Origin of the sequence: Limosilactobacillus avistercoris, assembly GCF_014836425.1 — a bacterium.
Classification (GTDB): domain Bacteria; phylum Bacillota; class Bacilli; order Lactobacillales; family Lactobacillaceae; genus Limosilactobacillus; species Limosilactobacillus agrestimuris.
Genome location: NZ_JACSQW010000001.1, coordinates 57,672 through 115,342, shown reverse-complemented (window position 1 = coordinate 115,342; position 57,671 = coordinate 57,672). Strand labels below are relative to the sequence as shown.

Sequence of the window (57,671 nt, the reverse complement as noted above, 5' to 3'; positions counted from 1 at the left end):
ATCCTTTTGTTGTTGTGGGGTAAGGGTGATAATTCCATCCCAGTCCTTAATATGGTTCAGGCCCCAGGTATAGTTGTAGTTCAAGGTTGAATGCAACATATCACTGTTGTCATTAACGTGATCATTATGCAATTGCATTGCCCGGAATACCCGATGTTTCATGTGAAGCACCGACCAACCAACTTCGTATGACCGGTCGACAACTAATCCTACTGGTTCACTGTTCGTCAATTCTGGATCGGTCACTAACTCGTCATAGAAGAACCGGGTCAATTCATCAAGGTTGGCAAATTGATAATCATGGCCCTTGTAATTAAAGAGGTGGTAAGTATCGATTACCTTATCCCGCTTATTCTTTTGGTGTTCCAGTTGAATGGCAACCGTTCCATCCGGCCGCATGTAGTTTTCGGTCGCAATGTTACCATCCCAGTCGTAAACCTGTTCAACCGAAATAAAGCCACGGTTATCATACCAACTAACTTTCAATAACTTACCGTAATGATCGAAGTATTGAAGGTTGATAATATGTTTTTCCTTATCATTCCGTCGCCGAACATACATGATCCGGTTCCCGTTGCGGTAATAGTTATAATTAATCCCATCAGCTTTCCGGTCCCACGTAGGATCAATATCTAGATCTTTAATGGTGACGTCCTTCTGGGGAAAGATCCGGGCATCTTGGAAATAATCAAATAAGTTTACAAAGTCTTCATCAGCAATCCCCGCCTCTTCGGTTACCATGTGAAGCTCGTTGGAGTACTTCCGGGTAACAATTTTGGCAGATTCATTAAACATTTCAAACAGGTGCAATCGCTTAATTTGTGCGTGTTCAATTCCTGACTTGTTATGCTGAATATTATCGTTCAGAAAGAATAACATTGCTTTTCTCCTTTTCTACGTTAACAGGTTAAGTGTAACATACTGAAAGCAGTGAAATTAGGACTTGTCGTGAGTTTGTGTTAAAATTTATACTTATAAGTAAGAAAGAAGGAGAAGATCAATGCAAAACCCATTTGGTAACAACAATAACAATAACCAAAATCCGTTTGATCTTAATAATCTCCCATTGCCACCGAATTATGCCAAGATTGTTAATGATCAGGGGCAGATTAGGATTGCCAAAGTGGGAATTTCATGGACAACACTCTGGTTTGGTCCTTTGCCAGCACTCTTCCGGGGTGACTACTATAACTTTTTCCTAATGATCGTTCTTGATCTCGATTACGCGTTAGTAGTATTGTTCTTTGGTTTGAACTGGTTAATGCAATTCCCGTGGACTTCAATCGTGTTCGCCCTTCTTTACAACATGATGTACTTTAAGCACTCTTTCAAGCTTGGTTACCGTCCTGCCGATCAGCGGTCTCGCGAACTCCTTGAAAGGTTCCATTATTTGAAGAAATAAACTAAGCTGAAAATTAAAAGAATAAGGGTGAGGGTGAGAAAAATCACTTTTTCTCACCCTCTTTTTGTCACTAATAGTCTCCGAACTTATAGAGTCCAATCGCGGGAATTAACTGAGGGACTCGAGCCTAACTACGAACGACTCTGATGATTTCATCATCATTCATCGTTCTAGGTTAGTCAACCGTCCCTCCGGGAAAGTTAATTCCCAGCTTCACCCTTTAACTATTAATCGCCCAAGAAATCATGGCGAATCTGTTTGTATGTAGCTACTGGATCAGCACTTTGGGTAATCGGCCGGCCAACAACAATGCCATTACTCCCCATTTCAGCAGCTTGACGAGGGGTAACAACCCGTTTTTGATCATCATGAGTATTTAAATCTGGCCGAATACCAGGAGTGATGCAAAGAAAGTCTGGATTAGTGACTTTACGGATTGCCGCGATTTCCTTAGCAGAACAAACTACTCCTGCCAAGCCACTCTCATCAGCTAAGCGGGCATAATTTTGCACTGAGTCCATAACCGTACCAGGTACCCGTTGCTCATCGTGGAGAATTGTTTCATCAATGGATGTCAACTGGGTAATTGCCAACATCTTTGGAACAGAATTTCCGGCTTCAGCAGCTCCCTGTTTCAATCCACGAAGACCGGCCCTCATCATCTCACTTCCACCAGCAGCGTGAACAGTAACAAAAGAGACCCCTAACCGACCAAGTTGAGCCATTGCCCGTTCAACCGTATTCGGAATATCATGCGCCTTAAGGTCAAGAAATACCTTGAAGCCACGCTCCTTTGCTTGCTTTACAATGCCGGGACCAAATGCATAGAAAAGCTCCATCCCAATCTTAATAATTGGCATATGATCAGTATCGTTAGAAAGCTTGTCAAACAATTGGACTGCCTTCCGTTTATCCGGGACATCGATTGCAACAATTGGTTCAAAACGTTCCATAATTTTCCTCCTTAAAAAAGCACCAGAACTCTGTAGAGAGGGTCCTGGTGCTTTCTTGTTTCCAACACCGTTTCGCCCTCTCTGGAGCAGATTAAATGGTTATTGTAATTTATTCATGGTGTTCAATTGTAATATCTTCATGACCATCGTATTCTTCAACAGCTACATGAACAGTCTCATTCATTGCAGTTGGGATATTCTTCCCAACAAAATCAGGTCGGATTGGTAATTCACGGTGACCCCGATCAACCAAAACAGCAAGTGAAATTTCTTGTGGACGTCCCATGTCCATTAGAGCATCTAGGGCTGCCCGAACTGTCCGTCCTGTAAAGAGAACGTCATCAACCAGGATGACATGCTTATCATTAATGTCGATCCCTAATGAAGATGTCTTCACGGTTGGTTCCTTATGGTGATCAGGAATATGACGATCATCCCGGTATAAGGTAATATCTAACGCCCCAACCGGAACTTCGACGTTCTCCAGTTGGTTTAATCGCTTCGCAAGACGCTCTGCAAGGTAAACTCCCCGGGTCTTAATCCCTACAAAGACAAGGTTTTCGACCCCTTTATTCTGTTCGATAATTTCGTAAGTAATTCGTGTTAATGCCCGTTGCATACTTGATCCATCAACAATTTCATGGGCCATCCTGGTCACTTCCCCTTAATCCATTTATTCTAAAAACCCTTCTTCACTGAATCTGTGAGGAAGGGTTTAGTTACTTATTTGTTCCTTCTTGATTTCACGGAATCAGGTTAAAGGCGATATTTCTCTTATTACAAGTATTTTAAGCGTCTCACCTAAGCCTGTCAATAAAATCATTGGTTAGCATTACTGGAGGAACTACTAGTATGATCGTTTAACCAGGATTGCATTAGTGAAGTAACGTTATTCCAGATTTCACCAAATCCATCCTTATTCTTTAAGTCATTAACCGTCGAACTGGCATTAGAAGGATCCTGTTGCAACTGGTTGATCACTTGGTCAACGTCATTTAACTTTTGCTTAGCAGAATTACTACTTAATTGGCCTTCAATTTGCTGGTTTTGGTTTGAAATATTGTTAAGCTGATTCTGAAGCTCCTGTTGGTTATGGTCCTTTTCGTATTGTCGAGCAGCACCACGAAGAGCCGCAACCTGCTCAGCAAGCTTTTGATTGTCTGAACTTAACTTATTAATACTACTTGAGTTATTAATAATCTGACTACTTTGTTCAGCATTGTTTGCTTGCTGTTCTTCATTATGCCCATGAATTGCCGCAAGTGCCCACCAAATAATAGCAAGCGCAATCACAACAACGATTGCGACGATCCATGCACGGTGACGCTTCTTCGGTGTATTTGTCCGTTGATTACCATTAGATACCTGATCAAGTTCTTCCCGGGTCTTGATATTGATCATTATCCGAGCAGACTCGGTTTCACCCTCACTATTCATTACTGTAACCGCAATCGGGTATTCTCCCTGGTGTTCAAGATCAACTTGGGTCGTATTAAAGGTCACCTTATTCGTAATATCTTTGCCGTTATCGGTTGCGGAAATGCCGTAACGAGCAATCAGTTCGTTACTATCAAGTGATTTTCCTAAAAGCCAATCCAGGTTATGTCTCTGAATTTTTAAAACTGGTTTTGCCATAATATCCTCCATTTATCCTCGTTTGTCCGTCTGCATTATAGCACACGAGGAATACTAGCTCCTTCGTAGTCCTAGTCAGGATCTACACTTGCTACTAGCTCGATCGGACAATGTTCAGAACCAGTAATGTTTGTCAAGATGCTAGAATCCTTAATCTCACTATCAAGAGCGTTTGAAACCAGGAAGTAATCCAGTCGCCAGCCAACATTTTGTGCTCGTGCATCATAGCGGTATCTCCACCAAGTATAAGCACCCTTCTTATCGGGATGCTGGTAGCGGAAGGTATCAGTAAAGCCAGCATCTAACAGCTTACCAAAGTCGTTCCGTTCCTCCGCTATAAAATCAGCATGGTGGTGATTTTCAGCCGGTTCGGCAAGGTCAATTGGCTGGTAAGCAACTCCCATGCCGCCGCCAATGATGACTCCTTTTTACTATTAAGATCTCTTACGTAGTCTAAGAATGCTTGATCCCACTTTTGCCGTTCTGCTAATTTTTGTAGTTTCTCACCCGAAAATGGTACATAAGTAGTCACAAAGTAAAAATTAGGATACTCAAGGGTGATTGTTCTTCCTTCACGATCAAATTCTGGATTATTAATTCCAGTAGTTACCTTCTGTGGCTTCTCCTTGGCAAAAACCGCAGTTTCCGCATACCCTTTTCTTTCAGCATAGTTCCAGTATTGGTGGTAACCCGGTAGTTCAAATTCGATCTCATCGGGTTGCAACCGTGTTTGTTGAACACAAAAGATATCAGGATTTAAATTAGTTACTGTCTCACGAAAACCATGTCTTAAGATTGCTTTAAAGCCGTCAACATTCCAAGATACAAATTTCATTATCAAACACTTCCTTATAATCAAACAATAAAAGTAACTTTCTCCTTTCCATTGTACAAAGATATAACTATATTTTTAAAATGATTCGATTGATAATTGGTGTCGATCGAAAAAAGGGTGAGGAAAAATTTTCTCACCCTTTATCCGTTACTAATAGTTTCTGAACTCATAGAGTCTAATTTTGGGAATCCTAACAGGCTCTTGAAAAAGATTAATTCCCAGCTTCCTAATTTTTAAAGTTCCCATGGATCCTTAACAATGATGGTTTGGATCCGGTCAGCACCAACAGAAACAGTTGCTAATGGTGTTTCTGATAATTCACTAACTCGCTTAAGGTAGTTTTGAGCATTTACTGGTAAGTCTTCGAACTTCTTTACGCCAGTGATGTCTTCATCCCATCCTGGAAGTTCATCGTAAACTGGTTCACAACGATCGAGTTCCTTCAAGCTAGCTGGGTAGTAATCGATTTCTTTTCCATCAAGCTTGTAAGCTTTACAAATCTTAACGGTCTTTAAACCAGTTAAGACATCTAAAAGGTTCAAGCTTAGGCAAGATAAACCGGAAACCCGACGTGCATGACGCATTGCGACACTATCAAACCAACCAACCCGACGTGGCCGACCAGTAACTGTTCCGTATTCATGACCAGTTTCACGAATCCGGTCGCCGATCTCATCAGTTAATTCTGTTGGGAATGGACCAGCACCAACACGAGTTGAGTAAGCCTTGCAAATTCCTACTACTGTATTGATCTTGTTAGGGCCAACACCGACACCGGTACATACCCCACCGGCAATTGGGTTTGAAGCAGTAACGTATGGGTAGGTTCCTTGATCAACATCAAGCATTACCCCTTGCGCACCTTCAAAAAGAACCTTCTTACCACTATCTAATGCGTCATTGACGATCCGTGAAGTATCAGTAACGTACTTCTTTAATTCTTGACCGTATTTATAGTAGCTTTCGAAAATATCATCAAAGTTAATTGGGTCAACATGGTACAACTTGGTGAATAATTCGTTCTTTTCAGCTAAGTTTCGCCGTAATTTAGTTTCAAAGGTATCCTTTTCTAACAAATCACACATCCGGATACCAACACGGGAAACCTTATCCATATATGTAGGTCCAATCCCGTTCTTAGTTGTCCCAACCTTGTGATCACCCTTAGCTGCTTCTTGGCACTTGTCCAAGAGAATGTGGTAAGGGAACGTAACGTGGGAACGACTAGAAATCCGTAATCCGGAAATGTCAATACCGTTATCTTGAAGGTAGTGCAACTCCTTCAATAGTGCAGGTGGGTTAATAACAACACCATTACCAATCACCGCTAACTTATCCTTACCAAAGATCCCGGATGGCACAAGCCGCAAAGCAAACTTCTTGCCATCGAACGCAATTGTATGTCCGGCATTGTTTCCCCCTTGGGAGCGGACAACTACATCCGCTTCTTGACTAAGGTAATCAGTCATCTTACCTTTCCCTTCGTCTCCCCATTGACTACCAACAATTACAACTGATGACATTATCTTTTCACCTCAAAGTATTAATTTGTAAAAGACGTTTTTACTTCATTATACTACCGAACTTCGGATTAGTCGTCAAGAAGATAACGAACATTTTTTCTAGGTATTTTTATAATTGTCCGATTTTTTAGTTGACGACAATTAATAAACAGTGCATAATAGCATACGGAATTTTTAAGAAAGTAAAGGAGCTGTTCTCGTGCAAACATTTGATTACGATGACATCCAATTAGTCCCAAACAAGTGTATTATTAAAAGTCGAAAAGAGGCCGATACCAGTATCAAGTTTGGTCCCAAGACATTCAAGATCCCTGTAGTACCAGCTAATATGGAAAGTGTTATTAACGAAGACCTCGCTGTTTGGCTTGCCCAAAATGACTACTTTTATGTGATGCACCGTTTTGAACCAGAAGAACGTGCCGGATTCATCAAACGGATGCACGATCGCAAGCTTTTTGCATCCATTTCAGTTGGCATTAAGGATGCTGAATACGACTTTATCGATCAGCTAAAAGCCGAACATTTAGATCCAGAATACGTTACGATCGATGTTGCTCATGGTCATTCTGACTTTGTTATCAAGATGATCCAATACATTAAGAAGAACTTGCCAAACGCCTTTGTAATTGCCGGAAACGTTGCGACCCCAGAAGCAGTACGTGACTTAGAAAATGCGGGTGCAGATGCCACTAAAGTTGGTGTGGGTCCAGGAAAAGCTTGCATTACCAAGCTAAAGACTGGTTTTGGAACCGGTGGCTGGCAACTTGCCGCAATCCGCCTTTGTGCAAAGGCCGCCCAAAAGCCAATCATCGCCGACGGGGGAATTCGTCATAATGGCGATATCGCTAAGTCAGTTCGTTTTGGTGCTTCAATGGTAATGATCGGTTCAATGCTTGCTGGTCACCTCGAATCACCAGGCCACATAATCACGATCGATGGTAAACGGTATAAGCAATACTGGGGTTCCGCTTCCGAAGTTCAAAAGGGCGCTTACCGAAATGTTGAAGGAAAGCAGATGCTTGTTCCTTACCGTGGTTCAATCAAGGACACTCTTCGTGAAATGCAAGAAGATCTTCAATCCTCAATTTCATACGCCGGTGGTCGCGACCTTGAATCCATTCGCCACGTCGATTACGTCATCGTCAAAAATTCAATTATGAATGGGGATTACTAAAAATAGAGTGCGAGGCCGTTAAAAGCTCCCGGTGGCTAACGATTTCTCCACCGAATGACGTTCGTCGTCAGAGGGGGAGGTCGTTAGCTTGAGGGAGCTTAGGCCGAACACGTTTTGACTTATTTACCGTAGAATCGCTAGCAAGTTCCTGGCGAGCTTGTTTTGACCACACTCCCCTACTACATATCACACATAAATAACCCAAGACTTATTCAGAGTAATTCATACAACTCTAAGCTAGTCTTGGGTTATTTTTAATCGCAAAAATGCAATACTTCACCTAACGGGCGGCGTTCAGATCGGTAACTATTAATCTTTGACTCATCCTCATAACCGAGTGAAACTCCTACAATAAAGCGCTCATCTTCAGGAACATTCAGAAGTCGGTGAAGAATTTCTGGAAAGCGGACACTGTTATAAGTTGGAATTGAACTTAAACCTTGATCCGTTGCCGCTAACATTATATTTTCCGCAAAGGCACCGGCATCAAAAATTGACCAGTCCGGAGATGCCAGTGGAATCGTAATATAAAGGATTACGGGCGAATTATAAAGGGTATTACTGGCAGTCGTCATTTGATCATGAGCTTCTTCAAATGTCGCAAAGTGATGCACTATTCCGTGACGCCACTTTTTCATATTTTCCTGTATTTCTAGACTCCAGTCATCTCGTGACATTACTGCCAAGTCTGGATGACCATGATTTCCGGCAAGGTCTTCTTTATGGTAGGCAGTTTTTATCTGCGCTAAAGAATCACCCATCGCGCAGTACACCTGCCATGGCTGTGAGTTAACCCATGATGGTGCTCGTTGAGCTAACTGAATAATTTTCTTAATGACATCTTGTTCAACTGGCCGGTCAGTAAACTTCCGGGTCGAGTGGCGAGAATTAATTGCTTCCGTTAGTTTCATTGCGTTTCCTCCTGTTTACTACTATTTAACTTCTGATTGGCTCGCTTGATGGTAATAATAAACGAAATTTTGCCATTTGAATAACTAGTCTTAATCTGTCCACCAAAATTTTTAACAATGCTTTGGGCCATTGATAAACCAATCCCGTAACCCGACTTTTTTTCGTTAATTGTCCGGGCTTTATCCTCACGGTAGAAACGTTCAAAGAACCGCTGATAGTCAATATCCTTTCCAGCCGCAAATGAATTGGTTACAGAAAGGAGGACGTTCTTTCGCCGTCTACCAAGCCTTAAGTTAAGGTAAATGTCACCATGCGGATCACAATACTTATTTGCATTATCCAATAAGATACTGATTAATTCGTAAAAATAATGTTCATCCGCCTTGATCATTAACCCCGGAGTCACCGACTTCTTAAAGTGCTTACCATCCTGGATGATAACGTTTTTAAAGTTCTCAGCAACCTGGTTAGTAATTTGGCTAGCATTAATTACCGAAAGAGTCATCTGTGGTTGTTCTTGAAGCCGAGCCATGGAGACAAAGTAATTGATTAATTTGGTAAGGCGACCAACTTGTTCTTTCGTGCTCCTCGTCAAATCAGTTTCACCGTTCATTAATTCCTGCATTTCGGTGTTAGCTGAAATAACACTTAGCGGTGTCTTAAGCTCATGTCCTGCATTGGTAATGAACTCCTTTTGCCGCCTTTCTGCTTGAATAATTGGTCGGATAGCCGATTTTGAAAAAAGGACAAGGACAGTCGTATATAGCAGAAGGCTAACTATTCCTAAAAGAATTCCTAGGTATGTTACCTCTCGCGCTTTTGATAACATTAGGCTTTCATCAAGAAAGACAACATTGGTCTGTTTACTAATTTCCTTTACCCGGTAAGCATACACTGTTTGTTTATAAAATACGCGTCCTTGAGTTCGGTGACGTTTGAGAACTCGCTGCGTTAGCTTTTGAATTTCTGCTGGTGAAACAGAGAGAATATGGTCGTCATCAACCTTCATCTGCTGATCTTGCTTATTAAGTGTCGCACTAAAGTATCGGTACTGGGACAAACTTTCCCGGGTAAACTGGGGCTGCGTAAATATTTGCAGGGGACTGGGAGACATCCGTGCCGGCATCTTACCCTCATTTTTACTAAGGATCATCAAAATAGAATTTACTTCTTGGTGAGCCCGAAAGTAAGTGACTGAACTAATACTCCCAACGATTGTAATAATAACCAAGAGTAAAGCACACGTTGAAAAGATAATAAATTGTTCCCGAAAGTGTCGAATCATGATTACTCACCCTTCTAAGAGATACGGTCCGCCTTTTTCACCAATAATCTTTGCTTTCGATTGAATAGACTGCAATTTTTGTCGCAAGTAGCAAATATTAATCCACACTTCTTCCGGGTCAGCTTCATTATCGCCAGCATTCCAGACATGGTTAATTAAGTCGGCAGTTGTTAACTTTTTTCCGGAATTAAGGATGAAGTATTCTAACATCCGTGTCTCTTCTCGTGAAAGGCTAATTGAATTACTACTTTCGAGAACCTGCTCGTTACTGTCTAAGTGCAAATCGGCAAACTCTAAATTCTCATCATTATAATCATTCGTCCGTCTCTCTAGTGAACGGAGCCGTGCGAGCAATTCTTTTAGTGAAAATGGCTTTGTTAAATAATCGTCGGCACCGGAATCGAGGCCATTGACCCGGTCATCCTCTTCAGACATCGCCGTTAGCATCATAATATAAGTCCGATCACCACCAGCTCGAATTTCTTTTAGAGCTTCAATTCCATCTTTTACTGGCATCATAATGTCTAAAATAATGATGTCATAAGCATTTTTCTTTGAAAGTTCAACTGCCTCTTGACCATTATTAACAGCATCTACCTGATAGTTAGATTGTTCCATGGCCATTTTTAAAACTCGAGCCAGCTGTTCTTCATCTTCAGCGAGTAAAATTCTCATTTTAAACTATCACCTAATCCTCTTGAATTAATTGCCGAATGGTTTCCATCTGAATATCACAGGATGCCAGTTGGTCGGCACAGTGCTTTAGTTCTTTGCCAATCCGCTCCGGGTTTTTAACATTATGCTTATACTTTATTTCATGTTCTAAACTTGCCCAAGAGTCCATCGCAATTGTTCGCAATTGAATTTCTACATAAAAATGACCCGGCAGGTGGCCATCCACATCCCGATAATCCTCAATCACATCCAAAATTAAATGGTAGCTCCTGTAACCATTTGGCTTCGCATTTGAAATATAATCCTTTTCTTTAATGACCGAACACCAATCAACGTTCCGTAAAATTGCTAGGCAACGATCGATATCACTAATAAAATTACAAACTATCCGGATCCCGACAGCATCCCGACACTTACGCAAAGCAGATTCAACCGTTAAAGGGTAATTCTTTCTTTGGCATTTTTCTTCCATACTTGCTGGCGTTTTTACCCGACCAATTAAGTGTTCATATAATTTTGGTTGATGTTTGTCAATTTCTTGTTGGTTTAATTGCCGAATTCGTTTCTCCACATCGAAAAGAATATTATTTAACGTTTCTTCGTAAGGGCCATAGATCGTCATTGATCAACACTCCTTATTATTTTTAATATCCTAAACACTCTCCATTATAACAATCTTTTCAAAAGTCCCTTAATGATATGGAAATCCTAAAGCAAACTTAAAAAGCAAGAAACTGTAAAAGATATTCACAGTTCCTTGCTTCCTAATTATTACATTTGATATCGTTAGTCAGCTTTTTTCTCCTTATTGTAACGGTTCATAAAGAAATATGGAATAGCAGCTAAGACAGCTACCACCGCAGCAACTAGCAAGGTTTTCAGAGTAAAGTTAGTAATCATGTAAGCAGAAATTATCAAGGCAGCAACCGGAATGATATATTTTCCGGGGAGCTTAAATCCATGACTTGGAAATTTTCCCGTATGTTCAAACTTAATTACTGACAAAATTGATGGAACATATTGAATAAAACAAGTCAGTACAATACATGACACTAAGAATAGGTATGATTGGGTAACAAGAAATGCTGATACAATCGCGGTTAAGAAATTGCAACCCATGGTGCGTCATACCGGTTTTTCTTACCAATCCATTTAGGCAACATTTGGTGTTCACTGGCCAGTGAAGATATTAGTGACAGATTATCGAAGGACATTGCAAATGCTACTCCAAAAATACTGATGAGTATTCCAACAATTATCAATATATATCCCCACTCACTTACACTGCTCTTAAAGGCTTGAGCAATCGGGGTGCTATACCAAGCGGTTTTTTGTCCTAAGATCCCAATTGCAACAATCATTACCAGGCCGTAAAGAACAGTAACACTAATCATTACGGCTACTAGCACTCGTGGGATGTTTTTCTCTGGTTTTTCCATCTGTTTTGCAGCAATCGGAATAAATGAAAAGCCAGCAAACATATAAAAAGTAACACTAAAGGCTGAGCCAAAATGCTTAATCAACGGCATTGCCCCAGTTGTCGCAGCTTTAGGAATTACCGGAGAAAAATGGGCAAAGTGAATAAGGAAGATAATTAACCCAAAGACACTCGAATAATATAGCCAATTATTATTAAAAACAGGCAGAAAACTTTTTAGGGTTGTTAAAAGGGCAACTATTTCGGCGGCCTCTGTACAACACCCCATAAACCACACGAAAATTCCTACCTCAAAGCCCCCAAAACGGCCAAAAGCATTATAAGAATAGATCCATGCAGCACCAGAATTACTAAAACGACTAGCCAGATCTGCGTAGCAAAGTGCGATTAGACTTACGGTTACGGCAGAAAAAAGAAGTACTAATACTCCGGCGAGGTCCATATCTTTATAAATTGCTTGTGGAAGTAAGAAGATTCCTGAACCAATAATCCCGTTGATCCCTAAAAAGTAAATCGACATAAAGGAAAGTTTGCGGGGACTCTTTTGTTTCGTTTTAATTATCATCGTCCCATTTCGATATAAAAATATTAATAACTATAATATAATTATAATGACCGATATCAGTAGAACTCAAACAATTAGAACTTTCAAAATTTATATTTTATACCTGCTTATTCTTTCACCTTCACCGGAATACGAATAACGGTCTTCAGGTTCTCTACCTTCGTTCTTCTTGGATCAGACAAATAGATTTCGTGGTGACGGCGTTTAGAATTAAAGTCAGTTTCAAGTTTATTTTTCGTAATAAATTGGTGCATTTTGGCAATCGTCTGTGGTTCATCATCATACGAACCAACATGCATTACTTGAACATACTTTCCTTCATTTACTTGAAGAAGCTTAACGTTGGTAAAATCCTGTTTCTTTTTGTGGGATGCTTCCTGGATTGCCCATTTCAAAACTGCTTGGTTAACAAAATCTGGCATCCGAATTAAGGCAATAAACTGAAACTTTTTCTTATGACCATAGTCAATTCCGTCAGTAACACCATCCTGCCACCAGAGCCCCTCTAATGGCGGAACTACGAAGTCAAAATAATCCTTAATCTTATGATCACCTTTTTTACTCATCTTAGTCGTATAGGCAACGGCATAAAGTGCTGCAATTGCCCGTTTATATTCGCTACCTTCAACGTTTGGATCTCCGTGGCCACTCACTGCTAAATAGGTCATTTTCGGTATATCAACTAACTTAACGCGTTTGCCAGGTAAATAAAAATATCGTTCTTCTCGTTTAAAATCATATACCATTTGTACTTAACCTCTTTTTTTACTCTCAGGAATACTAATTTTCTATGGTTCTAAGCCACCAGCATTAGGAACCACTAAAATGAAGTTCAAGATTCGGTTAGCGTAACTCGTCGAATTCATGAAGCCGGTAATTGCAGAGTTTAGTTCCCCTAAGTTATCAGTAATAATCCCATTAACGTGATCATACATCATTTGTTTCATCACCCTTGGATCATTAACAGTCCAGGAGTAAACATCATTTTTCTGGCGTTGAGCTTGCCTAATAAATTCAAAGTTTAATGTTGAATATTCCATTGAATATCCATCCGCAACACTCTTTGGGTAAGAAAAGTTATAAGGCTGGATATAAAGGACTTTCAATTTTGGATTCAGTTGTTTTAAACCAGCTATGGCGCGATAATCAAGCGAATGTACCAAATCATGATCTTTAATAATCCTCTTACCATATTGCTGGTTAAAGCGTTTGAGCATTCCCTTTGAATCTTGCGGGGTAGTTTTTACCTCAACCAATAATTTTTGGTGAAGCTTTTCTGCAGCATTCAGGTATTGATCAAGACTGGCAATTTTAGCCTGATGACCATTCTCGCGAGCTGGCAATTTTGTTAATTGAGCCAACGTCAATTCATGTGGCGTTTTGTCGACTCCCGTTAATTCTTTAAGGTTTTCATCATGGAGAACAACAAACTTGTGATCCTTAGTCTCATGAACATCCATCTCAACATAAGTTGGTTTTAGTCGATGCGTCTTTTCCATTGCTGGGATAGTATTTTGAACCCCATTTTTCTCTGCCACACCACGGTGAGAAATCGTAACAGGCCGTGTCATCCCTGTTCCTTTGAGGTAGTAATAATTATTAGCAATGGCTAGGCCACCGAGGACAACAACCATCATACCAAGCGTTGACCACCCTAACCAACCAACTCTTCTTAGGCGCCCTTTGCCTGCTAGAAAATCATCAACCAGGCCAATCACAATTTGTAAAGCAATCATTCCTGTCCAAATTGTTAATAGTTCACTCACTACTTGGACCAAGGTTAGATTAAAGATTGCCGCCATGAATGCTAATTTCCCGGGAAATAGATCCATAATTGATTGCAAGCCGTAAATTAATAAGTAGAAGAGGGCCAAAATAATAACCGTAATTAATCCAAGGACGATTAGTTGTTTTATATACTGCCACCACTTAAGTTTACTGGTTAATTGCCAACTTTCTCTTAGTGCTTGTCGTGTTCGGTACTGGCGATAAATCATCAATGGTAAAGTTAAAATCAACCGAATCCCTAGAATCGTAATGATAATATAAAAAATAATTAAGATCGTCAGTAACACACTATTTCGTGTCATGAAGTCAAGGATAAATTCAGGAATTTGAACCTTTGATAATAATGGTGTGCGGAATACAAGATCCACAAACGGAAGAACTAGAATAAAGTAAAGAAGCAATAACGGAAGGGATCCTGGTCGAATATTCTGCATTGCTAACCAAGATTCCTTCAGTAACCGCTTAAGGCTAATCTGACCACCTAAAATTAAACGTAGTCCTAATAAAAGAAATGCAAACTGCCAATAAATTACCAACAGTAAGAGAATTAATTCGATTAACAAACCAATTACAACCAGGGTATGTTGAGTTATTAATATCCCGATATTCTGGTAAGAAATAAACGGTATTCCCCCAGCTTGTAAAATATAGGTTGCCGTTAACCGAAAAATTGGGATGAAGACTAGCTGGTTAGCTAGATCCATCCCTACAAACAAAATAATAAATGATACCCAATGCTGCCAAAAATTTCTTGAATATTGACAGAGATTACGCCAAATTGCTCTCAAAGTTACTCCCTCTTTAACAAACCCCTATTACATGCATCTCCACTATTATACAGCACCTATAATTAACGAACTTCCTTAATATTAGCAATCGCAATTGCTGGCCGCTGATTAAAGAAAACTTTTCCCCGTTCAACTTTAACAGTTGATACCTGATCACGGAATTCTTCGTAAAGCCCGACCTCATCATTAAAGTAGTTAATAGTAACCGTGCTTTTTGTCCCGGCTAACATTTGAAGTTTCTTTATAATCTGACGTTCCGCGCTTGCCGAGAGATATTTTTTATGAGTGTATATTTCAGCCTTTTTTTGGATCAAATTGCCAAACCCCGTTAAGGCAGCAAAGGGCGCAAACTGCCCAGCACGATCAGAGCGAAGCATTGGTAAATGCCCCTTTGATGGTTGGTAAGGACGATTAATAATGTCATTATACCGAGAAGTGTCGCTAAATAATTTCTGTTCAATTATTTTCTTTTCATCTATCATTATGCCCAGTGTCCCCCAATTTGGTCATTTCTTTCCTTCGTTGTTGATCCCTTCCGCAAATCTCCCAGGTGAAGAATAACATTCTTATCGCCAAGCTTTTGTTGCAGTTTAAGGATTGTTGCTTGGAGTTTTTGATCCCGTTGCCGTTTGATTGCTGCAGCTCGTTCTTGCTTAATCTCTTTTTGGGGATCTTCAAAAAGGCTGGTCTGTTTAAAGCGAGCCGTTTTAGCCGCAACCTCCTCATCCACCATATGAGTAGAAATTAACGTTATTTTCCTTATCAGGAGCTGCGGGTTAACACACTTCTCGTATAGTTGTTTATAGATCTGGCGCAATTCTGAGCTTGAAGCTGTCGGCAATTCTAGTTTCTGATGCGCATGACTTGGTTTAGGAGTTCTCCGTCCATAAAAGTCCTCTACTACTGGTCCCTGGTAGTTTGGTGCATACTGGAGACTTTGTGGATCATAATGGATAACAATCCCAAAATCAGCACTTACAACATGACGTTTCACCATGGTTAATGCAACTGAATCAACCATCCCCTGAGCAGCAGCCAATCCTTCACGGTACTTATATGGTTTCATCAGGACCTGGCTAGAATAAATGCCGTGTTCTTCTGAATGATAATTCTTTATATCGGCAATCGTCGCTGTCTCGTGTCCCCAGGCGTGATCAATCAATAGTTCGGCATTTTTTCCAAACTCGCGGTATAAGACCTCTTCATTTAATTGATCAGATAACCTACCAATTGAACAACGGGCAATGTCTCCCATCGTGTGTAAGCCTAACTTCTCTAACCGCTTAGCATAGCCACGGCCAACTCGCCAAAAATCTGTTAGTGGTTGGTGAGCCCAGAGATATCGTCGGTATTGGTATTCATTCATTTGTGCAATCCGGACACCATCTTGATCAGCTGGAATCCGTTTGGCCACGATATCCATTGCCACCTTTGCAAGATAGAGGTTAGTTCCAATCCCTGCCGTTGCAGTAAGGCCCGTTTCAAGTTGGATCTGTTGGATAATCCGCTTAGCTAACGTGTGTGGCGAGACTTGATGTTCAACAAGGTAATCTGTAACGTCCATCATCACCTCATCAATCGAATAAACGTGGATATTTTCAGGTTTAATAAATCGTAAATAGATCCCGTAAACTTCTGCACTGCGCTCTATGTAAAATTGCATCCGTGGTGGAACAATTCGAAAACCTACCCGTAAGTTAGGTGACTTTAATAACTTTCCCCGATAAATTGAACTATGTTTGGATAAGTGGTGACAGGTAGCCTTCTTTGCCCGTTCCCTATTAATTCGGTCAACGATTTGTTGAACCTCGTAAAGTCGGGGACGTCCAGGAACGCCAAACTGCTTCAATGCTGGTGAAACAGCTAGACAAATTGTTTTATTCGTCCGTGAGCTATCTGCAACCACTAAATTAGCATTTAATGGGTTCAAGTGGTGCGCGATACACTCAACGGAAGCATAAAAAGACTTCAAATCAATTGCAATATAGATTCTTTGCTGACCTGCCATCAATGAGGCTCCCTTACTATTTTTATTTATTATAACATTTTATCGAACAAACGGTCGATAGATAAAGTTAAAAAGACCCCAAAGCTCGAAATACTCGAACTCTGGGATCTTTTCAATTATGGCATTTTAGAAATCCGCTTCATCTGGATCAGCACATTGTCCACCAAGGTTAGTCAATAAGCTAATCTTCTTCATTTCATCATCGGTTAATGAAAAATCAAAAATTTCCTTATTTTGGATCATCCGGTTTTCATGAATTGACTTTGGTAGTGGGACAATTCCTTGTTGAATAATCCACCGTAAACAAACTTGAGCAGCTGTTTTACCATACTTGTCAGCAATTTGCAGAATTGTTGGGCTCGTCATTACATGTGCTCCCTGACCACCAAGCGGAGCCCAAGCTTCCACAAGAATGTTATGAGCTTGAAGGTACTTTACCTGTTCAGTATGTGGCCAACCTGGGTGAACCTCAATTTGATCAACTGCAGGGGCAACCTTAGCCGTCTTCATAAGTTCAACAATGTGGTGAGGCATAAAGTTACTTAACCCGATTGCCTTAATCTTTCCCTCATTGTACAAATCTTCCATGGCCCGCCAAGTTTCAGCGTTAATTTCACTTGCTTTTGTTCCAAATTGCTTTTGGTTTGCTGGCCAGTGAATCAGGTAGAGGTCTAAATAATCCATTTGGAGTCGATCCAACGTTTCCTGGAAGGCCTTCTTAGTTGAGTCATAGCCGCGGCTATCATTCCATAATTTACTGGTGACAAAGAGGTCCTTCCGGTCGATTCCCGAATCTTCAATTCCTTTACCAACCGCTTCTTCGTTCCCATATACGGCTGCTGTATCAATATGCCGATACCCAACCTTGATTGCATCTGCAACAGCCTTCTCGGCTACATCAGCGGGGGTTCGGAAAGTTCCGTAACCCACACATGGAATTTGGGTACCGTTATTTAAATTTAGTTTTGAGTTAATACTTGTTAATTCGATCAAATTATTCACTTCTTCCTCACTTACTATTATATAGTTTTTTCTTTCTTTGAGTAGTTTTTTTAACTTTCCTTTTCTCTTCATTAAAATTCTATTATAATGCTATTAAAAAATAGGAGATTAAATATGAAACCACGAATTGCTATTCCAGCTGACACTTTAACTGAAGCGACAAACATCATCAACGAACGAAATGCAGCTTTTGCCCCACGACCATTGATTGAAGCAGTCCTAAAATCAGGAGGGCTCCCCGTGATCTTCCCCAGCGTGGATCCAAAACTTATTCCAAACTATCTTGACTTATTTGATGGAATTATTTTTGCTGGTGGAAGTGACGTTGACCCAACTTTTTATGGGGAAGAACCCCACCAAAAACTGGGACCAACGTACTTCAAACGTGATCAATTTGAAGTTGCACTTGTAAGGGCCGCCCTAAAAGCTAATAAGGCTTTAATGGGAATCTGTCGAGGAATGCAGGTAATTAATGTTGCACTCGGCGGAACTATCTTCCAAGACCTCTCAGAAGACCCTCGACAAACACTCAAGCATTCACAGGATGCTCCCGGCAACTTCCCCTCTCATCATGTCAACGTTGAACAAGATAGTCGAATCTTTACCCTGGTTGGGACGCGACCTTACGTTAACTCTCGTCACCATCAAGCCTTAAATCAAATCGGAGATACCCTTAAAGTTACCGCACGGGCTGATGATCAGATCCCTGAAGCAATTGAATCAATCGATAATGATCGGGTTCTTGCCGTTCAATGGCATCCAGAAAACATGTTCAAACACTACGACTATTCTCAAGCACTCTTTGTCGACTTAATTCACCGTGCGCAAAAGTAATAAGCTTAATACATTAACTACCATTTAGCTTGAAATATAAATAGAGCACATAATGAGCTCCAAAGCTCGGTAATACCGAACTTTGGAGCTCTATTTGTGCTTATAAAGTGAGACTAAGTAACTTTTGCTATCAACTCTAAATTAACTCAGAGCTTTCCGTAACTCATCAGCTGTGTAGATCTTTTTATCTTCAAAGCCCTTAAACGGGTTGATTGATTCTTGAGCAGCTGCTTGGTAACGTTTAGCTCTCCGAAGTGCATATTCCGTTAGTGAGTCACCTTTTACATAGTTTAGTAACTTTGCGCTTGGCGTCGTTAGAGGGTTTTCGACCCGGTCTTCTAAATCCTCCAGTACTTCAGCATATTCTGGTCCTAATTGGATCTGGTTTGCGTAACGTTCGAGACTCTTAATAAGGGCCCGTGCGGTTGCTTGATAAGTACATGGTTGTCGCGGATCTTCCTCGGCAACTATTTCGTTCATTCGGTCAGCATTTTTCAAAATATCATTAACATCATCATCGTTTAATCTTGGATGCATAATAAAGTAGCTAGCAAGTAACCGGATAAAGCGTAATGTCCCGGTACGAATTCCTACTGAACTACTTGGGTCCAGATCCAACATTCGCAGTTCAAGGTATTCAATTCCATTTTTGGGGAGATCCTTCAAGTTCCGGTTACCTTTAAACCGGACAGAACCATGGAATTCATAATCTGACGTCAAAATACCATCCTTAACGCCTTTTTCAATTCGTGAAATATAGCGGTCAAGATTTGTAAAATCACCCGTAAATTTCGTCCCAAACCCATACTTGCTTTGCCGAATACTGCGTAACGGATGAGCTGGTCCCTTTCCGTTTTCAAAATAATTCTCTTCCGCAATTGGACTTGCACCAAACAAGTAGGTAATAAACCACCGATACCGAACAAATCCTTGTGCTAGTACTGTATAGAGATAATTTCGGACTTCTCGTTCATCCCGAAACTTTTTGGGAAAATTTTTCTGGACTAGCGTGATAATATGTCGATCAATACTTAAATTAATATGGGCGCCACATGGGGTACCTTGTGAATAGCCATGCCGCTTTGCCCATTCTTTTAAATATGCTTCTTTCTCAGGGCCCATCTTAGCAAGACGTAATTTTCTCTTATCCTTAGGTAAACGTGGTGGCATTGATAACGGCCATAACAATTCCCCCGGAGCCAGAGCTGAACGTAATGCATTATTAATAACATACAGATAATGCATCGCATCAAGAGCGTGCTGTGCAGATGGCGTTACCGTTTCAGACATTGTTTCCAAGAAATCATTAGTAATCCACGGATTTGTCTTCTCATCCCCGATAGCAGCTGGATACGGTTCTTGACTAATATTGCCATTTTCATCTACCCGTTGCATTTCGATTTCAAGTCCCATTGTAAAATCCTGAGTTTTTGCAACAGCTTCATTATCAAAAATTAGTTGGCCAATTTGACTAAACATCGCTATCCCATCCTTAGAAACTTCTCATTATTTTTTAATAATATACCGATTTAAGAAACTGATGGCAATATTTAATCCATAATACTAAAGATTATTAAGTTCATTGATGAACTATTTCACCTTAAATCTTGATCAACCAATTTAAAATTAACCATTAGCTAAAAGAACGTTAAGCTTCATTCCAAAGCTTAACGTTCTTTGCATAATGATATTCACCTTTTAACAAGAACAGAGCCGGTAATCTCCATTCTTTTTTCAACTATTAACCAAACTAATAAATTACGTTATTCATTTGATAGAGAGTTAGAAATTTAGTTCATTTGTGCCTTAATAGCTGCTAGTGAAACATCAGCAGTATTAGCGAACTTAACGTCGGCGTCCTTTAATTCTGCGCCGAAGCCAATGGAAAGTTCGCCTGCCCGATTAATTGATTCAATTCCTGCTTGGGCATCTTCTAGTCCAGCAACTTGGTCAGCAGGAAGGTTCATCAACTTAGCTGCTTCACTGTAGATTTCTGGATCTGGTTTACCATGAGTCAATTTAGCGGGATCCACAATTCCTTCAAAGTAGTCAGTAATTTGTAAGTACTTTAATACCTTTGGAGCGTTCTTGGAAGCTGAGGCTAAAACAATGTGGTAATTATTTGCCTTCAATTCATCCAAGAAGTCCTTCATTCCCGGAAGAATATCAGCAGGCGTTAAAGTTTCAACCAACTTAATGTAGTTATCGTTCTTTTCGGTTGCCAATGCTTCCTTTTCTTCTTGAGTATAGTCATTTTCGTGGCCACCAGCCTTAAGGATCAGTTCTAATGAATCCATCCGGCTAACACCCTTCAAACTATCAGCAAGTTCAGGAGTCCACTTGGTGCCAACTTTATCAGCAAGTTGGTGCCAAGCTTGGCCATGAAAACGAGCCGTATCAGCAATCACACCATCAAGGTCAAAAGCAAAACCTTTCAAATCTTCAAACTTCATTCTTGAAATTCCTCCAGTAATTACTTTAATTCAAGTTTCTTACCGTCAAGATCAATGGTGATTGGGTCACCTGATACTAAATCAATCTTAGTACCGTGCTTATCAACCTTAACCTTCAAGATCCGACCACGGAACATTTGACGGAATTGGTATGAGTTCCACTTCTTAGGAAGGAATGGTGCATAGTGTAATTGGTTATCACGAACCCGCATTCCAGCAAATCCTTGAACAATATCAAGCCATGAACCAGTCATTGAAGTGATGTGAAGTCCATCAGAAGTATCATTGTTGTAGTTATCAAGGTCAAGTCGTGCTGAACGTTCGTATAACTCAACAGCCTTGTCTTCGTAACCAATATCAGCAGCGATAATTGAGTAAACAGAAGCGGAAAGACTTGATTCGTGAACAGTGTATTGTTCATAGAAGTCAAAGTTGTTCTTCTTTTGTTCCTTAGTAAAGTCATCGATGAAGTCCCAGAGACCTTGGATAACGTCCCCTTGCTTTACGTATGGTGAACGTAAAATCCGGTCCCATGACCAGTGTTGGTTAAGAGGTAATTGGTCACTTGGAATTTCAGAAACTGGGGTTAAGTCCTTGTCCATGAAGCCATCATTTTCTGGGAAGATATCACGTTCCTTATCGTATGGAAGGTACATGTTATCAACGATTCCCTTCCAACGACGCTTTTCGTCTTCAGAAACGTTAAGCTTCTTGGCAACCTTGTCGTCAACTTCATCCAAGATTTCAAGAGTGTACTTAAGAGTCCAACGGCAAAGTAAGTTAGTGTACCAGTCGTTGTTAACGTTGTTGTCATATTCATCAGGACCAGTTACGGCATGAAGCATGTACTTGTTCTTGTTTTGTGAATAGTGAACACGATCTGCCCAGAAACGGGAAATTTCAGTTAAGACTTCTGCACCTTCATTAAGAACGTATGACTTGTCGCCAGTGTACTTAGTGTAAAGGTAAATAGCATAAGCAATGTCACCGTTACGGTGAATTTCTTCGAAGGTAATTTCCCATTCGTTGTGGCATTCAATCCCGTTAAAGGTAACCATTGGGAACAATGCACCATCAAGATCTTGTTGCTTAGCGTTAACAAAGGCACCATCTAATTGCTTGTAACGGTACATTAACAAGTTACGGGCAACTTCTGGGTTAGCAACCCCAAGGTAAACCGGAATACAGTAAGCTTCAGTATCCCAATAAGTAGCACCACCGTACTTTTCACCAGTGAATCCTTTTGGACTAATGTTAAGCCGGTAATCCTTACCGTAGTAAGTAGAGAAGAGTTGGAAGAGGTTGAAACGAATACCTTGTTGAGCACCGTCATCACCATCAATTTCGACATCTGACTTAACCCAACGATCTGCCCATTCTTGGATATGTGGTTCAAGAAGGTCGTCAAAGCTTTGAGCATCAAGTTTTTCAGTTAATTCATCAAGGTGCTTTTCAATTGCTTCTTGAGAATCGAAATCACGTGAAGTTACGATTACACTCCGCTTTTCAAAGTTAACTTCCTTACCAGCTGCAACAGTTCCAGCAAAGGTGTTGTAGGCATCCTTTTCGTCAGTACCGTCACCAACATGGTCAAGGTTAGTCTTAGTAGTAGTCTTCATACCAACAGTAAATTGTGGTGTACCGAAGTCATTCTTCTTGGTCATTGAAGTCAATTCGGCATGTTCACCATTAGCAGACTTGCCAAGAACATTCCAGAATTGTTCATCATAGTTGGCATCTTCATTGTAAACATCGGCATCGATCATACTAGTAATTTCAACCTTAGCATCACCAGTACCACGGTTCTTAATGTGGAGACGTTGACCAACTAATTCCTTTTGGGTTGCACTTACGAACCGTTCGAAGTTGAAGTACATTTCAGTACCACCAATTTCAACAGTAAATTCACGTTCGAGGACACCACGCTTCATATCAAGATCAAGCTTGAAGTCCTTTGGTGTTTGCTTGGCAAGGTCTAGTTGTTCACCGTTAACTTTGATAATTAACTTCATGAAGTTAACCGCGTTGATCATCTTACCAAAGTACTTTGGATAACCGTTCTTCCACCAACCAACACGCGTCTTGTCTGGGAACCAAACACCACCAAGATATACACCTTGCATATGATCGCCTGAGTATCCTTCTTCAAAGAAGCCACGCATACCCAGATTTTCGTTAGCTAAACTAGTCATTGATTCTTGAAGACGCTTATCTTCAGGATCCCACTTATGAGTGGTAACGTGCCATGGAGCAATTTCAAATGTTTGTTTCATGATTTCAATTCCTTCCTTCTTTATACAATAGGGCTGCAGCTAATCCTCGTCACAGTCCTATTCTAGTTTAATTTACTTTATTATTCAGCTTATCCGCCTTATTCAGCGTAAGTTTCCTTAATCGTACCAACTGAAAGGGCACCAAGAGCTAACACAATTCCTCCAAGGATAAACATGTTAACTTGTGAGTGACCAAAGAGTGGGAACAATGCGAAACTAAGCAATGAGGCAACAATCTGTGGCAAACAAATTGAACCATTGAAGAGCCCAAGGTAGGTCCCCATGTGCTTACCAGACAATGCGTTAGTAACAATGGTTAATGGGTAAGTGTTCATACCAGCCCATGCGATTCCGACAAGAATGTATGAAATAACCAATGTCCATTGATCGTGAATAAAGAAGACAGAGATAAATCCAAATGCACCAAGAAGCAAACTACCAGCGTAGCCAAACTTGTGGTACTTGTTAGGAACCTTGGCCAAAACGTATGACCAAACAACAGCGGCAATTGATTGGACAGCAGCTAAAACACCGTACCAGTTACCAGCAGCTTGGTAACCAGCGGAAGTAGCATTAGTAGTATCCCAAACGTTCTTAGCAATCGCACCAGCTGAGTATGTCCAGAGGTATTGGAACGCAAACCAGCAGAAGAATTGAACAAGTGTTACAGTCCAGAATGCCTTAGGAGCATTCTTAAGTAAGGTGAGCCAGTTCCCACCTTCCTTGTTATCTTCTTCAGTAATACCGTGGTACTTAGCATAAGTTGCTGGGTCATATTCATGAACCCGGAAAACAGTGAATAAACTAGTAACAATTAATAAGGCAGCACCAACATAGAAGGCAACCTTAACAGAATCAGGAACAATACCCTTAGGAGCAATGTTCTTAACACCAAACCAAGTGAAGAGGAATGGGAAAATAGCAGCCAAAACAGCACCGGTATTTGATAAGAAACTTTGAATACCGTATGCATAACTCTTTTGGTCATCGTTAACCATGTCCCCAACCATCATCTTAAATGGTTGCATGGCAACGTTGGATGACAAATCAAGGAAGGCAACAGTAATTGCACCAAACCACAAAGCGGCTAGTGACCCATAACCAAATCCAAAACTACCAGAGTTTGGCAATAGCAACATAACAATAACAGCGACAATCATCCCTAAAAGAAGGTATGGAAGACGCCGACCACCGAGCTTTGGTGCCCAAGTACGGTCTGAATAGTAACCGACAATTGGTTGAACAACCAATCCCATCAATGGTGGCAAAATAAAGAACCATCCCAAATTATTAGGATCCGCACCAATAGTTTGGAAAATCCGACTCATTTGTGAACTTTGTAAGGTGAAGGCAGTCTGTACACCCAAGAAACCGAAGTTGATCATCCAAATCGTGCTTCTGGAGAGTATTGGCAAACCTGCGCCCGTTGGGTTTTCTTGACTCATTTATTACACCCCTAAATATCCTAAAGTAATGTTTTCATGAAAGCGCTTCATGTTTTTACAAGTAATAATATAACAGATTCTGGAGATTTGCGCAACCGTTTGCACAAAATTTTGAAAGGGTTTTCCTTTATAACAAACAAAAAAGCCGAAATACCAATGATTTCAGCTTCTTCTATTTATTAATTAATTTTAAATGTAACATAACTGTGCTGCTTTTTAGGGTTAAAAAGTAGTCTGACCGCTTCACGACCCAGTTCACGAGGTTGGAGGTCAATCCGACCATCACTATTTGTTAACATCCCCATCAACCGACTGTTGTTAAAACAGAATACTGGAAGTGACCGTTTTTGAAGTTCATTAGAAAAACGTACAAATAGTAGATCATCCGAAAACAGTAAACCATCAGTCTCGGGATGTTCCTCAAGAAAGTTATCTAAGGAATCTGCATTAGTTTCTAACTGCCAGATAATTCCTTTTAATCCTCGCTCCTGCATACATTCTTCATAGCCCTTACTTCGTTCCCGCTCAAACATCCAGGGATTAGTTGATTCAAGAAAGGCAGGATGAGCGAGTTGGTGAGTTTTAAGCAATTGCTCGGTCGCAATCTTTCCCGCTGCAACATTGTCATTATCCACAAAACGATCGGGATAGTGATCAGTTGGGTGCCCAATAATTACGAAATTAAGGTTATTTTTCCGCAAATAGTCAGTTACCGGATCGTTTTTCATGGCATAAAAAACTAAAAAGCTATGAACTTTAGACTGATCCACCATTGAATGAACCTCTTCAAGTAACTCTTCCTGAGTTGGCGCTATCGCTACTACCATCTCATGGTGTAACGGTTGAAGAGCGGAACTAACTCCCCGCATCAGATCAATATGAAACGGGTTAGCCGGTGCAGTATCCTCCGTTACAGGAAAGATTAACCCAACCATATTTGATACACCACGGGTAAGATTCCGTGCCGTGTAATTAGGTTGGTATCCCGCTGCAACAGCAATTTTTTTGATCTTTTCCCGAGTTCCTTTACTAATCCGTGGGTTATCATTCAATGCCCGCGATGCTGTCGAAACGGATACTCCCGCCTGCTTTGCAATGTCTTTAATTGTTACCATTAGGGCCGTCCCTCGATTTTAAATGAAATAAACTTCCCTAATTCTACCAGGTAAAGTCCCATCTGGACAACTGGAACCGGCTTCATAATATTTAAAGCTTGCCGATATAGTTCTAGTTGTCCACGATAACGACTAGTAATCTTAGTTAATTCAAATTCACGATATTGCGGATCAACATGATCGGTCTTGTAATCAATCAGGATTATCCCCTCAGGTGTTTCTAAATAACCGTCAATAATCCCGTGAATTAGAATTCGTTCGTCATCTTTTGCCTGAACTTTTTTAAAGAGTTCGTGACCATTCATTATCATCGCAAATGGTTCTTCACGATGGTAGTTTTGGCCATTTGACAATACTTGCTGGCCAGGATCTGTCTGGAAGAAAGCCGCAATCCCCTCTTCATTTATTCTAGTAGCAACCGCAGGATTAATCAGGTGCTCGTTCACTAACTGTTGAATCTCATTATGAACTCGTTCAACCGTTATTGGTTCACCATCCAGTGGTAATTTTTGAAATACTAAGTGAGTAGCTGTCCCAATTTCTGTTGCGGCCGGTGACTGATCATCTTGTTGGATAAATTTGGGAGTCGCAAAGTCGTTTTTTAAATAAAGGCCACGATTTTTTACTTTCTGCTGTTGTTCATAGTCCCACTGTCCCATTTCACGATTATCAGGATCCTCAAAAACTCGTTTGACATCCGTAACTGATTGGTAGGCCGTTGTCTTTATTGCTACCTCGTGCGGGTAACGGAAAGCAAGGACTTGATTGATATCATCTACCGACAAGGATTTGATTGATTGGGGATCCTCAGCAGACAAATCAACTGACTTGGCAATAGCTTCTAGTTCTCGCTCAACGTCAGCAGCAGTATAAGTTTGTGCAATAAAAGACGGTGATGCGGACATCCCAGCAAAGCCTTTCCCTGTATCGAGGGGACTTGGCTCAAGGACTACTCCCTTATCTTCTACGGATTTACCCGGAATACTTAATCGTGAAGCATCAAACTGTTTTGGATACCGCGCAAGTGCCAATCCGATCCAATCAATAAAGGACTTAGCAGCGATCCGCAATTGAGCTCCGATCAACTGTTGATCACTTTGGAAGGCGCTTTGCCAACTATTCCATGCTTCAACTAATTTTTGCCCCTTATGGCTCTCGTTAAACGACGCCGTAACAATCAATCGTTGTTCGGCCCGGGTTAACGCAACATAGAGGACCCGTAAATCTTCTGCTCGCTCACCTTGCTGGATATTATTCAAAATCACCTGTCGCTGTGGTGTATCGTAAACAAACCGTTGCTTGTCCATCACCTTAATTCCAATCCCAGAAGTCGGATCAACAACTGCATTTTCCCGGACTGCTGCATTATTAAAGTGGTGATTCGTATTAATCAAAAAGACAACCGGGAATTGAAGGCCCTTACTCCCATGAATCGTCATCACATTGACTGCATCAGCATCTAACTGTGTCGGGGCCACCCCTAGATCCTGATCATGCTCCTGCATTTTTTCAATAAAACGGGTGAACTGGTAAAGGCCCTTGAAACTACTCTGCTCATAAGTATGTGCCCGTTCGTATAAGGCATGGAGGTTAGCCTGTCGCTGCTGTCCCCCCGGCATCGCACCAACATAATCTAAGTAACCTGTCTCCTGGTAAATTCGCCAGATCAAATCAACAAGGGTTTGTTGCTGGGCTACTTGACGAAATTCGGTCAGTTGTTCAATGAACCTTGTAAGTTTGTTCTGAAGGCGGGTCAGTTGTTCCGCATTCAACGCTGATGAATGTTGAAGGCGATGATTTTCAAAATTTTTTTGACACACCATCAATGCTGTATAGAAATCTGCCCGACGATCTTGAAGACGGATAAACGCTAATTCCTTGTTATTAAGGCCAACGAATGGTGAACGGAGAACCGCTACTAAAGGAATATCTTGTTTTGGATTATCAATTACCTTCAATAACGACATCATCACGCGGACTTCAGTTGCCTGGAAATAACTCTCTACATCATGAACGGTCAGTGGAACTTCTAACTCATTGAATTGTTCCATCAAGGTATTATTAATGTTCTTCGTTCGTTCTAGGAGGACAATATCTCCATATTGAACAGGACGCATTTGTTTTGATTGCTTATCGTAAATTAATTCTTGGTTCGTCACCATTTGCTTAATTCGCATGGCAACCATCCGCAATTCACCAGTTAGCCTGTCGTCCTCTTGGGGCATCGACGGATCAACATTGGCGTCATAAAGTAGTACTTCAGCAGGTTTAACCTCATTATCCGGATTTTCATCATAATAGGTTGCCGCATACTTTAAATGCGCGTCCTGATCATAATCAATTTCCCCAACTTGGTGATCCATTAACTGCTCAAACAAGAGGTTCGTGAAATTAGTGACATTTTTCATTGAGCGGAAGTTTTCAGCAAGAACTATTGATTCACCACCCTTTTCCTGACGATAATTCTTATATTTACTCAAAAAGAGGGTTGGGTCGGCTTCACGAAAACGGTAGATCGACTGTTTTACATCCCCCACCATAAAGAGGTTTTGTCGTTCGGGACTGGTTAACTGCATCAATATCTTTTCCTGAAGCGGGTTCGTATCCTGATATTCATCAATCATAATTTCTTGATAATGTTCGCGTAACTCCTTAACTAGTGTTACCCAATCATGTTGATCTGCAGGTGGGGTTAAGATCTGGTAGGCATAATGTTCCAAGTCACTAAATTCAAGGACATGACGATTTAGCTTAGCCTGTTGATATGCCTGTGAAAACTTAATTGTAACTGCAGATAATTCATTGATAATCTTGGCTGATTGATCAGTAATTTTCCGTAAGTGCGGCTCATCATATTCAAAATAATCTGCTGTTAGGGACTTCAAACGGTCTTTTAAGCCATTTCGGGTTTTAATTAATGATTGATACGTTTGGTATTCTGGATCTTTTTTCTTTGCTCCGCCACTCATCCGGGCATATTTAATTTCTTGAAAGGCTGCTCGAATGTCTCCCCACTTTTCTTGATCTAAACTAGCGATCAAGTTCCTAATCTTTTCCTGATCACCCTTAATAATTTCTGCCGGTTTGTCATAACCAAGATCAGCCATCCGGATTACTAACTCACCATAATCATTTACTAATTGTTCCAGATTATCCTTAACAACTGGCTTTAATTGTTCTTGATAAATTTTGGTGTTTGTAATGGGCTCATTTCCCAGGAAATAATTACTAGCTAGTTCTTGTAACCATTTTTCTGGTTCTGGTTGAGCGTTTGCTGTTTCATATAACTTGAGTACAAGTTCATCTAATCCCTGCGCATCACGATCACCAGAAAAGTTAGTAACTAGTTCACTAAAATTTGCCTTTAGTTCAGTTTCATGGTCAAGTGACGCACTATAAAGTTTTTCACTAACCTGTTGCCAAACTTCCTCCTGGAGAAGGAGCCGCTCAGTATCATCCGTTAATAACCTAAATTGCGGATCAAGGTGAATTAAATAATAGTAGCGCTTAATCAATTTCAAACAGAATGCATGGATCGTACTGATATCTGCAGTTGCTAAACGATTAATTTCATTCGCCATTTGACGCTGTTGTCGCTGCTCTTCCGCGTTATGTACAGGTTGATGAATGGCTTCCTGAAGGGCTTCACGAATCTTATCTCGCATACTCTTCGCTGCGGCATCCGTGAAGGTTACCATTAACATCCGATCAACATGAACTCCTTCTTTGATTAATTTAATGGCTCGCTGAACCAAGACAGCGGTTTTTCCTGACCCAGCGGAAGCTGAAACAAGAATATTTTCTCCACGGTCATTAATCGCTTGGTGTTGACTTGGTGTTGGATTAAAATCTGCCATTAATTCTTACTACCTCCCTCTTTATTTGCATTATCAAATTCCTCTTTGGCCTTTTTGGGATCAAGTTGACGATAGCGCTGTTGATCAAGCATGTTATCAAATTGGTAGATATCCTTAAAGTCACTATAATCTAATCCTGTTGACCGTTTACTTCCCTCAATTAGCCTGTAAGGGTTCAGCTTAACTTGTCCTTCAAGGATCTTGTTTCCAGCTTCAATAATTAACTGTTTATTCCAGTTCTGAAGCCATTGCAACTGATCGGGAGTTACTAATAATGCATCCTTCTTAGCGGAAATGCCACTCTTTTTAGTAACCTTCAACGGGTATAAGACCGACCGGTTATCTTGGAGTTTCTGGTCAAGTGAATCCAGAACTGCTGGCTCATTTAAGAGAATTCCCTTATATTCGTGAGAACTTAACTGAAGTTCTTCCAAATCTTTATGCTGATTTCGTTTCCAGTCAAATTTTGGATTACTCAAGTGTAAGTACAATGCCCCAGCAAGTTGCGCAGTTGGTTCATCCAGTTCTTGAAGGTTACTTTGAAGACCATTTAGGTAAGTCAATAACTGGAGCGATATTCCGTAATAAGCTGAGGTAAGGTCAAATGTTCGGTTGCTCGACTTATAGTCAACCACAGTGAGAAAGTCGCTTGGATTTGACAGATCCATTAGTTGGTCCTTAGGTAGGCGATCAATCCGGTCAATCCGTCCACGAAGGTAGATGCGGTTTCCAGAAGCTAATGGATAATCAAGAGCTTTAAGGTTTGCCTGATTTAAGGCTCCAATTCGCCCAAATTGTGCTTCGGTCTTAAATGGCTGAGCCTTAGTATACTGTGACTGTTGACACATTGTTTCAAGCATTGTCGTAACAATCGTTCTTAGTTGGCGATACTGAAATTCTGCCTGGGCTGATGACTCTGCTAAGCGAACCAAATCAGGTTGATTTTTCTCAGCTTCTTGTAGTGCTTCGTTAATAAAATTCTTTAATTGTTCTGGGTCAGCTGCTAGTTCTTTCAAATCAGCTTGTTGTTGATGAGTGCTATTAATAAAAGTTTCCATTGCCTTATGGAAGAACGTCCCGATTCGATCAGGGGACATCTCAAGCCGATCCCGTTTTTTTAGACGAAGACCGTATTTTAGGAAGTACTCGTACTGGTTAACATAGAAGTTTTGTAATTGTGAAATTGAAGCATACAGAGCTTGCTGCTTACCCTTATCTGGAGTTACATGAAGATATAACGCCTGGGCCAAGGTTGCTCCAATATCATCGACAACATTATGGTAATTAAACCCTTGAGCCACTAACTCAAGACGTTGCTGTAACTTTTCTCCTAATGCACGTTCAACTAAGTCTGAGCTTGCTTGCCACTGTCTGGACAATAAAATCAGATCACGTTCAACCCTTATCCAAGATGCTGGTAATTTAGCAGGGGCCTTACGCACCCTTTGTTCGTCACGAACTTGACGTCCAACACGGACTAACTGACTTAAACTAGCCTCTGGACTACTAATAAACTGTTGGGGATTCGCCAAACCAGCTTTACTAGTTACTAGTGGTGAATTAACAATTGGCTGTTGGAGATAAGCTGCTAAATCACGCATATACGGCGAAATAGTTAACTCCTTATCGTCATTTGTTGCCTGAGGTGCCGTAAAAATTAGTTTTTGCTTAGCAGAAAGCATCCCTAAATAGTGGACAAACGGCTCGTTATTCAATTCAGTTACTGTATCAGCTGGTAAGTATTGGTAATCAGCATCAAGGTATGGATCTAAAATTTGCTTATCCTGATCCGTCAACAACCCTTCGTTCTCTCGAACTTCGGGCATTACGTCATCGGTTGCTCCGAGCATGAAGACAACTTTTTTGTTTTGACTTTGAACAATTCCAGTTTCAGAGATAACAACTTGATCCAAGGTTGCTGGGATCTGAGAATACTGAGCTGCTGAAAAGCCAGCCTGGATAATCTCGTTAAATTTTTCGAGATAGTTATCAATATTATCTTCATTCAGCCGATCTTCTCCAAGGATTTCAACATATTCCTGTAATATCTGGCAGAACTTTTCCCAAACCTGTTGGGGCTGGCGGGCAAGATCAAGGTCCCGGGTACTCTGGTATTGCTGCCATTGATAAAGCCGTTCTGTAACCCCATTTTGCTGCAAGAAGTTAAAAAGCAGTGTTGCTAATTCTCGCCCTGAAGTAACCTTTTTTAACTGATCTAAGAATGGAACAAGCGTCTTAGCAACATAGTTACGAACAATAACTAATTGTTGGTTTAACTTAGCCACTCGTGATGAAGGCTCTCCCGCATCTAATGACTCACTATCCTTAGCATTCCAAAGTTCTGATGCTCTTTTCTCACTTATCCAAGCTTGCTTTCCTCTGATCGCTTGTTTCAAGCACCAATTTTCAGTAACAAAAACTGCCTCTTGAAAGTCCCGAATCGACATTAAATCACCTGTTGTTGTACGGGGAACCAGCAACCAAGTTTTCAGCAGCTGCATTATATCCGCTAGCTGGTACCCTCGCTGATCAATATTAAAGAGAGTACTCAACAGGATTACTAACGGGTGTTGATCCATTTTCCGTTCATGATCATCGAAAACCGGCACTTGGTTCTTAGCAAAAATTGGGGTAATCATATTCTGGTACCCATCAAGGTGTCGCGTTAAGATTAAGAAATCACGATAACGGTACTTCCCGCTCGCAACTAGCTGTCGAATTTTTGTGGCAACTCGTTCTAATTCTTCACGGCGGTTAGCCATTGTATAGAATTGCACTGTAGAAGGGTCAACTAATTGCGTCTTCTCTACCGTTGCAATTGGTCCTTCTGCATAGCGTTTAAAATAACGATCAACCTTCTGGAGATCGTTATTTACGCGTGGTTGATTAGCAAACCAGACATTCGGTTGTAACTTAACCCGTTGTGGATTTGCCTGAGCTAGTTTCCAAAGACGACGGTACACCATTGCGGATGAATAAAACAAGTCATTTTCACCAGGAATTTCACTTGGATTCGGGTGATTTTGGTCAGGATATCCTCGATCAAGCACTAATGAAATCATTGTTGCTGCCCCATTTTCTACTAGAGCATCAACTATTCGTTGCTCACTTGCTGTAAACTGTGCAAAACGATCAATAAAGAAATGCATATGACTAACTTCATCACTGCTTTGCAAATATTGGACAAGTTGCAAATATAACTCATTATTTCCCAGGAAATTCTTTCGCAGTTGCTCTTCGTAAGCATGATAAATTGTTTCAACGTCACGCATTTTCGTTAACCACACACGGTTTGCTCCTGCAGACTGATCTTGTTCAATCTGGTCTAAAATCGTTGAAAAATCATCCGCAGAAATATTCGCACTCTTTAACTCTTCAAGTTGATCAGTTAACTTTTGAATGAAGCCGGGACGTTTAATTTCACTTGCATAAAGGTGTAAGTCACCTACATGGTCTTGGGCAACTTGCGATGTCAGCATTGTCATCCCAATTTTAGAAATTCGCGGTGTTTGAAATGCTGGTGTGTCTCGTAAAAGGAACCAGGCTAACCGGCTAAATGACAAAACCTGAAGTCTCTCAGACGCAAATCGTTGATCATCACCAAAACCAGCCCGTTTCCGTAATCCTGCTAAAACATTTATTTCCGTTTCAAACTTAATGTGGTTAGGAACTAGGTAGAAGAAACGATCTTCTGCAGCTGCATTTTTCATTTGATCAGCTAGCTGGTCAACCATTACTTGTTCATGATCCATTGATCGCGTGCCTAAAACAAAGCCTAAAGTTCCCATGATGATCCATCCTTTTCATGTAAATTTTGTTTTAATTTTACCATAATAAATCGAACAAATGTTTAGTTTCCACTAAATTTATAACGAGTACATAAAAAGGCTTCAAAGTTTAGATTTTCAATACTTTGAAGCCTTTTTAGATGCTATGAATTTTGACGTAATTATACTGTAGCATAGTTAAGATCTGCTCGCCCTAAAGAATACAATTGCTTGGACGAGTGCAAGGAGGGCGATTACCCAGCGCATTAACTTGGCAGGAATATAACGCAAAATAATTGGGCCTAAGTAACCACCGATAAACATTCCGGTTGCCATTGGAAATGCATCCCACCAATATATTTTTGATGTAAATGAGTAAATAATTAGGGCAACCAGGTTCGTGAACCCACAGACTGCATTTTTGATCGCATTCGCTACTAAAAAGTCTTCATCCGTTAAGTATGTTAGTAAAACTAAGATTACAATCCCACTTGCCGCACCAAAATACCCGGCATATCCACCAACAATTACCAGGAGGAATATATACAGGGCCTTTAACCACTGTGGTTTTTGGTGAGTTAAGTCTGGCTGGTGTTTTCCTGAAATAAGAATCATTGTCCCAGCAATCAAGATAAAGAAAGGAACAACCTTTTCAAAAACTTTACCAGGAAAGGCGAGTAGCAGGATGCATCCCATCACAGAACCGATTACGGTGAAAAAACCGTAAATCCATACTTGTCGCCAGTGCCCATGGAGCTCCCGACCAGACGCGAATACTGAACCAAGGCTATTCCAAATCAAAGCCGCATCATTCGTAACGTTAGCATAAACCGGTGCTACCCCAACGCTTAGGAGTAGTGGATAGGACGCTAAAGAAGCAAATGAAGCTGCAGAAGAGAGGATCCCCGCAACCACTCCACCAAGTAATAAGTAAATTAACGTTCCAACTGACGGGATACTTGCCATTTTTCTCTCCTTACCTAACAAGAATTACTCATTTTTTATTCTTACAAAATCGGTGATAGTAACCGGGAAAAAGTTTGTTTAAACCGCAGCCACCGTGACTGGTTAGCAAACATCTCTGGCGTAATCACTCGTGAATTACGAATATCATTTATGAAGATCCGCTCCAACTTATCTGTCATATCACGATCATAAATAAAGCAGTTAATTTCAAAGTTTAGCTTAAAACTCCGAAAATCAAGGTTAGCAGAACCTACACTTGCCATCCGACTATCGATCATAATCGTCTTGGAGTGTAAGAATCCTTCTTCATAAAAGTAGATCGTAATATCGTGATTCGCTAGCACCCGTGCATAATACTGGGTAGCCCGATAAACAAACGGGTGATCTGGTTTACAAGGAAGCATGATCCGTACATCTACACCCGAATGAGCTGCCACCTGCAGAGCATCAATTACACTATCATCTGGAATTAAATATGGAGTTTGAATCCAAATATGATCAGTTGCGGCATTAATTAACCGTAAATACCCCAATTTGATATTCTCTTGAGGTGATTCGGGACCACTAGAAACAATCTGTAGCGAAGTTTCATTTTCGAGTTGACTCTTATCAAGCTTAATTTCGGGGAAGAAGCGGCTAAAGTGGTCAATTCGATTATCCTTATGCTTAACAGAAGCGTTCCAGTCACGAATAAACCGTTGTTGGAGACTGTAAACTCCGCCACCAATAATCCGTAAATGCGTATCACGCCAAGGGCCAAACTTCTTCACTCGGCCAAGATATTGGTCACCGACATTAAAGCCCCCAACATAGCCAATTTCGCCGTCAAGCACAACAATTTTTCGGTGATCACGATAGTTCATCCGGAAATCAATAAAGTTACTGTGGGTCATCAAGAATGGCGTTGCATAGCCGCCACGTTTGCGAAGAGCATTGTAGAAATCCGCACGAACCCCCATTGACCCCCACGAATCATAAAGGACACGAATTTCGACACCCTCTGCTGCCTTTTGTTCTAGCAGAGTTCGCAATTCGTTCCCAATTTGATCGTTATAAATAGTATAGAATTCAATATTGATACTCTTTTGTGCAGCTTCAATATCATCGAAAAGCTGCCGGAATAACTTATCGCCCTTAGTATAAATTTTCACGTTATTGTGGCGAGTCAAGAATGCGTTGTCCAGGCTTTGGAAAAGCATCACTGTCCGCCGATACATTTGAACAGTAGAGTGTCTTGGCTTAGGCATATTTTGAAATTGAAGCTTTTGTCGTTCAACTGCTTGCTTAAGCTTCAGCTGTGTTTGGGACTTAATTCGTTCCAAGCGTCGTTGTGGTAGCTTTCGGCCAAGAAACGCATAGAAAATAAATCCCACAACAGGAAGCAAAAGGAGCACAAGGAGCCACGCCCATGTTGCCGCAATATCACGTTTTTCTCTAAACACAGTAAATAGTGCCGCGATCTCGTTAATAGCAATAATTGCCAGCAATCCCCATTTAATAATGCTCCACGTTAGTATCATCACGACACCTCCCTTATTTTTTAAATTCTAACTCAATAATTCAAGATAACCAACGGCAGTCTCTAAAAAAGTTTATCTGTCTTATAATTAGAAGTAATGATTCTAAGAAATGGGGTAAAAATATGGCAACAACTTATCTTCGCCGTGCAAAACTAGCAGATCTAGATAAAATAATGGAAATCATTGAAGAAGCACGAGCATTATTAAAGCAAGACGGCAGTCCCCAATGGCAGGATGGTCACCCCAATCGCAAAGCCATCGCCACGGATATTTCCCAGGAAATAAGTTGGGTCCTAATTGTCGGTGACCAAATTGCCGGAACTGCCGCCCTTCAGCTTACGCCTGATCCGACATACCAAGATATCCATAATGGTCAATGGAAACAACCGAATGAACTCTACGCAACAATCCACCGGGTCGCAATCTCAAGCAAGTACCGCGGCCAAGGCCTTTCTAAACTCCTTTTTAGTAACCTTATTACCGTTGGCCAACTACAAAAACGATCTAATTTCCGTTTCGATACTCATGAAAAGAACCAACGAATGCAAAAAATCGCACAACATTTCGGCTTTATCCGTCGTGGTGAAATTAACGTTGTTGATAAAAACGATCCCAAGCGAATTGCCTTTGAATTAAACCTTCATCGTAATTATAAAATTCATAAAGTCACTAACAACTTTATGAAAAGACTGCTAAAATAGACAGTGTGAGATAAATTTATTTATTTTATAGAAGGGGTTTTATGCAGTACGCAAAAAACGATCTTGGTCATTTAGTTCGCAAACATAATGAACTAATTAATAAGATTCAAAAGATTCATCCAGAAATTGCTCAGTAATCGAATCGTTTTAAAACCGGATGATGATTTTTGGAAAATGTACTTAAATCAACAATGGTTACCAACAAGTACAGCAATTCAAAGCCGACTCTTTCGACTTCAAAAAGAATTCTTTGACCTCGACGAAGAAGCTGGTTTGATTGAAATTAAAATTAAACACCTTAAAGAAAATGCTGCCTAGTTTGTTTAAAATATGGGCCCCAAAACTCGGTTTCCCAAGCTTTGGGGTCCATTTACGTACTATAATTCGACTATTCCAACGTTGACTTTAATCACAATGCAAGGCTAATTCGTAATCCTCGATCAACTTTCTTCATCACTGAAGGACTAAGGTGATCAATCCGGTCCATTAACCGTTGCTTATCAATCGTCCGCACCTGCTCTAGTAAAACAACAGAGTTTCGCGGGATCCCGGTCACTTCTGTAGTTAACGGAACATGGGTCGGCATTAATTTCTTCTCTGAATGAGTTGTAATTGGTGCCACAATTACGGTTGTACTAAAGTGGTTTCCCACATCATTTTGGATAATTAAGACTGGCCGTTGACCGCCCTGCTCTGAACCCACGACAGGCGACAAATCAGCATAAAAGATGTCGCCTCGTTTTACTTCTTTTTCCTTCATTCGCTAGTATCCCTTCAGATCAAATGGTACATCATTATAGTTAATATAGAAAAAAGGAGGATGGAAAAAAACAAAATATTTTTCTCATCCTCTTTTTGTCACTAATAGTCTCCGAACTTATAGAGTCTAATCGCGGGAATTAACTGAGGGACTCGAGCCTAACTACGAACGACTCTGACGATTTCATCATCATTCATCGTTCTAGGTTAGTCAACCGTCCCTCCGAGAAAGTTAATTCCCAGCTTCTCCTTAGAGTCTACTGATTACTTATCTTCTTTTTTGTCATCAGTTTCCTTCTTGTCGTCGTCAGCCTTTTCTTTTTTCTTTTCATCAGCTGACTTGTATTGTTCGCTGTCATCCTTAGTAGCGTCCTTAGCGTCGACAATTACCAACTTACCATCCTTCATTTCAGCAACTAAGTGCTTTGCATCAAGGTGGTCAAGGTAGTAGTCAGTAACCTTATCACGAATTTCACGTTCAATTACCCGACGAAGTGGACGAGCACCCATTGCTTCATCGTAACCTTCATCAATCAGGTATTGCTTTGAAGCTGGGGTAACCTTAACGTCCATGCCCTTCTTAGCCAATGTCTTATTAACTTCGGCTAACATTAAGTCAACGATCTTCTTCAAATCTTCCTTACTCAAACTGTGGAATTCAACAATGGCGTTAAACCGGTTCAAGAATTCAGGACGGAAGTAATTAGTTAACTTCTTGATCAAGTCTTCTTCATCATTGTCATTACCTAACTTAACTGGAGCATCGTTAGAGTAACCAGCGTTAGATGTAGCAATAATGATTGTGTTCTTGAAGTCAATGGTGTTACCTTGACCATCAGTTAAGCGACCATCATCAAGAACTTGGAGCAAGAGGGTAATAACTTGTGGGTTAGCCTTTTCAATTTCATCAAGCAAGATAATGGAGTATGGGTGACGACGAACCTTTTCAGTCAAGGTATTACCGTTATCATTGTAGCCAACATATCCTGCAGTAGCACCGATCAACTTAGAAACAGCTGTCCGGTCTGAGTATTCTGACATATCCAAACGAATAATGTCGTTCTTGCTACCAAACATATCAAGGGCTAATTGCTTTGCAAGTTCAGTCTTACCAACACCAGTAGGTCCTACGAAGAGGAAGCTGCCAATTGGTGAGTCCCCTTCATCGAATCCAGCACGGTTACGACGAATAGCACGAGCAACGGCTTCAACAGCCTTGTCTTGGCCAATAACCTTGCCTTCAAGACGCTTGTCCATGTCCTTCAACCGTTCAACATCACTAGCACCAATCTTAGAAACTGGAATACCAGTCATTTGTTCTACGGCATTAGCAACATCTTCTGGAGTTGCAGTAACCTTGTCGCTTTCGGAGCCTTCCTTCAATTGCTTTTCAAGATCAGCAATCTTTTCCTTAGCGGCTTGAGCAGCCTTGTAGTCTTCCTTCTTAGCTGCTTCCTTTTGCTTCTTCTTTTCGCCTTCGATGTCCTTTTCAATTTGCTTTGCATCGTGTGCTGGGTGCTTAGCTGCCAAGTGAGCAGCGGTCATATCTACCAAGTCGATAGCCTTGTCAGGCAATGCCCGTTGTGGCATGTATTGAACTGAGTAGTCAACTGCGGCTTGGAGAACATCATCTGGTAACTTAACATTGTGGTGACGTTCGTACAAGTCACGGATACCCTTAAGAATTGCAACAGTATCGGCCTTGCTTGGAGCGTTAACTGTTACTGGGTTGAACCGCCGTGCCAAAGCAGCATCCTTCATAATAGTATTCCGGTATTCGTCTTGGGTAGTAGCACCGATAACGGTAATCTCTCCCCGTGACAATGCTGGCTTCATGATATCGGACATTCCCTTAGAACCATCTGCATCACCAGCAGAACCAGCACCAATAATTTGATGAATTTCATCGAAGAAGAGGATAATGTTTCCAGCCTTCTTAACTTCATCAATTAACTTTTGCATGTTTTCTTCGAAACTACCACGGTATTGAGTACCAGCTTCAAGGCTAGAAACATCAATACTAATAATTTCCTTATCCTTGATTGCTGCTGGAACATCGCCAGAAACGATTGCTTGTGCAAGACCTTCAACAACAGCAGTCTTACCAACACCAGCGTCACCAACTAGTACCGGGTTGTTCTTTGTCCGCCGACTCAAAATTTCAGCGGTTTCTTGGATTTCCTTATTCCGGCCAATAACTGGATCAAGTTCGTGACGACGAGCTTCTTCAGTCAAGTTCCGTCCTAACTTGTATAAGATACTTTGCTTACCTTCGTTAGGTTGTGGACCTGGTTTTTGTGGAGCAGCGCCACCTGGTAACTTACCTGTTTGCCGATATTGAGCAAATTCTTCAGGAGTGACTTCTCTACCATTGATGAGGTAGCGGCGGTTGTCAGAATTGAAACCATTCATTCCACCCATCAATTGATTAAAAATGTCGTTCATGTCTCCGTCAAATGGGTTCATTGGATTTTGTGCCATAAGTACATTCCTCCCTTAATTTTCCTCAATCAAATTAATAAAAAATTTATTGTTATGTTTATTATAGGTGTTTTACTAGCTTGAAGCTAATATAACGCATCATGCTTTAGTTTAAATAATGTTCTTCTAATTCTTTCAGGACCTCCCACATATGTTTATGCTGTGCCTGAGCTAAAGCATCTAAATCCCTTAAATTCAGCGGAGTTGCACTCGACTGTGGTTTATTAAAGGATTTGTGTAAAGTGGTGTAACCGTATCCGGAACGCTTGGATACTTGATAAATCGTTAAATTATGGACTTCCAGGTATTGCTTAATATCAATCCGCATATTCTTCACTTCCTTTACATTAATAATTATACCACATCTGTGATATAACACAAGTGTGAAGCATCAAAAAATTCAAAAAAATTTTAAATGCTTATTGACTTTAATTAAAAATGGATTAGAATATTAGTAATCTCTTAATCAATTGAGGAATGAATAATTTAGTATCCTTGTAATCCCTTTTCTTTTGTGTGCTAACATTCCATTCCCGGATATCCCCCAAGTATCTGGGAATTACTACTTTACTCATTCCAATTCAGTAAAAGGACAATGACAACTTCTGTCACTGTCCTTTTATTTTTATGAAAATTTAATAAGAAATCTCTAGGCATTTTTATTGCGTCCCTTTATCTCTTCGGGCATACTTAGGGTAGTTAAATGAAAAGTCATATTTATGTATTTATAAGAAGGAGAAGCAATTATGAGTACTTACAAAGTAAAGGCCACAAAGACTACTACTGGAATGCAAGTTGCTGCAGGAACACGAGGATTTGAAATTACCTTTGACGAGCCTGGAAGCACTAATACGGGGATGAATCCTGTTGAAATCCTCTTAACATCATTTGGCGCCTGCCAAGCAATTACTGCTACCGAATTAGCCCGGAAGCGGAATTTCGATCTTCAAGCTTTCTGGGTTAACATTTCTGGTGATCTTGGTCATGAAAACGTGGGGAACGATGATAAACGGTATAAATTTACCGAAATTCGTTACACACCACATTTGCGCAGTGATGAATCTGAAGAAGATATTAAAAAGTTCCTCGCTGATGTTGCTCGCAAGTGCCCGGTAGAAAATACCTTGGCTTACGGGACAAAGTTTGTCGAGAATGGCTTCGTTGTGGAAGACTAGGAGAGTATAAATGTCTTACATTAAAAGAGTTCGTGATAAGGTTGGCCATGAGCCGCTAATCATGACCAGTGCTTCAGGGGCACTATTAAACTCTAATCGGCAGGTGCTCCTGCAAGCACGAGCCGACACCGGTGACTGGGGATTTCCCGGTGGTTACATGGAATATGGTGAATCTTTTGCTGATACTATAAAGCGAGAATTTAAGGAAGATGCTGGTTTTGAGATTACTCCAGTTAAGTTACTTAAAATTCAAGATCAGAATTTCTATACCTATCCAAATAGGGATAAGGTTCAGCCAGTTAATGCCTTCTACCTCGTTAAATTAGCCAACCAGGAACACTTTGCTACTAAACCTGACGAAACAGTTAAGGTCCAGTACTTTGATCTCAATCAGGAACCGCCAAAGTTCTTTAATGAGCAACATGCAGAAATGTGGCAACTAATTAAAGCATATACTAAGTAAAAAAATCGTCTTGGCATTTCGTCAAGGCGATTTTTAGTTACATCCCCTCACGAATCATCCTCTCACCAAACTATAACTATGCTAGAATTGGTATATTACTAGTCGTGATAAGGAGAGAGAATATGATTTGGACATGGGATGTCATTCGGCGCATCATTGAAGTGCTTTGGCTAATTAATATTGGTTTCGCTATTTGGACGGTTTTTAGAAGCAGACGGGATATTGCAGCCACTTGGGCTTGGTTACTCGTTCTTTCAATATTTCCGGTTCTTGGTTTTATCCTTTACATGTTCGTTGGGCGGCAATTATCACAAGATGATATCTTCACCATCCAAGAAGAACAGGCAAAGTACCGCGATACCTTCATGAAAAAGCAACATGAATTGCTAGAAAAGCACGAACTGCTTCCCAAGAGCAACCAAAAGCCCCGGGCACGAATGCTTGCTAACCTGAATCTTAACAATGACGATGCTCCCTTAACCTTTAATAATCACGTTGAGGTCTTTACCGATGGGCACACTAAGTTCGAACAACTGGTTGACGACATTGATCATGCAAAAAAAATAATCGATGTTGAATACTATACTTTTTATGCTGATCACCTCGGAAACCGAATCCTCGATGCACTAGTCCGTGCGGCAAAACGTGGTGTTAAAGTTCGTGTGCTGTATGATGCAAGTGGTTCTCATGGAACGAAACCATCCTTTTTTGAACCATTAGAAAAATTAGGTGGAGAAGCTCAGGCATTCATCTCTAGTTCAGATAAGTGGTATACCTCACCACGGTTAAACTACCACCTTCACCGAAAGTTAGTAATTATCGATCATAATATTGGTTACATTGGTGGTTTTAACATTGGGGATCAATATCTTGGGGATAGTCCCAAGTTTGATTACTGGCGAGATACTCACTTACGGGTTGTTGGTCAGGCTTCAGTAATGATGGAAGTTCGTTTTGCGATGGACTGGAACACTACTTGCCGAAAGACTCACCAACCTCAAATCTCAATCGAGAATGAACTGAAAAACTTCACTATTCAGTACCCTAAGTTAGATGATCCTGAAGAAGTACCAATGCAAATCGTTTCTTCAGGCCCTGATAACCAAGACTTTGCAATTCGTCGGGGTTACGAAGGAATTATTGCAACTGCAAGAAAATACGTCTATATTCAATCCCCTTACCTCATCCCTGAAGATTCAATCCTTGAAGCACTGATTATCGCAGCAAAGAGCGGAGTGGATGTCCGAATCATGGTTCCTTGCATGCCTGATCACCCCTTTGTTTACCGGATGACCGAATATTACGCTAAATACCTCGTCCAAAATGGGGTTAAGGTTTACCGCTACGATAATGGCTTTATCCATGCTAAAACAATGGTTAGTGGTTCAAATATCGCGTCTGTTGGTTCAGCTAATCAAGACTACCGAAGCTACAAACTAAACTTTGAAGTCAACGCCTTTACCTATAGTTCCAAGCTTTCAAGTAAGCTCAAGAAAATCTTTGAAGACGATCTAATAAACTGTACCCCAATGACAGAGGAATACTTTGCCAAGCAATCACGGTGGCTAAAGTTCAAGCAACAATTCTCCCACCTCTTAGCACCGATCTTCTAAATTACGGGAGGAAGAAAAATGACTGGAGAAAATGCTAAACGAATTAAAGATGTTTTAATTGGAATTCTTGTTATTATCGGAGTTCTTGCTGTCCTTCCAGCACTTGTTACCCTAATTATGACGGTCTTTTCTGGACTTATTACTGGCTTTTCATTTGCTTATATTGCAATCGTTGAAATGATGAAATACTGGTCAGTTAACATCTGGACAAGTTTCTTTTACCTTGGATTACTAATCGCTGAAATTGGTCTTTTAATTATCATCATCCCTCTTATTATTTGGGATGTTAAATGGCTAATTAAAGCAGTAAAGTGGGTAATTAGCGTGATTAAGCAACGCTTGGGAGGTAAGTAACAATGAAACGAGCAATTAAATGGGGTAGCATCATTTTCGTTTGTGGATTAATTATTTCTGGAATTGCTTACCTTGGGCATAAACAACCATTTGATCCAATGACGCCAATTGAAGAATCACAAGCCAATAAAGATGTCATTACCCGCAAACAATTCTTAAAGATCGATGTTACTGCTAGTTCAGCTGATGTAATAATTAAGCAAGGACAACACTATACCGTTTCCTATTACGGTAAAAATACCCATGCTGTTCGTGCTCGGGTTAAGGACGGGGTTCTCAAAGTTACCCAAACACCCGTTACACATTCAAAGTTTAGTAATTTTCATATTGGGAATAACTCTGATGATGAGCGATTTATAATTACTGTTCCTAAAGGGAGCACGATTTCTAAGATTAAGGGACACGTTAATAATGATCTAGTCATTAACCGTGTTCCAATAAAAAAGGTCACCCTTGATAGTAATAGCGGTGATATTAGTGTCCTTAATAGTGAATTTGACAGTGGAAAAATCACAACAGCCAGTGGTGATATTTCTATTCGGCGTTCCTCACTTCTCAATACTAAATTGACGGCACAGAGTGGTGATATTGATTTAGCTCAAACATCCCTTACCAAGGGAAATGCCACCCTTTCTTCTGGTGATTTTAACGGTCACCGGTTAACAATTACCGGTCATTACACCGTTACTAATCAAAGTGGTGATAATACAATTATCAAATCAAAAATTGATGGCGCCAAACTCACAACCACGAGCGGTACTAACAAATTAAAACGACGAGTTAGTGATGGTGGTTCCCTTGAACAAAAACTTGATTCACCAAATATTGTTTTTCTAAAGAGTATTAGTGGAGATAATACGATTAAATAACTAGGCTACTTAAATTCGAAAAGGACCAGTGAAAATGTTTTTCACTGGTCCTTTTCATTAGGACTTGTTTAAGTTTTTAGATTGATCTTATTCTAACTTATTAGTAGATACCGTCGTAAGCCTTTTGATAGAGGTCAATGATTTCTTGCTTAGTACCCTTCCGTGGGTTAGAGAATGCGTTACCATCCTTTAAAGCATTTTCAGCCATCAATGGGAAGTCTTCTGGCTTTGCGCCAATTTCCTTGATTGATGATGGGATACCAACAGCCTTGCACATTTCTCTCATTCCATCAATTGACTTTTGAGCAGCTTGCATAGTAGTTAAACCAGTAGTGTCATAGCCCATGATTTCAGCCAATTCTGCAAACCGTTCTGGACAAGCAATGATGTTGTACTCTTCAACGGTAGTAAGCAATAAGGCACAACATACACCGTGTGGAGCATCATATTGACCACCAAGTTGGTGAGCCATTGCGTGAACATAACCTAAGTTAGCGTTATTGAAGGCCATTCCGGCAAGCATTTCTGCTTCAACCATCTTTGTCCGGGCTTCAATATTATGACCATTAGCAACAGCTTCAGGCAATGCAGTTTGGATTAATTGAATAGCTTCCTTACATTGACTATCAGTGATTGGGTTGTGATCAACTGAAACGTATGGTTCAATTGCTTGAACAAAGGCGTCACAACCAGTAGCTGCAGTAACTGACTGAGGAACATCTAACATTAACATTGGGTCATTGAATGATACCAATGGAATATTACGCCATGAAACAACAACGAACTTCAGGTGATCCTTTTCGTTAGTAATAACAGCGTGACGAGTTAATTCTGAACCAGTACCAGCAGTTGTGTTTACAGCCATTAGTGGTGGTAGTGGGTTCTTCAAAGTTTCAATTCCGGCTAACTTAGTAATATCATCACCGTTAGTCAAAATAATTCCGATTCCCTTACCACAGTCATGAGCTGATCCACCACCAACAGTGATGATTGAATCACAACCTTCATCTTCGTACATCTTCTTACCAGCCTTGATGTTCCGAATCTTTGGGTTAGGTTCTACACCAGTGAAGACAGCATAGTCAACACCAGCCTTTTCCAGTGATGCAAGAGTTTGCTTAACTGGACCGTTATCAATGGCAGACAAGTTATCTTGGGTAACAACCAATACCTTATGCATACCAAGCATCTTAGCACGGTCACCAATCTTTTCAATTACTCCTGGGCCAAAGAAGTTTACACTAGGCATCAGAAAGTCAAATTGTCTATTCATTACAATAACCTCCTCAGATCAATTGAATACGATTTCATTATGAACCATTGTGAAGGCCATTGCAAATTACAATTAGCTAATAATAATTAGAATATAGACATATTTACTCATTTGTTTCATTATAAGATTTTTTAAGTTAATTGCTTAGCTCTTCTTTGTTAAGTCTTTTTCAAATTCAGCCCGTAAAAGTTGCGCAATCGGATCATAGGTATGGAGGATCCGGTCAACCTCTGCCACTGAATCGGTTGGACTAATCTTTAATTGAGGATTGATTGCCATTTGTTTCATGTGAAACCCGGTAATTACTAAACGCATCGCAATCTGTGCCTGTGCTCCGCCATGAGCACCAAACGTTACTAAGCTTACTAGTTTATCCTTCCACTCGTTTGCCAAGTAATCCAAAGCGTTCTTAAGAACTGCAGGATAACCCCAATTATATTGTGGGAAGACGAAGATTAGTCCATCATAACTTGAAATTAGCTTACTCCATTCACGGGTATAGCTATGATCATATTGACCAAGTGCTGGGATCTTACTTTCATCAAGAAATGGTAAATCGAGGGCCTTTAAGTCGATTTCATTAAATTCAATCTTGGTACTTTCTGACAACTGTTTTTGCAACCAATCGGCTACTTGCTTACTCCGACGACCTGGACGGGTACTTCCAATAACTATTCCGACTTTTTTCATTAATATCACTCCCAGTTTAAATTATTTCAATTTAATCATAACCAGATTTTGCACTAAAAACAAAGAAAGCAGCTCCAGTGAAGCAGTCTCACTAGAGTTGCTTTTCACCAGTTTGTGGTAACTGTTGATTATCTTGAGTTGTCTTCTTAGTTTCGTCCCCCTTTTCTTTATCAGCTTGCCCTTTTGATGCTAGGGAAGTTATCTGAATATCACCTTGTGAAGCACCTGTATCTGAAGTGTTTTCTGTGGATGAATTACCAAGGTTGTCTTGAGCTGGGCCTTCCGGTTGGTTTTGATTACCTGGATCTTCTGAAGTACCTGGACCTTCTGTTTCGCCTGAATCTCCTGGCTTATCCGGGTTCACCGGCTTGTTCGGATCTTCTGGCTTACCTGGATCCACTGGTTTATCCGGAGTTACCGGCTTGTCATCTTTCGTGTAGCTAATTTCTACCACGACATCCTTAGTATCAACACTCGGAGTTTCTGCAGCAACCTTGTCAATTGATGCTGTGTAACCATCAACCTTTTCTGGAATAAATTCATCCCAAATTCCATTTCCATCAACAACCCATTCAATTTCACTAATAATTGTTCCATTGAGCGGGTGCTTAGTAACATGTTTTACAAACGTTACTGTCTGAGTAATGGTCTTCAGAGAACCATCTAGCATTGCAACCTTAATTATCCGGTTAACTGTCTTTGTTTCAGCATCCACTTGGTGAGCATGATAAGTAACATGATGTTCTTGATCTTTAGATTCACTTGTCACTTCTGATTGTTCAATCTTGTCGATATTTGAAACATGACCATCATATGTTGGGACAACAAACTCTTCAAAGAATGCCCGTGTCCAGTCACCATATTGTTTTTCACCAGTCTGCAAATTCGTTTTTACTTCTCGAGTTAATGTAACTGCGTGATTAACTTTTTCGATAGTTCCATCTGGATGGTGAAGATAAATTACCCGGTTAATAACCTTCTCCTCGATTTCAGTCTTAGAGTCCGCCTCGTAACGTACTTCAACTACTGAATCTTCAGCTTCTGGAGTTACTGTTAATTCCGGTACTAAGCTTATGCTTGGTTTCTTACCGTTAATTTCCGGAACCGTAACTTCTGCGAATGACTTTTCACCTTCACGCTAGCCCTCAGAAATCACTTCGCCAGTCCATAGGTTAATGATCTTTTCGTATGTGAAAGTAACCTTTTGTAGTTCTTCCTTTGTTGAACCATCCGGTAAGATGTACTTGATCACCCGGTTAACTGTCTTTTCACTAGTCTCTACCTTATTTTCAAGGTAGCTGATCTCAACTTTTTGGTCTTCTGCATTTACATCTGGAGTTACTGCAGCCACTTGGTTAATGTTTGCTGTGTAGCCATCAATCTTTTCGGCAGTATATTCTTCCTAACTAGCGTTACCATCAACCTTCCAGTCAGTTTCCTTAATAGTACTTCCATCAAATGGGTTTCTGGTAACTTCCTTAACAAAAGTTACAACCTGGTTAACCGTCTTTTTACTGCCATCAGGCATTGTTATCGTAATCACCCGGTTAACTGTCTTCGTCTCAGTGTCTACCTTGTAAGCAGCATAGTTAACGTCAAATTTTTGGTCCTTTGTGTTTCCATCTACTTCCATTGAACCAATCTTGTCAACATCTGAAACGTGACCATCAAGGGTAGGAACCACGAATTCTTCAAATTGCCCGGTTGTCCAGTCACCATATTGTTTTTCACCCGTTTGTAAATTCGTCTTTACTTCCCGAGTCAACTTAACAGTCTGAGTAACCGTCTTCTTAGTGCCATCCGGATAGTGAAGGTTGATTACCCGGTTAACAACCTTGTCTTCAATTTCAGTCTTGTAATCCGCCTCGTACCGCACTTCAACTTCAAAGTCTTCAGTATGGTGATGAACCACTACCCGAGGAATGTACCATTTATCTTTATCTATTCTTTTTTTTACCGTCAATTACTGGTGGGTAGTAATCATCAAGGGCAAATCCATTTTCATGACCCCAAGCACCGTAAATAATTTGCCCATTAGCCTTCTTAATTATCTGACGGGTAAAGATAGCCGTTTGTGGAATCAGTTCAATCTCACCATTTAGCTTGATTAATTTAATTGTCCGAGTTACCTTCTTTTCTTCAATCATTACTTCATCTTGTGAGTAACGAACTTCTTCAACCCAACTCTCAGTTTCTGGGTTTGCCGTAACTTGCCCTATTTCCAGCCGGTCTGGCACTACTCCGTCAACTTCTTCAGCTTTGTAACCATCAAAAGTATCCTTTTCAGTTACCCATTGGCCCTTTGTTTCTTCTTGTGTCCACGGGTCAATAATAACTTCACGGGTGAAGGTAACTGTCTGAACGATATCTCTAGTTGTTCCATTCGGTAAGTATAATCGAATTGTTCGTGTAATCGTCTTACTTTCAGTTCTGACATCATTCTTCTTCATTTGCACAACAACTTCTACTGTTGGTGAGTTACTATTTACAGTTGCCCCCGTAATTACTTTATCTTTGGCGGAGTAACCATCCTTCGGTTCAACAACATAGTCCTTGAAAGTTAAACTTGGTTGCCAATCCTGAATAATTTCTTCTTCCTTTGTGTACTTGTCGTACCTTATCTTTCTTGTAAAGGTTACTATCTGACGGTCTAATTCTTCCCTCCTTGTTCCGTATTGACCGTAGATAATTTGTTCAACCTGCTTAGTTTCCTCATACTCTTCAACAAGGTGACGAACATGAATATCAATACTCTGGTTAGGGTCGCCTGTTACTACAAATTCGTTAGGTTGACCGCTACTCTAATCCCGCAGGTAAAAGACTAACAATTTCAGCTAGTGTTACCTTATCACCTGGCTTCTTACCGTTAAGGTGAACAGTGTGAATTACAAGATTATAATTATCCCGATCTTGGAATTTTATTTCCACGGCTTCCTTTTCCTGACCTACTTCTGAGGAAGGGGCCTGGTCACTAGTAATATTCCCTGAGCCAACTTGATCCACCTGTTCTGGAGCAGTACTTACTTCTGGTTGTGCGGCAGATGCCACCGGAGTTTGTACTGCAGCTGCTGAATCTGCCACCACTTGCGAAGTAGCTTAGCTCGAAACTGGTATCGCTTCTGCTGAGCTACTACTGGCTACCTCATTACTGTTCGGTTGCCTCGCAGACTCACTTTCTACCACTTCTACTGGTTGTGGTGTTGTTAATTCAGTTTGTGTTACTTGTTGTTCTTGGTTAATTGCTTCATCGGCTGAAGCACTACTCGCACCAAGGAATGTTAATCCTAATAATATGGATGCTACTCCGATCGTTAATTTTCGCAGGCCAAATCGTTGCTTTTGTGGTTGGCCCTTGCGATTCATCATTTGAACGTTTTTCTTAGATAACATGTGTTAATCCTCCTGTGAGTTTGTAATAAAAAGTAGCATTATTACAAAGTTACTTCTTATCTATCCGCAACATTCATAGGGGGGTAAACCCATCCTTATACGCATTTAGATAACTTTTCGTAATACGTTTGTAATCTTTTCGTAACATAATCATACTATATCTCGATCAAGAGGAAAATATTATTAAGGTGAATCATATTTTTTCTTAAGTGTTTAAACAAAAAAAGTTCACAAATGAAAGTCGAACCATTTGTGAACTTCTCTATTACTTATGATATGGCAGGCCATTAATAATCGTGAATGCTCGGTAAATTTGTTCCGTCAACACTAGTCGCATTAGTTGGTGGGGCAAAGTAAAGCGGCCAAATGAAATTTGAGTATTTGCTCTTTTTAAGACTTCTGGACTAAGACCGAGTGAACCTCCGATTACAAAGGTAATATCACTATGGCCATACGTTGTTAATTGGTTAATTTCCTTTGCAAACTCTTCAGAGGTCCGTTCCTTTCCTTTGATCGCAAGGGCATAAACATATTCTTTATCCTTAATCTTTTCAAGGATCCGCTGTCCCTCTTTTGCCATTACTTCGTCCATCTCAGCTTGACTTAGTGATTCCGGTGCTTTTTCGTCCGGTACCTCTACAATTTGAAATTTACAAAACCGACCAAGCCGTTTTGAATATTCCGCAATTCCTGCTTTAAAATACTTTTCTTTTAATTTTCCAACACCAATAATTTTAATATTCAATTTATCCACCACTTTCAACATCTTATCCACAGAGTTATCCACAGGATAACAATATATTTCCATTATATTCCGAATGTTCGGCAGTAAATTCTTAATGAAATCGCTTTCTTAAATTTTACTTATCCACAGTTATCAACAAAAACAACCGTTCGCTAAGCCGCTTTGTAATTATTGGTATATCAATGATTACAGCCACTAAGAATTTATTATTTCCACTTATCCACATATCACGCGCCCGCCTGTGGATAAGTTTTACACACCTTGGATTACTGTTATTATGACATATCTACAATAGTAAAATATTTTAACTCATTTTTCCACCGACTTTTCCACAGGTAAATTAACAGGCAATTTATAGCTAAAAATAACACGGATCGTGGTTCCTTAATCACAATCCGTGGTTAGCTGAATAATCATATAGTCTAAACGTTCAATCATTCGTTTTTTTCTATAAATCAGGCATACTTATGAGCAATCTTTCCACAAACTGCGGCCACAATCGCTGAAAGGAGATCATCTATAAAGGTATTTACATGAAGATCAGACGTATCAAACTTCTTCATAATTCCTGACTTTACCCGATCGAAATAACCGAAATTAGTTGTCCCGATCGTTCCGTAAATTGTCGCAATCTGAAGAGCAATTGTCTCATCAACACCAAATACCCCAGCATCATTTTTAATGATCGAAGCTAATGGTTCATCTACTTTCCCTTCTTCTGTCAGCCGATCAAGCTCTAACATTACCATCGCATTATTCATTAATTCGCGTTTATGCATAACGTCAACAACAGCCTCTTCACATTCTTTTAGTGTGACTTGGGATTCGTATTGATGCTGGGTTTCATAAGCAATTTGTGCTAAGTCTTTCTGCGTCACTCCACGTTTTTTAAGCCGATCTACTACAAAATTATAGGCCTTCGTGTCTGGGTATTTAAACTTAGGATTATTCATAATTAAGTTCTCCTCATTCTTGGTAGTATTTTCATTATAAAGCAAAAATTGCATTACCTTATCCTAAATGAATACAGTAATGCAATTTACCCTCTATATTTTATTACTTACTTTGATAACTTCAGTGTTGCGGTATGTGGTTGTCCATTACGATAGTAGGTTACTTTAGCTGTATCGCCAATCTTGTATTTGTACAGGGCAGTCTTTAATGAACTTGTATTAGTAATTTTATCATTACCAAACTTAGTAATAACATCATACTGTTCAAGACCTGCTGTTTGTGCTGTTGAACCACTCTGAACATCCATAATCACAACACCCTTAGTGACGCTTGAAGGAAGCTTCAAAACTGACTTTTGTTGATCAGTTGTTACTCGACTTAAATCAATCATGCTAATTCCAAGTGATGGACGCGAAATCTTACCATTCTTGATTAATTGGTTAATGATCTTAACCACTTCGTTACTTGGAATTGCAAAGCCCATCCCCTCAACAGAGGAACCGTCATTACTACCAGCCAGCTTCATTGAGTTAATCCCGATTACTTGTCCAGCCATATTAATTAATGGACCACCAGAGTTACCTGAGTTAATTGCGGCGTCAGTCTGAATTACGGAAGTTAATGTTCCGTCCGTTCCGCTCTTCAACGTCCGACTCTTTGCAGAAATAATCCCCTTGGTAACCGTGTTGGCATATTCGCTCCCCATTGGTGAACCGATTGCCAAAACATCTTGACCAGCTGCAATTGAGTTTGAATTACCAAATTCAGCAACGGTTTTAACATTTGCCGAATTAATCTTTAATACTGCTAAGTCGGTAGCGGCATCAGAACCAACAAGACTGGCATTCACCTTTCGGCCATTACTCAATATTACCTGGAGGGCATTTGAACCCTTTACAACGTGGTTATTAGTAACAATGTATGCAGAATGACCACTCTTCTTGTAGATTACTCCTGACCCTTCACTAGCTGTCTGCAGTTTTCCAGAATTCTGTGAACTATCGGAATTGGAAGAGTCACCACTAATCTGACCACCGAATAAGCCCATGATCCCTTGATCAGATGATTGAACTTCCTGTTTGTTAATAACACTAACAACAGCATCTTTTGTCGAATTATAGGCCTTTGTGGCTTGATTATTTAAATTAGCCTTATTCTTATTTACTTGAGTTCCACCAGACTTATTGGATCCTGCTGGAACATTAGTACTTGTAGTTTGAACATGGTTTTCAATTACGTTGCCGATTCCAAGGGACAGACCTCCACCGACTAAGCCGGCTAAAAGTCCAACTCCGGCGACTTTCAACCAAAACTTATTCTTTAGATTTCGTGGGTTTTGGTTTCGTTCACTCATTTGGTAACTCCTCCAATCTTTTAATCATCATTTTTAATATATCGCTAATCTTTGAAATTTTCTTGAAGTTTTATTTGCTATTTAGTGATTCCGTTCCTATAAGGTTAGGAGCTTACTTGGTTTATCCGGTTCGGCATCCACAAGTTGAAAATCATGGTTAACGCCAAAATCATGTTTTTCCATCATCGTCGCAACCGTCAAATGGGCTAATGAACGCATGTTATTGTGTTGGCTCCGGTGACCCAAGAAGATCCGCTTGGTCCGCGAACCAAGGATGTCCATCAAGGCATCTGCGCCCTCCTCGTTAGAAAGGTGTCCAGTATCACTCAAGATCCGCTGCTTTAGTGGCCAGGAATAAGGTCCCATCCGTAACATTTCTGTATCGTGGTTGCATTCCATCAAATAGGCATCCGCATTACGAATCGTCCCCTCAACTCGATCAGAAACATAGCCAGTATCCGTAATAATACAGAATGTTTTGTTATTATGATGAACTTGGTAAAATTGCGGTTCCGCTGCGTCGTGCGATACAGCAAAGCTTTCAATATCAATGTCTCCTAGATCTTTAACGCTATTTGGGGCAATAATATGTTTTTGCTCTAAAGGAACTTTTCCAATCTTACTTGCCATTGCGTCCCAGGTTCCCTTATTTGCGTAAATATCCATTCCATAACGGCGTGCAAGAACACCAACACCATGGCAGTGGTCGGTATGTTCATGAGTCACGAAAATTGAATCAACGTCTGCTAGGGAACGGTTAATCTTCGCCATCAGGTTCTCGATTCGTTTTCCGCTTAGTCCAGCATCAATTAGGATCCGGTGTTTATTTGTTTCTAAGTAGGTTACGTTTCCCGTACTCCCACTTGCTAAGATACTGTAACGTAATGGATCTTGTTCTGTCACCCCAAATTACTCCTTTACTTCCGATTTAGTGCTTCAGTATTAACGCTAGTTGTAATGTCCTTCATGATAGTACTGTTGAAGGCATTGATGGAAATTCGATCAACTGCACCTGAGTTCTTAGTTTTTATTTCTGCAACCCAGGTTGGGATATAAACGTTTCGGTTATCAGTATTAGTGCTTAATAAACGTGAGTATCCTAGCTGAACCCACCGAATTCGTGAATTATTAGGAATTTGATTATGCTTATATAACCAAACGACAGCTCTCTTTTGGCTAATAGTAGACGATTCTGGACGAAGAATCTTTACCCCTTCCAAAAATGTCTGAGTGTATCCAGTAATCTCATGATTTGAGTTTACCCGAAAGCGAATTTGTCCATCCCCGTTCATTACCGGTCGTCCTTCAACCATTTGTGTATAAACAATCACCCGTTTAGTTGAAAGGTAGGGATTATATCGATAATGCTTCCCCAATGCAACTTGGTGAGTATTATGAATTAATTCATTTAGTCGAACATTGGGTGTTTCAATATTTATATTAAGTGGCTCACTAAATTCACTTGTCAAAGTATTATTAGAGAAATGAGTCTCTTGACCATGTAATCGAACAGCAGCGTTATCCAATTCTCCATCTTCTGCCGAACGATAACCAGAAAGGTAATACCCGTTTTGATGACCACTTGCCAATTTCCCATAACTAATCGAATCATCTTTCATTTCCTTCAAAACAACAGATGAACGGCCACTCTGGTTATTTGTTACGATAAAGCGATTTTCAACTAGGATCGAGCTAGCAATAATTACATCAAATAACAGGAAAGCAAAGAAAAAGATCCATTGAATTCGTTTAAAGTTCATTTTTCAATACCCCCTTACTTTTGTAATTCAGTGTAATCAACCCATTGTCCATGGTAATCAACAAAGTAGGTTGGTGTTAGTTTAACGGTAGTATTATCGTTTGTGTTTTCTTTCCAAAGATAACCAATCCGAATTCCCTTAACATCCTTGAGCCGGTTATTTGCCCGTAACTCGTTAAAGACCGTCGTGGTAGATGGAAGACGAACTGACTTCTGGTTAATCGGTAATGGAACTTGGATACTGTAAAGACTTAGCCAAGTTTTGTTTATACCATTAGTTTTCGAAGACATTCGAATATCACCATAACCGGCAGGATTAAAAATTGGGAACCCTTCAACATAACTCCGGTAATTAATAGTTCGTTGATGATCACTAATTCCGTCATAGCGCAAGTTATCCATTGGAATTCCTGTTTTCGCAATCCGACTATAGAAATAACTTGCCAATTGGCTTGATTTAGGAACGTCATCTCGACCTACATAATTTTCATAACGAACTGTTCCATTTTGGTGATTATAAATTACCCGTTTATTTTCACCATCACGGTAAATCGTCGTGTTTCCCTTATGTTCGGTTGAAATTGAAGACTGTTTATTTGTACTAATAAGGTTTTGGCTTAAAGTATCAATATTCTGAGCAGTAACCTGATACCCAAAGACCGGTAACGTGAAACTCTTAGGATAAAGTAGCATTGTTTGTCCGTGGATTATTTTATGGTCAACTTCTACTTTGCTTGTTCCTTTGACCAGTGAGTTTAAACTACCATTCTCTTTTGACCGATTAATCCGTACCCGGTAAATCTTATATCCATGGTCAGCTAATAAGTAAATATTCCGTGGATTATTTAATGGAATTAAGATGTGATCAATTTGCTTAACACGACTCGTATCAATTGACTGCGAGAAGGTTTCATTAAAAATTGTTCCCGTAACGCTGTCAGGATAACTTATCATCAATGATTTTGGCTGATGAAGATAACCAAGATAAACATCACTATTATCACTCTTTACCAGACTTACTCGACCAAGCTGACAACTGCGTAATTGCCGCTGAACGGTAGCGATCAAATTCTTTTTTGAACTATATAGCAAAAACTGCTGCTGATCTGCATTGACGTGGACTACCTGGGTGGGTAGATACAGGTCACCCATAGATTGAGTTGTATTGAGGTTTCGTGAATTCGAACTATCCCTTGTTCGTTCGTACTGGACAGGGTTGGACCAAATTGCAGCGGTTAAAAGTAAACTAATAACAACTACAATGGTTAACGCAATAGCTAACCAATTAGTTTTGATCTTTTTGATCATCCCACTCGTCCCCCTCTTCATATGGTACGTATGGTAAGGAAATATAGAAAGTCGAACCCTTTCCTTCAACACTATCAACCCAAATTTGACCGCCTAGCATGTTAACAACTTCCTTGGAGATAGCAAGTCCAAGACCTGTTCCTCCTTGCTTCCTGCTCCGTGCTTTATCAACACGGAAGAAACGATCAAAAATATGACCTAAGTCTTTACGTGGTATTCCTAGTCCTTGATCCGAAATACTCATAATAACGTGATTATGGGTTTCTAGTAATCGTGCAGTAATTACCCCACCATCAGGAGAATATTTGATCGCGTTATTCATAATATTATCGATAACTTGAGTAAACTTATCCGTATCGATTTCAACCCATAAATCTTTCTTCGTAAAGAACCGCTCAATTGTGTACTTCTTCTTTTTAGGGTCCTCTTCCTTCTTAATAATCATATCAAACCGGTCAAGAATATAGTTAAAAAGCTCATTGATATTAACGTATTCCAAATTTAACTTTGTTGTCCCGGCATCCATCCGTGACAGGCTTAATAGGTCATTGATCATCCGGATCATTCGTTCAGTTTCATCCTGAACAACTTTCAAGAACTGCGGTGCAATTTCCTTATCTTGCCATGCACCATCACTTAAGGCTTCAACATAACTCTTTACACTAGTTAATGGTGTCCGCAATTCATGGGAAACATTAGAAACGAATTCTTTTCGTTCCTGTTCCTCTTTTTGCTGACTAGTAACATCATGAAGGACACAGACAAGTCCACTAACAAAGCCTGATTCTCGTTGAATTGGCGAGAAGTAGGCATTCAAGATTAAGTTACTTCCTGAATTCGACATATCAAGAATCATTTCTTTTTGTTCACTATTAACAAGTTGTCGAACTGTGTAGTCATGACGAATATCAAGAACATCAATAATTGATTTTCCGATTAACTCATCTTCATGTTCGACCCCCAACAATTGGAGGGCCATGTTATTTACGATTGTGACATTTCCACGGCGATCTGTTGCCAAAACACCATCCGACATATGTGAAAGAACACTATCCAGCCGCCGCCGTTCAGAATCACTCGACTCCTGTGCTTCCTCAACCCGGATAGATAAGTTATTAACGGCACCAGCAAGCTGACCTAGCTCATCATTTCCCATTACACGAACTTGTCCAGAGAAATCACCGCGAGCAATTCTAAGTGTTTGCTTACGCATCTCTTCAATTGGCCGGGTTATTTCCTGGGAAATAATAATTGCCAGTAGCAAACCAATCACAATTGTAATCAGAGCAGCCGAAAGGTAAATTAATGTAATGCTATTAATATTAGAATAGACACTCTCTAAACTTGCACGAAGATAAACAACACCAACCACATTGTTATTACTATTATCCACTAACGGAATAATATTGACGTAATACCGAGTATGGTTACTGTTATCATAAACATTTTCTGCATGTGAACGGTTATTAACAAGGGTTGTTTTAACCATCTGATCAGTTGTCTTTTGTCCAATCATATTCCGGTTATCAAAATTACTGGTTCCCCGGACAACACCCTGACTATCAATTAC

General features: G+C 40.3%; 50 protein-coding genes and 4 pseudogenes (2 of these 54 cut by a window edge). 10 read left to right on the top strand and 44 right to left on the bottom strand.

Annotated features, from left to right (window positions below; translation table 11 throughout):
• Positions 1-879, bottom strand: partial view of an accessory Sec system glycosyltransferase Asp1 gene (gene asp1 / locus H9564_RS00565; protein ID WP_191683647.1) — the 5' portion only. 666 nt of this gene lie to the left of the window's left edge; 879 of the gene's 1,545 nt are visible here — the first part of the coding sequence; its start codon is at positions 877-879; its stop codon lies off the left edge, out of view.
• A gap of 121 nt (positions 880-1,000) precedes the next feature.
• Between asp1 and H9564_RS00560 the strand changes: the two genes are divergently transcribed.
• On the top strand, positions 1,001-1,402 hold the full coding sequence (locus H9564_RS00560) for a hypothetical protein (protein ID WP_191683646.1): 402 nt from the start codon (positions 1,001-1,003) through the stop codon (positions 1,400-1,402).
• A 227-nt stretch (positions 1,403-1,629) separates the two neighbouring features.
• Here H9564_RS00560 and pyrF read toward each other — a convergent pair whose 3' ends face one another.
• From pyrF to H9564_RS00535, 5 genes and pseudogenes are all read right to left on the bottom strand, one after another.
• The gene (gene pyrF, locus H9564_RS00555) at positions 1,630-2,355 is read right to left on the bottom strand and encodes an orotidine-5'-phosphate decarboxylase (protein ID WP_191683645.1); all 726 of its coding nucleotides are present in this window, start codon (positions 2,353-2,355) and stop codon (positions 1,630-1,632) included.
• A 109-nt stretch (positions 2,356-2,464) separates the two neighbouring features.
• Complete coding sequence (gene pyrR / locus H9564_RS00550; RefSeq protein ID WP_191683644.1) at positions 2,465-3,004, bottom strand: bifunctional pyr operon transcriptional regulator/uracil phosphoribosyltransferase PyrR; 540 nt, start codon at positions 3,002-3,004, stop codon at positions 2,465-2,467.
• 170 nt (positions 3,005-3,174) lie between these two features.
• Positions 3,175-3,990, bottom strand: a complete 816-nt coding sequence (locus tag H9564_RS00545) for a DUF5011 domain-containing protein (RefSeq protein ID WP_225209485.1) — start codon at positions 3,988-3,990, stop codon at positions 3,175-3,177.
• A gap of 71 nt (positions 3,991-4,061) precedes the next feature.
• Positions 4,062-4,825: pseudogene (locus H9564_RS00540) on the bottom strand (exodeoxyribonuclease III).
• Between the two features lie 233 nt (positions 4,826-5,058).
• Entirely contained in the window at positions 5,059-6,348 is a 1,290-nt protein-coding gene (locus H9564_RS00535) for an adenylosuccinate synthase (RefSeq protein ID WP_191683642.1), read from the bottom strand.
• Between the two features lie 199 nt (positions 6,349-6,547).
• Between H9564_RS00535 and H9564_RS00530 the strand changes: the two genes are divergently transcribed.
• Positions 6,548-7,522: a GMP reductase gene (locus H9564_RS00530; RefSeq protein ID WP_191683641.1), complete on the top strand. Its 975-nt coding sequence runs from the start codon at positions 6,548-6,550 to the stop codon at positions 7,520-7,522.
• 254 nt (positions 7,523-7,776) lie between these two features.
• On the opposite strand, the gene H9564_RS00525 is transcribed toward H9564_RS00530, so the two are convergent.
• From H9564_RS00525 to H9564_RS00480, 10 genes and pseudogenes are all read right to left on the bottom strand, one after another.
• On the bottom strand, positions 7,777-8,433 hold the full coding sequence (locus H9564_RS00525) for a nitroreductase (RefSeq protein WP_191683640.1): 657 nt from the start codon (positions 8,431-8,433) through the stop codon (positions 7,777-7,779).
• Complete coding sequence (locus H9564_RS00520; protein ID WP_191683639.1) at positions 8,430-9,719, bottom strand: sensor histidine kinase; 1,290 nt, start codon at positions 9,717-9,719, stop codon at positions 8,430-8,432. Before H9564_RS00520 ends, H9564_RS00525 begins: the two co-directional genes overlap by 4 nt.
• Before the next feature lie 6 nt (positions 9,720-9,725).
• Positions 9,726-10,394 carry a response regulator transcription factor gene (locus H9564_RS00515; protein WP_191683638.1) on the bottom strand — a complete coding sequence of 223 codons (669 nt, stop codon included), beginning with the start codon at positions 10,392-10,394 and terminating at the stop codon, positions 9,726-9,728.
• Positions 10,395-10,407: 13 nt separating this feature from the next.
• On the bottom strand, positions 10,408-11,016 hold the full coding sequence (locus tag H9564_RS00510) for a GTP pyrophosphokinase (RefSeq protein WP_191683637.1): 609 nt from the start codon (positions 11,014-11,016) through the stop codon (positions 10,408-10,410).
• Between the two features lie 164 nt (positions 11,017-11,180).
• Positions 11,181-12,397: pseudogene (locus H9564_RS00505) on the bottom strand (APC family permease).
• 107 nt (positions 12,398-12,504) lie between these two features.
• A complete protein-coding gene (locus H9564_RS00500) occupies positions 12,505-13,143 on the bottom strand; it encodes a GyrI-like domain-containing protein (RefSeq protein WP_191683636.1) in 639 nt (212 codons plus the stop codon).
• 42 nt (positions 13,144-13,185) lie between these two features.
• The gene (locus tag H9564_RS00495) at positions 13,186-14,973 is read right to left on the bottom strand and encodes a glycerophosphoryl diester phosphodiesterase membrane domain-containing protein (protein WP_191683635.1); all 1,788 of its coding nucleotides are present in this window, start codon (positions 14,971-14,973) and stop codon (positions 13,186-13,188) included.
• 62 nt (positions 14,974-15,035) lie between these two features.
• A complete protein-coding gene (locus H9564_RS00490) occupies positions 15,036-15,455 on the bottom strand; it encodes a hypothetical protein (RefSeq protein WP_191683634.1) in 420 nt (139 codons plus the stop codon).
• The gene (locus H9564_RS00485; protein ID WP_191683633.1) at positions 15,455-16,981 is read right to left on the bottom strand and encodes a Y-family DNA polymerase; all 1,527 of its coding nucleotides are present in this window, start codon (positions 16,979-16,981) and stop codon (positions 15,455-15,457) included. Before H9564_RS00485 ends, H9564_RS00490 begins: the two co-directional genes overlap by 1 nt.
• 126 nt (positions 16,982-17,107) lie before the next feature.
• The gene (locus H9564_RS00480; protein ID WP_191683669.1) at positions 17,108-17,974 is read right to left on the bottom strand and encodes an aldo/keto reductase; all 867 of its coding nucleotides are present in this window, start codon (positions 17,972-17,974) and stop codon (positions 17,108-17,110) included.
• Between the two features lie 123 nt (positions 17,975-18,097).
• On the opposite strand from H9564_RS00480, the gene H9564_RS00475 reads away from it, so the two are divergent.
• Entirely contained in the window at positions 18,098-18,817 is a 720-nt protein-coding gene (locus H9564_RS00475; RefSeq protein ID WP_191683632.1) for a gamma-glutamyl-gamma-aminobutyrate hydrolase family protein, read from the top strand.
• A gap of 141 nt (positions 18,818-18,958) precedes the next feature.
• Here H9564_RS00475 and H9564_RS00470 read toward each other — a convergent pair whose 3' ends face one another.
• The 9 genes from H9564_RS00470 to cls (H9564_RS00430) all read right to left on the bottom strand — a co-directional run bounded on the left by H9564_RS00470 (position 18,959) and on the right by cls (H9564_RS00430) (position 36,213).
• Complete coding sequence (locus tag H9564_RS00470; RefSeq protein ID WP_191683631.1) at positions 18,959-20,296, bottom strand: glutamate--cysteine ligase; 1,338 nt, start codon at positions 20,294-20,296, stop codon at positions 18,959-18,961.
• Positions 20,297-20,607: 311 nt separating this feature from the next.
• Positions 20,608-21,270, bottom strand: a complete 663-nt coding sequence (gene pgmB, locus H9564_RS00465) for a beta-phosphoglucomutase (protein ID WP_191683630.1) — start codon at positions 21,268-21,270, stop codon at positions 20,608-20,610.
• A 20-nt stretch (positions 21,271-21,290) separates the two neighbouring features.
• Complete coding sequence (locus H9564_RS00460; protein ID WP_191683629.1) at positions 21,291-23,543, bottom strand: glycoside hydrolase family 65 protein; 2,253 nt, start codon at positions 23,541-23,543, stop codon at positions 21,291-21,293.
• A gap of 98 nt (positions 23,544-23,641) precedes the next feature.
• On the bottom strand, positions 23,642-24,988 hold the full coding sequence (locus tag H9564_RS00455; RefSeq protein ID WP_191683628.1) for an SLC45 family MFS transporter: 1,347 nt from the start codon (positions 24,986-24,988) through the stop codon (positions 23,642-23,644).
• 179 nt (positions 24,989-25,167) lie between these two features.
• Complete coding sequence (locus H9564_RS00450) at positions 25,168-26,103, bottom strand: LacI family DNA-binding transcriptional regulator (RefSeq protein WP_191683627.1); 936 nt, start codon at positions 26,101-26,103, stop codon at positions 25,168-25,170.
• Positions 26,103-29,960: a helicase-exonuclease AddAB subunit AddA gene (gene addA / locus H9564_RS00445; protein WP_191683626.1), complete on the bottom strand. Its 3,858-nt coding sequence runs from the start codon at positions 29,958-29,960 to the stop codon at positions 26,103-26,105. Before addA ends, H9564_RS00450 begins: the two co-directional genes overlap by 1 nt.
• The gene (locus H9564_RS00440) at positions 29,960-33,748 is read right to left on the bottom strand and encodes a PD-(D/E)XK nuclease family protein (protein WP_191683625.1); all 3,789 of its coding nucleotides are present in this window, start codon (positions 33,746-33,748) and stop codon (positions 29,960-29,962) included. The genes addA and H9564_RS00440 overlap by 1 nt, the downstream gene beginning before the upstream one ends.
• Positions 33,749-33,925: 177 nt before the next feature.
• Positions 33,926-34,693, bottom strand: coding sequence for a sulfite exporter TauE/SafE family protein (locus H9564_RS00435; protein WP_191683624.1), 768 nt, complete (start codon positions 34,691-34,693; stop codon positions 33,926-33,928).
• 41 nt (positions 34,694-34,734) lie between these two features.
• A complete protein-coding gene (gene cls, locus H9564_RS00430) occupies positions 34,735-36,213 on the bottom strand; it encodes a cardiolipin synthase (RefSeq protein WP_191683623.1) in 1,479 nt (492 codons plus the stop codon).
• Between the two features lie 122 nt (positions 36,214-36,335).
• On the opposite strand from cls (H9564_RS00430), the gene H9564_RS00425 reads away from it, so the two are divergent.
• Complete coding sequence (locus tag H9564_RS00425) at positions 36,336-36,914, top strand: GNAT family N-acetyltransferase (protein ID WP_191683622.1); 579 nt, start codon at positions 36,336-36,338, stop codon at positions 36,912-36,914.
• Positions 36,915-37,088: 174 nt separating this feature from the next.
• Positions 37,089-37,232 (top strand): hypothetical protein, encoded by a 144-nt coding sequence (locus tag H9564_RS00420; RefSeq protein WP_191683621.1) that lies wholly within the window; start codon positions 37,089-37,091, stop codon positions 37,230-37,232.
• A gap of 91 nt (positions 37,233-37,323) precedes the next feature.
• On the opposite strand, the gene H9564_RS00415 is transcribed toward H9564_RS00420, so the two are convergent.
• The 3 genes from H9564_RS00415 to H9564_RS00405 all read right to left on the bottom strand — a co-directional run bounded on the left by H9564_RS00415 (position 37,324) and on the right by H9564_RS00405 (position 40,482).
• Positions 37,324-37,674, bottom strand: coding sequence for a type II toxin-antitoxin system PemK/MazF family toxin (locus tag H9564_RS00415; protein WP_191683620.1), 351 nt, complete (start codon positions 37,672-37,674; stop codon positions 37,324-37,326).
• A gap of 263 nt (positions 37,675-37,937) precedes the next feature.
• On the bottom strand, positions 37,938-40,154 hold the full coding sequence (locus tag H9564_RS00410) for an ATP-dependent Clp protease ATP-binding subunit (protein WP_191683619.1): 2,217 nt from the start codon (positions 40,152-40,154) through the stop codon (positions 37,938-37,940).
• 106 nt (positions 40,155-40,260) lie between these two features.
• A complete protein-coding gene (locus H9564_RS00405) occupies positions 40,261-40,482 on the bottom strand; it encodes a transcriptional regulator (RefSeq protein ID WP_191683618.1) in 222 nt (73 codons plus the stop codon).
• Positions 40,483-40,900: 418 nt separating this feature from the next.
• On the opposite strand from H9564_RS00405, the gene H9564_RS00400 reads away from it, so the two are divergent.
• The 5 genes from H9564_RS00400 to H9564_RS00380 all read left to right on the top strand — a co-directional run bounded on the left by H9564_RS00400 (position 40,901) and on the right by H9564_RS00380 (position 44,628).
• Entirely contained in the window at positions 40,901-41,329 is a 429-nt protein-coding gene (locus H9564_RS00400; protein WP_191683617.1) for an OsmC family protein, read from the top strand.
• A 10-nt stretch (positions 41,330-41,339) separates the two neighbouring features.
• On the top strand, positions 41,340-41,792 hold the full coding sequence (locus tag H9564_RS00395; protein ID WP_191683616.1) for an NUDIX hydrolase: 453 nt from the start codon (positions 41,340-41,342) through the stop codon (positions 41,790-41,792).
• Positions 41,793-41,914: 122 nt separating this feature from the next.
• Positions 41,915-43,405, top strand: a complete 1,491-nt coding sequence (gene cls, locus H9564_RS00390; protein ID WP_191683615.1) for a cardiolipin synthase — start codon at positions 41,915-41,917, stop codon at positions 43,403-43,405.
• An 18-nt stretch (positions 43,406-43,423) separates the two neighbouring features.
• A complete protein-coding gene (locus H9564_RS00385; protein WP_191683614.1) occupies positions 43,424-43,759 on the top strand; it encodes a hypothetical protein in 336 nt (111 codons plus the stop codon).
• 2 nt (positions 43,760-43,761) lie between these two features.
• Entirely contained in the window at positions 43,762-44,628 is an 867-nt protein-coding gene (locus H9564_RS00380) for a DUF4097 family beta strand repeat-containing protein (protein WP_191683613.1), read from the top strand.
• Between the two features lie 100 nt (positions 44,629-44,728).
• On the opposite strand, the gene H9564_RS00375 is transcribed toward H9564_RS00380, so the two are convergent.
• The 16 genes and pseudogenes from H9564_RS00375 to walK all read right to left on the bottom strand — a co-directional run.
• The gene (locus tag H9564_RS00375; protein WP_191683612.1) at positions 44,729-45,901 is read right to left on the bottom strand and encodes an iron-containing alcohol dehydrogenase; all 1,173 of its coding nucleotides are present in this window, start codon (positions 45,899-45,901) and stop codon (positions 44,729-44,731) included.
• A gap of 144 nt (positions 45,902-46,045) precedes the next feature.
• On the bottom strand, positions 46,046-46,591 hold the full coding sequence (locus tag H9564_RS00370) for an NADPH-dependent FMN reductase (RefSeq protein ID WP_191683611.1): 546 nt from the start codon (positions 46,589-46,591) through the stop codon (positions 46,046-46,048).
• 91 nt (positions 46,592-46,682) lie between these two features.
• Positions 46,683-47,579 (bottom strand): mucin-binding protein, encoded by an 897-nt coding sequence (locus H9564_RS00365; RefSeq protein ID WP_449826295.1) that lies wholly within the window; start codon positions 47,577-47,579, stop codon positions 46,683-46,685.
• Between the two features lie 24 nt (positions 47,580-47,603).
• Positions 47,604-47,942: pseudogene (locus H9564_RS09400) on the bottom strand (mucin-binding protein); the annotation flags it as partial.
• A 51-nt stretch (positions 47,943-47,993) separates the two neighbouring features.
• The gene (locus tag H9564_RS00355) at positions 47,994-48,503 is read right to left on the bottom strand and encodes a mucin-binding protein (RefSeq protein WP_191683608.1); all 510 of its coding nucleotides are present in this window, start codon (positions 48,501-48,503) and stop codon (positions 47,994-47,996) included.
• Between the two features lie 25 nt (positions 48,504-48,528).
• Positions 48,529-49,041, bottom strand: a complete 513-nt coding sequence (locus H9564_RS00350) for a mucin-binding protein (RefSeq protein WP_191683607.1) — start codon at positions 49,039-49,041, stop codon at positions 48,529-48,531.
• Positions 49,042-49,335: pseudogene (locus tag H9564_RS09395) on the bottom strand (mucin-binding protein); the annotation flags it as partial.
• 52 nt (positions 49,336-49,387) lie between these two features.
• Complete coding sequence (locus H9564_RS00345) at positions 49,388-49,675, bottom strand: hypothetical protein (RefSeq protein ID WP_191683606.1); 288 nt, start codon at positions 49,673-49,675, stop codon at positions 49,388-49,390.
• A gap of 12 nt (positions 49,676-49,687) precedes the next feature.
• Complete coding sequence (locus H9564_RS00340) at positions 49,688-49,981, bottom strand: YSIRK-type signal peptide-containing protein (RefSeq protein WP_191683605.1); 294 nt, start codon at positions 49,979-49,981, stop codon at positions 49,688-49,690.
• 265 nt (positions 49,982-50,246) lie between these two features.
• Positions 50,247-50,726 (bottom strand): 23S rRNA (pseudouridine(1915)-N(3))-methyltransferase RlmH, encoded by a 480-nt coding sequence (gene rlmH / locus H9564_RS00335; RefSeq protein WP_191683604.1) that lies wholly within the window; start codon positions 50,724-50,726, stop codon positions 50,247-50,249.
• A 455-nt stretch (positions 50,727-51,181) separates the two neighbouring features.
• The gene (locus tag H9564_RS00330; RefSeq protein ID WP_191683603.1) at positions 51,182-51,679 is read right to left on the bottom strand and encodes a phosphatidylglycerophosphatase A family protein; all 498 of its coding nucleotides are present in this window, start codon (positions 51,677-51,679) and stop codon (positions 51,182-51,184) included.
• A 107-nt stretch (positions 51,680-51,786) separates the two neighbouring features.
• Positions 51,787-53,034, bottom strand: a complete 1,248-nt coding sequence (locus H9564_RS00325) for a S1C family serine protease (RefSeq protein ID WP_191683602.1) — start codon at positions 53,032-53,034, stop codon at positions 51,787-51,789.
• Between the two features lie 96 nt (positions 53,035-53,130).
• On the bottom strand, positions 53,131-53,937 hold the full coding sequence (locus H9564_RS00320; RefSeq protein ID WP_191683601.1) for an MBL fold metallo-hydrolase: 807 nt from the start codon (positions 53,935-53,937) through the stop codon (positions 53,131-53,133).
• A 14-nt stretch (positions 53,938-53,951) separates the two neighbouring features.
• The gene (locus tag H9564_RS00315; protein ID WP_191683600.1) at positions 53,952-54,794 is read right to left on the bottom strand and encodes a two-component system regulatory protein YycI; all 843 of its coding nucleotides are present in this window, start codon (positions 54,792-54,794) and stop codon (positions 53,952-53,954) included.
• Between the two features lie 14 nt (positions 54,795-54,808).
• Positions 54,809-56,101: a YycH family regulatory protein gene (locus H9564_RS00310; RefSeq protein WP_191683599.1), complete on the bottom strand. Its 1,293-nt coding sequence runs from the start codon at positions 56,099-56,101 to the stop codon at positions 54,809-54,811.
• Positions 56,079-57,671, bottom strand: the 3' portion of a protein-coding gene (gene walK / locus H9564_RS00305; RefSeq protein ID WP_191683598.1) for a cell wall metabolism sensor histidine kinase WalK. The gene runs 276 nt beyond the window's last position; 1,593 of the gene's 1,869 nt are visible here — the last part of the coding sequence; its start codon lies beyond the right edge, outside the window; its stop codon occupies positions 56,079-56,081. Before walK ends, H9564_RS00310 begins: the two co-directional genes overlap by 23 nt.

Coding starts and splice junctions, on each gene's coding strand:
- H9564_RS00310 (WP_191683599.1), bottom strand. CDS start 56,101: ATGATCAAAAAGATCAAAACTAATTGGTTAGCTATTGCGTTAACCATT.
- H9564_RS00535 (WP_191683642.1), bottom strand. CDS start 6,348: ATGTCATCAGTTGTAATTGTTGGTAGTCAATGGGGAGACGAAGGGAAA.
- cls (WP_191683615.1), top strand. CDS start 41,915: ATGATTTGGACATGGGATGTCATTCGGCGCATCATTGAAGTGCTTTGG.
- H9564_RS00370 (WP_191683611.1), bottom strand. CDS start 46,591: ATGAAAAAAGTCGGAATAGTTATTGGAAGTACCCGTCCAGGTCGTCGG.
- addA (WP_191683626.1), bottom strand. CDS start 29,960: ATGGCAGATTTTAATCCAACACCAAGTCAACACCAAGCGATTAATGAC.
- H9564_RS00470 (WP_191683631.1), bottom strand. CDS start 20,296: ATGTTTAGTCAAATTGGCCAACTAATTTTTGATAATGAAGCTGTTGCA.
- H9564_RS00325 (WP_191683602.1), bottom strand. CDS start 53,034: ATGAGTGAACGAAACCAAAACCCACGAAATCTAAAGAATAAGTTTTGG.
- H9564_RS00425 (WP_191683622.1), top strand. CDS start 36,336: ATGGCAACAACTTATCTTCGCCGTGCAAAACTAGCAGATCTAGATAAA.
- H9564_RS00460 (WP_191683629.1), bottom strand. CDS start 23,543: ATGAAACAAACATTTGAAATTGCTCCATGGCACGTTACCACTCATAAG.
- H9564_RS00500 (WP_191683636.1), bottom strand. CDS start 13,143: ATGGTATATGATTTTAAACGAGAAGAACGATATTTTTATTTACCTGGC.
- H9564_RS00420 (WP_191683621.1), top strand. CDS start 37,089: ATGTACTTAAATCAACAATGGTTACCAACAAGTACAGCAATTCAAAGC.
- H9564_RS00315 (WP_191683600.1), bottom strand. CDS start 54,794: ATGAACTTTAAACGAATTCAATGGATCTTTTTCTTTGCTTTCCTGTTA.
- H9564_RS00350 (WP_191683607.1), bottom strand. CDS start 49,041: ATGAAGAAGAATGATGTCAGAACTGAAAGTAAGACGATTACACGAACA.
- H9564_RS00490 (WP_191683634.1), bottom strand. CDS start 15,455: ATGATAGATGAAAAGAAAATAATTGAACAGAAATTATTTAGCGACACT.
- H9564_RS00450 (WP_191683627.1), bottom strand. CDS start 26,103: ATGGTAACAATTAAAGACATTGCAAAGCAGGCGGGAGTATCCGTTTCG.
- H9564_RS00485 (WP_191683633.1), bottom strand. CDS start 16,981: ATGGCAGGTCAGCAAAGAATCTATATTGCAATTGATTTGAAGTCTTTT.
- pgmB (WP_191683630.1), bottom strand. CDS start 21,270: ATGAAGTTTGAAGATTTGAAAGGTTTTGCTTTTGACCTTGATGGTGTG.
- pyrR (WP_191683644.1), bottom strand. CDS start 3,004: ATGGCCCATGAAATTGTTGATGGATCAAGTATGCAACGGGCATTAACA.
- pyrF (WP_191683645.1), bottom strand. CDS start 2,355: ATGGAACGTTTTGAACCAATTGTTGCAATCGATGTCCCGGATAAACGG.
- H9564_RS00380 (WP_191683613.1), top strand. CDS start 43,762: ATGAAACGAGCAATTAAATGGGGTAGCATCATTTTCGTTTGTGGATTA.
- H9564_RS00385 (WP_191683614.1), top strand. CDS start 43,424: ATGACTGGAGAAAATGCTAAACGAATTAAAGATGTTTTAATTGGAATT.
- H9564_RS00375 (WP_191683612.1), bottom strand. CDS start 45,901: ATGAATAGACAATTTGACTTTCTGATGCCTAGTGTAAACTTCTTTGGC.
- H9564_RS00515 (WP_191683638.1), bottom strand. CDS start 10,394: ATGAGAATTTTACTCGCTGAAGATGAAGAACAGCTGGCTCGAGTTTTA.
- H9564_RS00545 (WP_225209485.1), bottom strand. CDS start 3,990: ATGGCAAAACCAGTTTTAAAAATTCAGAGACATAACCTGGATTGGCTT.
- H9564_RS00415 (WP_191683620.1), bottom strand. CDS start 37,674: ATGAAGGAAAAAGAAGTAAAACGAGGCGACATCTTTTATGCTGATTTG.
- H9564_RS00395 (WP_191683616.1), top strand. CDS start 41,340: ATGTCTTACATTAAAAGAGTTCGTGATAAGGTTGGCCATGAGCCGCTA.
- H9564_RS00475 (WP_191683632.1), top strand. CDS start 18,098: ATGAAACCACGAATTGCTATTCCAGCTGACACTTTAACTGAAGCGACA.
- H9564_RS00560 (WP_191683646.1), top strand. CDS start 1,001: ATGCAAAACCCATTTGGTAACAACAATAACAATAACCAAAATCCGTTT.
- H9564_RS00455 (WP_191683628.1), bottom strand. CDS start 24,988: ATGAGTCAAGAAAACCCAACGGGCGCAGGTTTGCCAATACTCTCCAGA.
- H9564_RS00440 (WP_191683625.1), bottom strand. CDS start 33,748: ATGGGAACTTTAGGCTTTGTTTTAGGCACGCGATCAATGGATCATGAA.
- H9564_RS00405 (WP_191683618.1), bottom strand. CDS start 40,482: ATGCGGATTGATATTAAGCAATACCTGGAAGTCCATAATTTAACGATT.
- H9564_RS00400 (WP_191683617.1), top strand. CDS start 40,901: ATGAGTACTTACAAAGTAAAGGCCACAAAGACTACTACTGGAATGCAA.
- H9564_RS00340 (WP_191683605.1), bottom strand. CDS start 49,981: ATGTTATCTAAGAAAAACGTTCAAATGATGAATCGCAAGGGCCAACCA.
- H9564_RS00525 (WP_191683640.1), bottom strand. CDS start 8,433: ATGAAACTAACGGAAGCAATTAATTCTCGCCACTCGACCCGGAAGTTT.
- H9564_RS00520 (WP_191683639.1), bottom strand. CDS start 9,719: ATGATTCGACACTTTCGGGAACAATTTATTATCTTTTCAACGTGTGCT.
- H9564_RS00435 (WP_191683624.1), bottom strand. CDS start 34,693: ATGGCAAGTATCCCGTCAGTTGGAACGTTAATTTACTTATTACTTGGT.
- H9564_RS00330 (WP_191683603.1), bottom strand. CDS start 51,679: ATGAATAATCCTAAGTTTAAATACCCAGACACGAAGGCCTATAATTTT.
- cls (WP_191683623.1), bottom strand. CDS start 36,213: ATGATACTAACGTGGAGCATTATTAAATGGGGATTGCTGGCAATTATT.
- H9564_RS00510 (WP_191683637.1), bottom strand. CDS start 11,016: ATGACGATCTATGGCCCTTACGAAGAAACGTTAAATAATATTCTTTTC.
- H9564_RS00410 (WP_191683619.1), bottom strand. CDS start 40,154: ATGGCACAAAATCCAATGAACCCATTTGACGGAGACATGAACGACATT.